The 57,671-nt window shown below is 61.9% G+C and carries 45 protein-coding genes and 9 pseudogenes (2 of these 54 cut by a window edge); 27 read left to right on the forward strand and 27 right to left on the reverse strand.

Annotated features, from left to right (window positions below; translation table 11 throughout):
- Positions 1–162, forward strand: partial view of an AraC family transcriptional regulator gene (locus tag CJU94_RS35650; protein WP_095423328.1) — the final stretch only. Its footprint begins 783 nt before the window's first position; only the last 162 of its 945 coding nucleotides appear in the window; its start codon lies off the left edge, out of view; it ends in the stop codon at positions 160–162.
- 215 nt (positions 163–377) lie between these two features.
- Here the strand turns inward: CJU94_RS35650 and CJU94_RS41100 are convergent, their stop codons facing one another.
- From CJU94_RS41100 to CJU94_RS35665, 3 genes and pseudogenes are all read right to left on the reverse strand, one after another.
- On the reverse strand, positions 378–563 hold the full coding sequence (locus CJU94_RS41100) for a hypothetical protein (RefSeq protein WP_157763856.1): 186 nt from the start codon (positions 561–563) through the stop codon (positions 378–380).
- A gap of 779 nt (positions 564–1,342) precedes the next feature.
- The gene (locus CJU94_RS35660; RefSeq protein ID WP_095423329.1) at positions 1,343–1,612 is read right to left on the reverse strand and encodes a DUF1488 family protein; all 270 of its coding nucleotides are present in this window, start codon (positions 1,610–1,612) and stop codon (positions 1,343–1,345) included.
- A 138-nt stretch (positions 1,613–1,750) separates the two neighbouring features.
- Positions 1,751–2,077, reverse strand: a pseudogene (locus tag CJU94_RS35665) (tyrosine-type recombinase/integrase); the annotation flags it as partial.
- A 69-nt stretch (positions 2,078–2,146) separates the two neighbouring features.
- Between CJU94_RS35665 and CJU94_RS35670 the strand changes: the two are divergent.
- Positions 2,147–2,554: pseudogene (locus CJU94_RS35670) on the forward strand (STAS domain-containing protein); the annotation flags it as partial.
- A 2-nt stretch (positions 2,555–2,556) separates the two neighbouring features.
- Here CJU94_RS35670 and CJU94_RS35675 read toward each other — a convergent pair.
- On the reverse strand, positions 2,557–3,561 hold the full coding sequence (locus CJU94_RS35675) for a patatin-like phospholipase family protein (RefSeq protein ID WP_095423331.1): 1,005 nt from the start codon (positions 3,559–3,561) through the stop codon (positions 2,557–2,559).
- 143 nt (positions 3,562–3,704) lie between these two features.
- Positions 3,705–4,578, reverse strand: a pseudogene (locus CJU94_RS35680) (ADP-polyphosphate phosphotransferase).
- Positions 4,579–5,516: 938 nt separating this feature from the next.
- Between CJU94_RS35680 and CJU94_RS35685 the strand changes: the two are divergent.
- The gene (locus CJU94_RS35685) at positions 5,517–6,008 is read left to right on the forward strand and encodes a hypothetical protein (protein WP_095423332.1); all 492 of its coding nucleotides are present in this window, start codon (positions 5,517–5,519) and stop codon (positions 6,006–6,008) included.
- 37 nt (positions 6,009–6,045) lie between these two features.
- On the opposite strand, the gene CJU94_RS35690 is transcribed toward CJU94_RS35685, so the two are convergent.
- Positions 6,046–6,522 (reverse strand): CreA family protein, encoded by a 477-nt coding sequence (locus CJU94_RS35690; protein WP_095423434.1) that lies wholly within the window; start codon positions 6,520–6,522, stop codon positions 6,046–6,048.
- Positions 6,523–6,788: 266 nt separating this feature from the next.
- Between CJU94_RS35690 and CJU94_RS42065 the strand changes: the two genes are divergently transcribed.
- From CJU94_RS42065 to CJU94_RS35705, 3 genes are read left to right on the forward strand one after another with little or no spacing between them, the layout of a single operon-like run.
- Positions 6,789–7,262 carry a hypothetical protein gene (locus CJU94_RS42065; RefSeq protein WP_095423333.1) on the forward strand — a complete coding sequence of 158 codons (474 nt, stop codon included), beginning with the start codon at positions 6,789–6,791 and terminating at the stop codon, positions 7,260–7,262.
- 44 nt (positions 7,263–7,306) lie between these two features.
- The gene (locus CJU94_RS35700) at positions 7,307–9,811 is read left to right on the forward strand and encodes a cation-translocating P-type ATPase (protein WP_095423334.1); all 2,505 of its coding nucleotides are present in this window, start codon (positions 7,307–7,309) and stop codon (positions 9,809–9,811) included.
- Between the two features lie 36 nt (positions 9,812–9,847).
- Complete coding sequence (locus CJU94_RS35705; protein WP_095423335.1) at positions 9,848–10,468, forward strand: hypothetical protein; 621 nt, start codon at positions 9,848–9,850, stop codon at positions 10,466–10,468.
- A gap of 79 nt (positions 10,469–10,547) precedes the next feature.
- Here the strand turns inward: CJU94_RS35705 and CJU94_RS35710 are convergent.
- The 11 genes and pseudogenes from CJU94_RS35710 to CJU94_RS35755 form a co-directional block, all read right to left on the reverse strand.
- A pseudogene (locus CJU94_RS35710) lies at positions 10,548–10,697 on the reverse strand (universal stress protein); the annotation flags it as partial.
- 61 nt (positions 10,698–10,758) lie between these two features.
- Positions 10,759–11,124 (reverse strand): annotated as a pseudogene (locus tag CJU94_RS35715) (cation:proton antiporter domain-containing protein); the annotation flags it as partial.
- Between the two features lie 101 nt (positions 11,125–11,225).
- Positions 11,226–14,211, reverse strand: a pseudogene (locus CJU94_RS35720) (Tn3 family transposase).
- Positions 14,168–14,314 (reverse strand): hypothetical protein, encoded by a 147-nt coding sequence (locus tag CJU94_RS41510; RefSeq protein ID WP_167397612.1) that lies wholly within the window; start codon positions 14,312–14,314, stop codon positions 14,168–14,170. The pseudogene CJU94_RS35720 and the gene CJU94_RS41510 overlap by 44 nt, the downstream one beginning before the upstream one ends.
- A 70-nt stretch (positions 14,315–14,384) precedes the next feature.
- Positions 14,385–15,575 carry an acetylornithine deacetylase gene (gene argE / locus CJU94_RS35725; RefSeq protein WP_095423336.1) on the reverse strand — a complete coding sequence of 397 codons (1,191 nt, stop codon included), beginning with the start codon at positions 15,573–15,575 and terminating at the stop codon, positions 14,385–14,387.
- 21 nt (positions 15,576–15,596) lie between these two features.
- A complete protein-coding gene (locus CJU94_RS35730) occupies positions 15,597–16,343 on the reverse strand; it encodes an MFS transporter (RefSeq protein WP_157763857.1) in 747 nt (248 codons plus the stop codon).
- A gap of 23 nt (positions 16,344–16,366) precedes the next feature.
- The gene (locus CJU94_RS35735) at positions 16,367–16,828 is read right to left on the reverse strand and encodes an MFS transporter (protein ID WP_157763858.1); all 462 of its coding nucleotides are present in this window, start codon (positions 16,826–16,828) and stop codon (positions 16,367–16,369) included.
- Between the two features lie 163 nt (positions 16,829–16,991).
- Positions 16,992–18,182, reverse strand: coding sequence for an aminotransferase class I/II-fold pyridoxal phosphate-dependent enzyme (locus tag CJU94_RS35740; protein ID WP_157763859.1), 1,191 nt, complete (start codon positions 18,180–18,182; stop codon positions 16,992–16,994).
- Positions 18,172–19,119 (reverse strand): aminotransferase class IV, encoded by a 948-nt coding sequence (locus CJU94_RS35745; RefSeq protein ID WP_095423340.1) that lies wholly within the window; start codon positions 19,117–19,119, stop codon positions 18,172–18,174. Before CJU94_RS35745 ends, CJU94_RS35740 begins: the two co-directional genes overlap by 11 nt.
- Entirely contained in the window at positions 19,116–19,673 is a 558-nt protein-coding gene (locus CJU94_RS35750) for a peptide deformylase (RefSeq protein WP_095423341.1), read from the reverse strand. Before CJU94_RS35750 ends, CJU94_RS35745 begins: the two co-directional genes overlap by 4 nt.
- Positions 19,670–20,881 (reverse strand): branched-chain amino acid ABC transporter substrate-binding protein, encoded by a 1,212-nt coding sequence (locus tag CJU94_RS35755; protein ID WP_244221122.1) that lies wholly within the window; start codon positions 20,879–20,881, stop codon positions 19,670–19,672. The genes CJU94_RS35750 and CJU94_RS35755 overlap by 4 nt, the downstream gene beginning before the upstream one ends.
- 42 nt (positions 20,882–20,923) lie before the next feature.
- Between CJU94_RS35755 and CJU94_RS35760 the strand changes: the two genes are divergently transcribed.
- Complete coding sequence (locus CJU94_RS35760; protein WP_095423342.1) at positions 20,924–21,400, forward strand: Lrp/AsnC family transcriptional regulator; 477 nt, start codon at positions 20,924–20,926, stop codon at positions 21,398–21,400.
- Positions 21,401–21,464: 64 nt separating this feature from the next.
- Here CJU94_RS35760 and CJU94_RS35765 read toward each other — a convergent pair whose 3' ends face one another.
- Positions 21,465–22,196, reverse strand: coding sequence for an IS6 family transposase (locus tag CJU94_RS35765; protein WP_095423436.1), 732 nt, complete (start codon positions 22,194–22,196; stop codon positions 21,465–21,467).
- A 42-nt stretch (positions 22,197–22,238) separates the two neighbouring features.
- A pseudogene (locus CJU94_RS35770) lies at positions 22,239–22,541 on the reverse strand (IS6 family transposase); the annotation flags it as partial.
- A gap of 245 nt (positions 22,542–22,786) precedes the next feature.
- Here CJU94_RS35770 and CJU94_RS35775 point away from each other — a divergent pair.
- Positions 22,787–23,548, forward strand: coding sequence for a superoxide dismutase (locus CJU94_RS35775; RefSeq protein WP_095423343.1), 762 nt, complete (start codon positions 22,787–22,789; stop codon positions 23,546–23,548).
- Between the two features lie 54 nt (positions 23,549–23,602).
- Entirely contained in the window at positions 23,603–24,148 is a 546-nt protein-coding gene (locus CJU94_RS35780) for a DUF3455 domain-containing protein (protein ID WP_095423344.1), read from the forward strand.
- A gap of 69 nt (positions 24,149–24,217) precedes the next feature.
- On the opposite strand, the gene CJU94_RS35785 is transcribed toward CJU94_RS35780, so the two are convergent.
- The 3 genes from CJU94_RS35785 to CJU94_RS35795 are packed head-to-tail and all read right to left on the reverse strand — an operon-like array spanning position 24,218 to position 27,512.
- Positions 24,218–25,642 (reverse strand): serine/threonine-protein kinase, encoded by a 1,425-nt coding sequence (locus tag CJU94_RS35785; RefSeq protein ID WP_095423345.1) that lies wholly within the window; start codon positions 25,640–25,642, stop codon positions 24,218–24,220.
- Positions 25,639–26,559 (reverse strand): c-type heme family protein, encoded by a 921-nt coding sequence (locus CJU94_RS35790; protein ID WP_095423346.1) that lies wholly within the window; start codon positions 26,557–26,559, stop codon positions 25,639–25,641. Before CJU94_RS35790 ends, CJU94_RS35785 begins: the two co-directional genes overlap by 4 nt.
- Complete coding sequence (locus CJU94_RS35795) at positions 26,556–27,512, reverse strand: hypothetical protein (protein WP_244221123.1); 957 nt, start codon at positions 27,510–27,512, stop codon at positions 26,556–26,558. The genes CJU94_RS35790 and CJU94_RS35795 overlap by 4 nt, the downstream gene beginning before the upstream one ends.
- A gap of 326 nt (positions 27,513–27,838) precedes the next feature.
- Between CJU94_RS35795 and tssB the strand changes: the two genes are divergently transcribed.
- From tssB to CJU94_RS35890, 18 genes are all read left to right on the forward strand, one after another.
- Positions 27,839–28,360: a type VI secretion system contractile sheath small subunit gene (gene tssB, locus CJU94_RS35805; protein WP_095423348.1), complete on the forward strand. Its 522-nt coding sequence runs from the start codon at positions 27,839–27,841 to the stop codon at positions 28,358–28,360.
- 38 nt (positions 28,361–28,398) lie between these two features.
- Entirely contained in the window at positions 28,399–29,871 is a 1,473-nt protein-coding gene (tssC, locus tag CJU94_RS35810; protein WP_425272248.1) for a type VI secretion system contractile sheath large subunit, read from the forward strand.
- An 82-nt stretch (positions 29,872–29,953) separates the two neighbouring features.
- The gene (locus CJU94_RS35815) at positions 29,954–30,457 is read left to right on the forward strand and encodes an Hcp family type VI secretion system effector (RefSeq protein ID WP_095423349.1); all 504 of its coding nucleotides are present in this window, start codon (positions 29,954–29,956) and stop codon (positions 30,455–30,457) included.
- 134 nt (positions 30,458–30,591) lie between these two features.
- Positions 30,592–31,104 carry a type VI secretion system baseplate subunit TssE gene (tssE, locus tag CJU94_RS35820; protein WP_095423350.1) on the forward strand — a complete coding sequence of 171 codons (513 nt, stop codon included), beginning with the start codon at positions 30,592–30,594 and terminating at the stop codon, positions 31,102–31,104.
- 5 nt (positions 31,105–31,109) lie between these two features.
- Complete coding sequence (tssF, locus tag CJU94_RS35825; protein WP_095423351.1) at positions 31,110–33,008, forward strand: type VI secretion system baseplate subunit TssF; 1,899 nt, start codon at positions 31,110–31,112, stop codon at positions 33,006–33,008.
- The gene (tssG, locus tag CJU94_RS35830; RefSeq protein ID WP_095423352.1) at positions 32,972–34,012 is read left to right on the forward strand and encodes a type VI secretion system baseplate subunit TssG; all 1,041 of its coding nucleotides are present in this window, start codon (positions 32,972–32,974) and stop codon (positions 34,010–34,012) included. Before tssF ends, tssG begins: the two co-directional genes overlap by 37 nt.
- An 87-nt stretch (positions 34,013–34,099) precedes the next feature.
- Positions 34,100–36,838, forward strand: a complete 2,739-nt coding sequence (tssH, locus tag CJU94_RS35835) for a type VI secretion system ATPase TssH (protein ID WP_095423353.1) — start codon at positions 34,100–34,102, stop codon at positions 36,836–36,838.
- Positions 36,839–36,841: 3 nt separating this feature from the next.
- Positions 36,842–37,852, forward strand: a complete 1,011-nt coding sequence (locus CJU94_RS35840) for a TcdA/TcdB catalytic glycosyltransferase domain-containing protein (RefSeq protein WP_095423354.1) — start codon at positions 36,842–36,844, stop codon at positions 37,850–37,852.
- A gap of 36 nt (positions 37,853–37,888) precedes the next feature.
- Positions 37,889–38,497, forward strand: a complete 609-nt coding sequence (locus CJU94_RS35845) for a YopT-type cysteine protease domain-containing protein (RefSeq protein ID WP_095423355.1) — start codon at positions 37,889–37,891, stop codon at positions 38,495–38,497.
- A gap of 127 nt (positions 38,498–38,624) precedes the next feature.
- Positions 38,625–40,517, forward strand: a complete 1,893-nt coding sequence (gene tssI, locus CJU94_RS35850) for a type VI secretion system tip protein TssI/VgrG (protein WP_244221124.1) — start codon at positions 38,625–38,627, stop codon at positions 40,515–40,517.
- Entirely contained in the window at positions 40,514–41,062 is a 549-nt protein-coding gene (locus CJU94_RS35855; RefSeq protein WP_095423356.1) for a DUF6931 family protein, read from the forward strand. The genes tssI and CJU94_RS35855 overlap by 4 nt, the downstream gene beginning before the upstream one ends.
- Positions 41,059–42,645 carry a type VI secretion system-associated FHA domain protein TagH gene (gene tagH / locus CJU94_RS35860; RefSeq protein WP_095423357.1) on the forward strand — a complete coding sequence of 529 codons (1,587 nt, stop codon included), beginning with the start codon at positions 41,059–41,061 and terminating at the stop codon, positions 42,643–42,645. Before CJU94_RS35855 ends, tagH begins: the two co-directional genes overlap by 4 nt.
- 95 nt (positions 42,646–42,740) lie before the next feature.
- A complete protein-coding gene (tssK, locus tag CJU94_RS35865; protein ID WP_095423358.1) occupies positions 42,741–44,078 on the forward strand; it encodes a type VI secretion system baseplate subunit TssK in 1,338 nt (445 codons plus the stop codon).
- Positions 44,075–45,451, forward strand: coding sequence for a type IVB secretion system protein IcmH/DotU (gene icmH, locus CJU94_RS35870; RefSeq protein ID WP_095423439.1), 1,377 nt, complete (start codon positions 44,075–44,077; stop codon positions 45,449–45,451). Before tssK ends, icmH begins: the two co-directional genes overlap by 4 nt.
- Positions 45,452–45,455: 4 nt before the next feature.
- Positions 45,456–49,019 carry a type VI secretion system membrane subunit TssM gene (gene tssM / locus CJU94_RS35875; RefSeq protein ID WP_095423359.1) on the forward strand — a complete coding sequence of 1,188 codons (3,564 nt, stop codon included), beginning with the start codon at positions 45,456–45,458 and terminating at the stop codon, positions 49,017–49,019.
- Entirely contained in the window at positions 49,007–50,518 is a 1,512-nt protein-coding gene (gene tagF, locus CJU94_RS35880; protein WP_244221125.1) for a type VI secretion system-associated protein TagF, read from the forward strand. The genes tssM and tagF overlap by 13 nt, the downstream gene beginning before the upstream one ends.
- On the forward strand, positions 50,515–51,234 hold the full coding sequence (locus tag CJU94_RS35885; RefSeq protein ID WP_095423360.1) for a PP2C family protein-serine/threonine phosphatase: 720 nt from the start codon (positions 50,515–50,517) through the stop codon (positions 51,232–51,234). The genes tagF and CJU94_RS35885 overlap by 4 nt, the downstream gene beginning before the upstream one ends.
- Before the next feature lie 22 nt (positions 51,235–51,256).
- Positions 51,257–51,613 (forward strand): hypothetical protein, encoded by a 357-nt coding sequence (locus tag CJU94_RS35890; protein ID WP_095423361.1) that lies wholly within the window; start codon positions 51,257–51,259, stop codon positions 51,611–51,613.
- Positions 51,614–51,640: 27 nt separating this feature from the next.
- On the opposite strand, the pseudogene CJU94_RS35895 reads toward CJU94_RS35890, so the two are convergent.
- From CJU94_RS35895 to CJU94_RS35915, 5 genes and pseudogenes are all read right to left on the reverse strand, one after another.
- Positions 51,641–51,823, reverse strand: a pseudogene (locus tag CJU94_RS35895) (type VI secretion system protein TssA); the annotation flags it as partial.
- Between the two features lie 89 nt (positions 51,824–51,912).
- Positions 51,913–53,604 carry a site-specific integrase gene (locus CJU94_RS35900; protein WP_095423363.1) on the reverse strand — a complete coding sequence of 564 codons (1,692 nt, stop codon included), beginning with the start codon at positions 53,602–53,604 and terminating at the stop codon, positions 51,913–51,915.
- A gap of 105 nt (positions 53,605–53,709) precedes the next feature.
- Positions 53,710–54,915: a hypothetical protein gene (locus CJU94_RS35905; protein WP_011875610.1), complete on the reverse strand. Its 1,206-nt coding sequence runs from the start codon at positions 54,913–54,915 to the stop codon at positions 53,710–53,712.
- Positions 54,912–55,259, reverse strand: coding sequence for a Tn3 family transposase post-transcriptional regulator TnpC (tnpC, locus tag CJU94_RS35910; RefSeq protein ID WP_011875611.1), 348 nt, complete (start codon positions 55,257–55,259; stop codon positions 54,912–54,914). The genes CJU94_RS35905 and tnpC overlap by 4 nt, the downstream gene beginning before the upstream one ends.
- A pseudogene (locus CJU94_RS35915) lies at positions 55,246–57,671 on the reverse strand (Tn3 family transposase); it runs 579 nt beyond the window's last position. The gene tnpC and the pseudogene CJU94_RS35915 overlap by 14 nt, the downstream one beginning before the upstream one ends.

Consider the following 57,671-nt stretch of genomic DNA (forward strand, 5'->3'; position numbering starts at 1 on the left):
TTATTGCTCGGACAGAACGGGGATGTCGGGTCCGTGGCAATCAGGGTTGGGTATGACAGTCCTTCGCAGTTCAGCCGCGAATATAGCCGGCTGTTCGGGGCGCCTCCACTTCGTGATGTAGTGCAGTTGCGGCGCCGGAACGGCGTGGGGTATGGAGAGTAGGACGGCGCTTTGATGAAGTTAATGACCGGGTGATGCAGCCTGGCAACCCGGCGGACGATCACGCGCTCTGAACCACCAGGAAGCGGAAATGGTGGCGTTATCAGGACGCGATGTCGCGCACGCTTTTTCCGATACGACGCCGGTCCGTGCGTCACAGACGTCCGCAACGAATTTTGCCAAGTTCGGGAACAGCTTTCTGCAAACCGGCGAATCAGTCAATGGTGAAGCCTCGAATTGAGCTCCCGTCCAGATGCCCGATACAGGTGCCGCGCAGCGTTGTGCGGCAGCCGCTCTTCGTCGTGTCCGTCATTCCCGATCTGTCGCGCATGGCCCCAGTGAATCGGGGTACCCGGGGCGGCGTCCACCTCGTACTCACGGACGTTGACGTCGAGCGTGCTCATGATGGGCAGTCCTCTGCCGCTAGGTGAGTCATGGCAAGGGCGAGGGCAACCGGCATCGCGATCAGAAGCTGCGGTCCGTCGACTTCGAACGCGCCTCGAAGGCGTGTACTGCTTTCAATCGAGCCTGCAGAGCTAACATCCGGGCCAGGAGGTTGAAGCGCGAGCAGCTTCTCACCGACGTTCCCGGCTTCTCCCTGTAATACCCAAGCAGACGACAGCAGCCCGCCAACCTGAAGAGCCTCGTGAATTACGTAGAGCGACGTACGGTCGCTTTCCTTCCTGGCACACCGACAATCATCTTGGCCGGCCGCTGTCGAGGCCACGCAGTGGAAATGGCAGTGCGGTCCGTACACGCTCAACGTGCTCGCTGACGAATGCATGGTTACGAGATGGCATCGCCAGACATTCGGATTAGCCGGTCGCGATATCGGTCATCACCCGGCTATGCCCGAAATCGCAATCGCACTTGACGCCGCTGCAATGCTCGACGAAGTCGATCTCCAGATAGCCGGGCAGAGGATCGTTCCCGTCGTGTGGACCCGCCTTAACCCTCGGTGCCCGGGCCTCATTGCACAGCACGCGATTCGCGTGCCGATGCGAAGCATATCGCCGCAAATATGAGCATTCACCAGGCCCGAGCCATGCACGCAACTAACGGCCTGCCTTGTTCGCAGCCATACCCGGCTTCGCCAGCAATCAGTCTGTAACGAAGCAGCTATCTTGTGGAGACAGGACTGTGAGCCTCTTTCCGCTTATCTCATGTTGCCGGCAGCCCGCGATCAGGGACGCGCAAAATCGTCCGGTGTGAGTTCAGGACGTGCGGCCGGATGGACGAGCAGCTTGCGCTCGGCGATTGCCCGGATGCGGCCATACCCGTCCCGGAAGGTCTTCATGATCCGGGCGTCACTGGCCCCGGGTTCAAGCCAGAAATGGATTTCCAGTGTGGCGATCGTGATCACGCATTCGACCATGCTGTTCGGGCGTTCGAGGCCAAACGCCACGCCGCGGCGGTTGGCGAGCACGTGTGGTTCAACTTCGACGGTTTCCATGGGCAGTCAGAGGGCAACGGTATTGAGCGCGTTGACAGGGTTTTTGCATACGCGATGCGGTTTGAGCATCGGGCTGGTCATATAGGCGTCAGTGCTGTGAGGCGTCGGCCGACCCCGGGGGCGTGGTTCCTGAAGGGTTTACCAGTCGATGCGGTGCTTTTCCTCGGTTTCGCGGTGACGCTGGTCATCGGGCGCATGCAGGTAGGGGTTCGTGCTCGTTAACGACGCGTGACGCAGGTTGTCGCGCACGGTACGCAGATCGGTGCCGCCGTCGGCCATGTGGGAACCTGCCGTATGGCGCAACCAGTGAGCGGAGGCGTGATCGAGCAGATCTGCCTGTGCCGTGAAGCCGTCGCCGCGCAACCGGAGCCGTTCGGCGGCGCCGGCAAAGATGCCCTTGACGATCGTATGCAGTGCGGCGCGCGTGAGCGGCTTCATCGATCTGCCCAGCGGCAGCACGAGCGGAGCGGACCGCGTTCGCGTACGGCCGGGATAGTCCGATGTCATGGCATAACCTGCAGTCAGGAGCCTTGAAAACGAGTGACACGTCTTTATCGAATGCGCCGCAGCGAGTTCGCGCTGTCCACTGTTTGCTTCGCAGGCGTTCTCATGGTTGGTGTCGTGCAGGGCATCTTCATTGCTATTGGCCTGTCGCTGCTGTCATTTGTCTGGCGCGCGTGACACCCTTACGACGCCATTCTGGGCAAGATCGAGGGGGGGCCTGGTTATCACGATGTTGTACGACACCCTGAAGCAAAACAGGTTCCCGGCCTTCTGCTGATTCGCTGGGATGCGCCACCCTTTTTCGCGAATGCGGAGACTTTTAGCCAGCACGTGCGACGGGATATCGCACAAGCGGCGCAGCCACCTGAATGGCTGGTCGTTGCCGCGGAGCCGATCACCGATATTGACGTTACCGCTGCTGACATGCTCTCCAGGCTTGATCATTCGCCGGAACTCAAGGTGCGAATTGCATCCCGGTAGCCGCGCTCGATCCGGCGTCGTGTGGACGAACGGGAAAAGTCAGTTGCCGCACCAATCGATTCCTGCCCATCGCTGGATATCAGCACGAAGCGGTCGATTTTCCGGTGCGCCATCAAGCGTCTGTACGCCGGGTGTTGACGCAACGGGCTCGCTGTCGGCAGTTCCTGATCGAGATGTTCAATCAGATCGAGATAGCCGTTGAACTGTTCGAAAAGCTTGAGATCGAGCCGCAGTTTTCCAAAGAAATAGATCTGCAACAGACGGCCCACTACGTCCGACATCGTTTGAGGTGTCGACGGCGAGATATGACTTGCATCCATCGCGATCAGTTCGCGTTTTACGTCGGGATCGTCGGCGTCGATCTGCTCCAGCGCGTTGATGGCGCACCGCAACGGAGTGTTGGAGACAAGGCCACCATCCCAATACGGCTTGTCGTCGATGAAAGTCATCGGAAATGCCGGTGGCAAACTCGCGCTCGCGATGACATGATCGACAGTTAAGCCGTCCCTGTTATCAAATTCCTCATAGGCGCCGGTCGTGGCATTCACCGCGGTGATGATTACTCGCGTCGCACTTGCGTTCAGCCTGTCGAAATCTACCGACTCCGTCAGCCATTCTCTTAGCGGTGCCATGTCCATAATACTGGTGGCGATCAACGGCGCCAGGAGAAAACTCGGGGCCATGCGGATCATTCCGTGCGCGCCGAACATCGCCAACCATGCGTCCAGTCCGGGCATCGCCGGAAGAGTGGAGACGGAAAATCTGTCCCACATTTCTTCAAGGGTTTCAAGAGGATCGCCCTTTGCTCCGGCGAGGACAGCCGCGGCCAGAGCGCCGATCGATACGCCGGTTATCACATGCGAGCGGAAGTTCTGGCGCTGGAAGATGGCTTTGATTGCGCCGAATTCATAAGCTCCCAGTGCACCGCCGCCCTGCAAGACGATTGCCGTAAGCATGCTAGACATGGCGACACCGCCAGGTCATCGAGCGTCGATTAAAGTCGCGATGGTTGAGCATGACCCACTTCCAAGTGGGTGGATGGCACTCACTTACCGCACTTCCGGAGCGGGCCCCGCTTGTAGTCCTGACTTCGCTCAATTTCCGTTCCTCATTTCTCGAGCAGCGCATGAATTGACTGCAATTCCCTTCTGCGGTCAGCGCTTGCCTTCGGATAGGTCATTTCAATTTCGTCAAGCGTCTCGATACGATCCTCGACACGATCAGCCTGGCGTTCTCCTTGTCGTCGGCCGGCACGATGTACCAGGGAGGCACGCTGGGTGCTGGTTGCATTGAAGCATTCCCCATAGGCATTCATGTACTGGTTCCAGTACTGCCGTTCCTCGACATCGGCAACACTGAATTTCCAGTTCTTTTCAGGGTCGTCTATGCGTTGCAGGAAGCGTTTGCGCTGCTCTTCCTTCCAGATCTGAAGGTAGAACTTGACGATCCGCGTGCCGTTCCCGGAAAGGTGTAACTCCGGGTCCACGATCGAACGAAAGCGGTCATACCACACGGCCTTCTCGTCGAGCAGTGCATCCGGCAGGCCCTCGTTACGAAGAATCTCGGGATGGACGCGGGCAATCAACACCTCCTCGTAGTAGGACCGGTTGAAGATGCCGATTCGCCCGCGCTCTGGCAGATCGCGCGTGGTGCGGCAGAGAAAGTAAGTCGTGCTGCAACTCAATGGGGCTGGGATGTTTGAAGCTGAAAACCTGACAACCCTGCGGGTCCACGCCGGACATGACATGCTTGATGGCGCCATCCTTGCCGGCCGCTCCCGACGCCTGGAAGATAAGCAGAACAGCATAGCGGTTGAAGGCATAGACCAACTGCTGCAGAGAGCTCAGGCGGGCGACATGCTCACCGCGCAATTGCTGGTAGTGTTCCCGAGACCTGTACACGGGCGCCACTTTCGTTGGCCACTTGTCGAGCTTGACCCTTCCGCCTTCCGGGACACGAAAATCCCCCGAACTGATCTCCATGTTGATCCTCGTAACCGCTCAAGGTCGGTAGGCTTGTCGCCAGGGGAATCCGGCAACGCAGATCTGTGCCGCAAAGCCGATCCCTTTAGCGATCGACGCGATACCCGAAACATACCGTGCCGGAGATTCACCGAATGCGAATACAGCGACACCAGGTTCTGCGACCACGAGAACGATGAAGCCCACGATCCCAATCAGAAGACGACTACGCCTATCGGCGTTGCAGATTGAACCACTGCACGCTCCGTTGAGCAACCTTCCAACTGGCCGTAAGCATGATTGGCGTGTCCAGTACCACGGAGGCAGTTACGCCGAGATGCGACACCAGCACCAGGATGCGTATTGCACCAAGAGCGACTCCGATCGCAAAGACTATACGAGGATGGGCAATCCCCGCCCTGACCTATGGGGAGTCCCCGTACGCCGAACGGAGTGGAGTTCATGGCAGTTACATCCGCGCGGCAGGAGCCAATTTAGTACCAGCATTTCGCATGTCAGGTCTGGCGGGGCGGTGGATCCGTCGACGGCGATGCAGTCCGGGCTCGCAGCAACTGATCTTTACGGTAGTCGTGATCGCGTGCCAGGGGATTGACCTATATCAACCTGTTCGGCGGCCCTTCCATTTGAAGGACCGTTTCCGGTTTTCCAGACCTGCACTCGTCGTTATCTCTCCGGTCTGAATTTGCGTGATCGGATTCATGGCGACGCGCACAGTGAAGGTTGACCTTGATCAAGGGCGCGCACGCAGGCGGGGAAGACCATGCAGGATACCAGTGAGAGCAGCGACCTTTGCGTGCGGCCCAAACCGGTCAACCACAAGCGAAGTCTCCTGCGAGCGACGGAAAACCAAAGCCGGGTTCGCTGAGCCACGCATCCTGCTTGGAGGGGTTGATCCCGGTCGGCAGCAATCAGGCGCGACAAGTTTGTGGAGGTGTGCAATGCATCGAGGCGTTACATTGATTATGGCAAGCGTGATCAGCCTGCTCGCTGCCACAGCTGCTGCGGCATATGCGGATGAGCCAACGCAAAGCATCACGGAAAACGGCTTGAGGGTCCACTACGGCGTGATGCCTGCTACGAAAGCGCAAATGGTCGAGCGAGGCGCCGATGCCTCCCAAAAAGGCGCTGAGACCACCCCAGGATCGTCGAGTTATCACCTGGTGGTCGCGCTCTTCCGTAGCAACACCGACGAACGCATCAAAGATGCGACCGTGGTTGCTACGGTCAAGGGACCCAAGGGGCCAAAAGGCAACGCCCATTCACGCCCCGTCACAAAGCGGCTCCGCCCCATGGTGATCGGTGACTCGGTCACCTACGGAAACTACTTCGACATGCGTTGGCGAGGCGTATATCACGTAAGCCTCACTGTCACGCAGAAGAATGAATCAAAGGCCGTGAAAGCCAGCTTCGACGTGGATCAGCAGTTCTGATTCCCAACGTCCCGGCGAAGTCGGCACGAGCACTTACCTATCTGGCGGGCATCCTGGGACCTGCTGGCAACCGGATCACATAGATGCGGCCCGGCAAGTCTCCTGCAGCCTCGTCTTCGTTGTACGTGAAATAGACAAGCGAGTGACGTTCAGTGTCCAGTACCCGGATTATATGGAGCGAGTCGAAAGTTGGATCTGACTCTGCCGTGAATACCTGCGCCTGCCTGGGAACAGTTCCGGCAATGCGGATGTTGCCTGTCTGATGGCAGGAAGCTGTCGAGTTCGTCCCATGGGTGATGCGTCCACTTCCCAGTGCGCCCTCGGAATGCGACTCTGAGACATAGCAGGTCACGCCTTTCACAAGGGGATCGTCGTAAGCCGAAATGGCGATGTGAGAGCCATATCGCTGGGTATGCGTTTCGATGGTCGCCAGCTCTTTGGCTATGACAATGGAAGACGAAAATATCAGCAGCGCACCCAGGATGCTCCACCGCCCTGGAAACAGCTTGATCATCATCCACCTCCGGGCATCCGACACTCAGATCTTCGGCCCGCACAACGCTGCAACAACGGATCGCTGAGTTCAGGCTATTTCACCCGGAAGTCAGCTGCTTGATGCAGGTCAACGCCGGCGTGTTCGCCTGGCGTCATTCTGAAAATGGGTCTGCGGTTTGCACAGGGCGTCTTTCGGTAGGGGATTGACCATTCCTTGTCCACGCGACGGCAAATCACAGCTTCGGTCGCCTGCGCCGCCAGAAAGTTCGCATATCGAGAATTACCATGTTCGTGAACGCCCGCGTTTCATTGCTTCTACCTCTCATGTTCTGCGCCTGGGCAAGTGGCGCTGCGCTCGCGCAATCGCTGCCGCAACCCGCTTCGCAAAACGGCGTCTCGTATATAACCGGTGGTGTGGGCCAAGATGAAGTTCAGGCATTTCGCGCCGCAGCTCCAAGGTATAACCTTCGCATGACATTCGCGTCGAAGGCAGGGAGCTATCTGTCCGACGTCGATGTAACGATAACGTCGGGAGCCGGACGGCGAGTCCTGACCGTTCGGACAGAGGGACCGTTCCTCTTTGTCCGTCTACCTGCAGGGCGCTATCAGATTGGGGCGCAAAGGCGTCACATCACGGAAACCAGAAGGGTCCAGGTGCCCGCACGTGGCGGAGCTGAATTGCGTTTCTACTGGCACGATCCGGATCGTCACGGAGTCGTGCACATCTGCAAAAGCTGTCCAGATTCGGGCCGCCCCTGAGCGGCCTGTTCCGTTTCGCAATCCGCGTACTGACCGACACCAGAATGCAGACAAATCCCGTTGAGCCTGTCCCGGACGTAGTCCCTGCCCACGGCGAATTGTCACCACCGGTCGGGCACGCCGACAGGAAGCGGGGGCTGTCGAGCGCACGGGTGGACGAGCAGCGTGCCCGCTTCGGCCGCAACGTCGTGGACTCAACGGCGCGGCGCACCTGGTGGCAGACCCTGTCGGAGGTAGTCCGTGAGCCCATGTTCCTTCTGTTGCTCGCTGCGAGCGGTATCTATTTCGTGCTCGGGGACGTTTCGGAAGCGCTGACGCTCCTCGCGTTCGTGATGGGGATTGTCTTTCTCACGGTTTTTCAAAGTCACCGCACCGCGCAGGTTCTCGACTCTCTTCGCGAACTGTCTGCGCCCCGCGCGCAGGTACTTCGAGATGGACAGCGGCAACTCGTTTCCGCTTCTGAACTAGTGCCCGGCGACGTGGTTTTCGTCGACGAAGGCGCACGCGTGCCCGCTGACGGCGCCGTGATGGAGGCTCACGAGCTGAGCGTAGACGAGTCGCTGCTGACAGGCGAGTCCGTTTCGGTGAACAAGTCGGTGGCGCGAGCCAATGCACTTCCGGAGGAGGATCCTGGCGGGCAGCTTTATTTCGGGTCAATGGTGGTGCAGGGTCAGGGGCAGATGATCGTGACTGCGACCGGGCCGAATACGACGCTCGGTCGCATTGGCAAGTCGTTGACCGGCATCACGGAAGCACGCTCGCCGTTGCAACTGGAGACGAGAACCTTCGTCAATCGCTTTGCGCTGGCTGCGATCGCACTGTGTCTGCTGCTGGTCGCGGCTTATCGCTGGCGCTCCGGGGAATGGCTCCCGGGCGTGCTCGCCGGGATCACGCTGGCCATGGGGATTCTTCCCGAAGAGATTCCGGTGATACTGACCGTGTTCATGGCACTAGGGGCTCGCCGCATCGCCAACGAAGGCGTACTAACACGCCGTATGAGCGCCATCGAAACCCTTGGCCAGACGTCGGTGCTGTGCGTCGACAAGACGGGCACACTGACGCAAAACCGCATGTCCGTGAGCGTGCTCTTCGCGCAAGGAAAGCGGCAAGTCATCGATCAGGCCACTCAGCGTATTGACGAGACATATCACGAACTCATCGAATATCTGGTGCTCGCCAGCGAAATCGAGCCGGTCGATCCCATGGAGCGGGCATTTCACGAAACAGGCCGGGTTGGACTCGCCGGCACCGGACGTCTCCACAAGGACTGGTTGCTGGTTCATGAGTACGCGCTGACACCGGAGTTGCCGGCCATGTCCCACGCATGGCACACGCCAGAACTCGACCATCACGCAGTGGCCTGCAAGGGCGCGCCGGAGGCGGTCTGTGCTTTGTGTCACCTGGAGGAGCGGGAAACGCAGACTGTCCTCGATCAGGCCGCGCAGATGGCGTCGGGCGGACTGCGGGTGCTGGGGGTGGCCAAGGCACGGCACTCACATCCCGACTGGCCGGAAAAGCAGCATGACTTCGAGTTCTCTTTCGTGGGGCTGGTCGGTCTATTAGACCCTGTCCGTCCGGAGGTCGCGGGCGCTATCGCGGAATGTCAGGCAGCCGGCATCCGCGTGGTGATGATCACCGGCGACTATCCATCGACGGCGCGGGCTATTGCGGCCGAGGTCGGCATCGACGGCACGCGAATCGTGACTGGGCAGGAAGTGTCAGCGATGGACGACGCACAACTTCGCGATGCCATAAAGAACGTTGATGCATTCGCCCGCGTCAAACCGGAGCAGAAGCTAAGGCTCGTCAACGCGCTCCGGGAGAGTGGCCAGGTGGTCGCGATGACGGGCGACGGTGTGAACGACGCGCCCGCACTTAAGGCGGCGCACATCGGCATTGCGATGGGGTTGCGCGGCGCCGAAGTTGCGCGCGAGGTCGCCTCGCTGGTCCTGCTGCGTGACGACTTCGCGCCGATCGTGTCGGCAATCCGGCTAGGAAGGCGTATCTACGCAAATCTCGTGCAGGCGATCAGCTACACGGTTGCCGTTCACATTCCGATGATAGCCGCCACCATGTTTCCGGTTCTTGTTGGCTGGCCGCCGATGTTGGCGCCGGTTCACGTCGTTTTTCTGCAACTGGTGATCGATCCCGTCTGCTCGGTCGTGTTCGAGAACGAGCCTGAACGCGAGAACCTGATGCGTTTGCCACCGCGCCGTGCCGGCGCGCGCCTGCTGTCGAACCGCGCGTTGGGACAAGGGGCGATGGCAGGCGCGCTAGCCGCCATGCTGGTGCTCGGTCTATATGCGGGCTTGCTGACTCACGGTTACGACCTTCCTTTCGCTCGCACATTGTCATTCGTGGCGCTTGTGGCGTGCAATGTGGCGTTGATCTTTGTGATCCGACTATTTCCACAGACTGGGGTCCGCGCACGTCAGCAGAATCGCTACCTCTGGGTTGTTCCAGGTGTCACCGGCGCGGCGCTTCTGCTTCTCATGACCGTTCCTGCCCTGGCGCGACTGTTTGGACTGGTTGCGTTGCTGAGCGCCTGACGGTGCAGATGGCAGGAAAACCTGGAGAATGTTCCTGTGATCTCGATGGCGGTACTCTTCGCAGCCATTTTGCTGCTCAACATCATTCCGGCCTTCGCCCCTCCCACCTGGATGGCAATGTCGTGGATAGGATTCAACCAGCCAGACCAGAACCCATTCCTGCTCGCAGTGATTGCCGCCTGTGCCGCGACAATGGGGCGCCTTATTCTCGCGCGATGCTCCGGATGGCTCGTACGCGGCCACCTGATGCGCGACGCGGACCGGCAAAACATCGATGTCGTGAAGGCGTGGCTCGAAAAGAGGAAGGCGGTGACTGCCGGTGTGCTGCTGCTGTATGCATTCAGTCCATTTCCATCGAACTATCTGTTCATCGCGTACGGGCTAACCGGGCTGAGGCTATGGCTCATCGGTGTGCCGTTCTTTTTCGGACGCCTCGCGAGCTATGCGGCCTGGACACATTTTGCGCAGGTCGCGCACTCGTACCTGGACCCGGAATTGGATCTCGAGGGAGGGTACCTGGGGGCCTACTTCGTCGTCACCCAACTGGCATTGCTGTGCCTCGTCTTCGTCCTGATGCGAATCGACTGGAGCGCTGCACTTAACGAGCACAGGCTCCACTTCAGGCGCCCCCGGCCCGGCGAGAATGCCCATACGTGACTAACGTAACCGCGCTGCCGCTTGCATCACGCAGGTGAACCCATAGAATCCATGAATAGTGGATCAGTTGCTGCATGCGTCAAGGTAAAGATGAAGAATTCAGCCGGGAACGAACCATCAACAGCGGCGTTTGAGTGATGCGAGCTGTTCGGCCTGCGACGCTTCCGAGAAACCAGCGGGAGAGGCCGCGCCGGCCGTGTGTACCGACGACTACGAGATCCGTATGCCATCCTGATCGGGATCAGGACGCTGATGCAGCGCCCGACCAATACGCACGCAATGCCTACCAGTCCGAGGACAAGATAGGTTCCAGTCTCCCTGATCGCGAGAATTTCCAGCCCGATCAGCAGGAACAGCAAACTGTTTAGAATCTCGTCGATCAGTTGCCAGAACGTCTCTAGATACGCTTGCGTCTGCTCGGACATCGCCAGGTTCCGTTCATTGTTGCCCAGGAACAGCCCGGCGACGACCGCGGCGATCGGCCCTGACATATGAACCGCGTCGGCGAGTGCGTACGAACCCATGCATAGCGCGATGGAAAGCAGAACCTCGACCTGATAGTCGTCGATCTTGCGAAGCAGGCGAAGCACAATCCAACCAAGAAGCCAGCCAAGCAAGATACCGCCAAGCGTTTCCTGGATAAAAGACCACGACACGCCGGCAACGCTCGGATCACTCCGACCGGTAGCAATATCAAGGATCGTCAGAAAGATTACGAGGGTCGGCCGGGATTCGTTAATTTTTCGCCAAAATGGCCTTAAGCTGCTGATTCGAAATAGAAATCGATGTTTGGATCAAGGGGCGGCGCCCTCCGCTGAAGATCCAGGAGATAGGACCCGAGGCGGTTGATGTGGTCCTTCCGGTACGGCGAGAGCGCCTGCAGCACCTCGACGTCGACCGGCAGCCCCTTCTCCTGCAGAACTTTGAGCCGCCGCGACATTCACTGGACGTTGTAGAGGATCACCATGTTCGCGACGAGCTGGTTGTACTTGATGACCTTGCGCTGCTCGTGCCGGACGTTCTCGGCGATGACCTCGCCCCCGAACATCAGCCACTTCGCAAAATCGTTGAACTGCTTGCTCTTGTTCGTTGCCGTGTGAATGGTCTGGCGCATTTCCGGGTCATTGATGTACCGCAGCAGGAACGTCGTGCGGATCACGCGGCCGAGCTCGCGGAACGCGAAGTACAGCTTGTTCTTCACGCTCTCGGATCCTAGGCGCCGCAGGATCGTCGACGGCGTCATCCGTCCCACCTTGTTCGAAATCGCCACACGCAGCATGTCCGGAAAGTGCCGCTCGATCAGGGCCCAGTCGATGCTCGCGCGAAACAGCGACTCGATGTTCTTGTAGCGTCGGCGCCGATCGGCCTTGAAGAACGTCAGGTCCTTGATGTCACGGATGCGCGGCATGAGCTTGATGCCGAGCAGGTGCGCGAGCGCGAACACCGGCGCGCTCTGCGCGTGCGTGTCGCCGTGCACGGTGTCGGGCTGTACGTCGGACGCGTTCTTGATCAGGCCATCGAGAATGTAGACGGCCTCGTGCACACCGCACGGGATGAAATGGCTGAACAGCGCGATGTACTTGTCCGACACGTGATAGTAGCCGATCCCACCGTAGCCGCCGTACCGGATGTGATATTCGGACAGCAGATTCTGCTCGTACAGAATCCACTTCGTGCCGTCAGCCGAGACGCGTTTGCCAAAACCCCAAAATTTCGGTAGTGCAAACTGGTTGCATGCGTTGATGACCTTCACGATCGCCTTGTCGAGGCGATCCTCGGTCACGTATTCCAGATCCAGCCACGCGACCTGCTTGCGGCTGAGATTCTTGACTGACCATGCCGTCTGCGTTGGCCCAAGATTGCAGCCGTAGCAGAATAGCGTCGTGATGAAGCGTTTGCGCGGCTCGTCGATCTTCGCCTCGAATCCGGAAAGTGGTCCGAACAGACGATGCAGGTCGAGCCACTGTTCCGTTTCAGTGAGGATATCCAGGATGCTGACGGGGTGCATCGTCGCCTCCATCGCTTGAACGATCAGGGATTTGTTTGGCGGATCGGGCTTTTTCTCCAGACGGTGCAGGATGAGGCCGTGTTCCTCGCTGATTTCGACGTGATCGTTTTCCGGGAAACCGGCGTCGACTTGGTCGGCGAGCGCGCCGAGTTCATCCTTCATCTGCTGCACAAACGTGTGCCTGTCGACCGAATAATCGACGAGTGCGCGGTAGCGCGACAGCTCCTCGCGGAATTCATCCCAGGAGACTTGGTGCACGCTTGGGTCGTCGTACTGATCGCTGCCCTCTACGTAGACATCCCCCGAATTCAGTTCCCGCATGATCTGGCTAAACACGCACAGCTCGAAATACTTGCGGTGCAGCAAGCGCTGCGGACAGACCGTCCGGAAGGACGCATCGCTTCCATTTCTCGGGAATCCAGTCGAGCGGCAACTGCGCGAGATCGGTGTCGCTGAGCAACAGGTACTCGCGCCGCGACGACCGGTACATCTTGAGTCAGTCGAGTGCCCTGAGCAGCGCATCGTCCTGCTAGCTCGCCTTCAGGGACAGATTTTCCACGCACTGGAACAGCAGTGAGCGCAGATTCCTGTACGGTATGAGCAGGAACGGAAAAATGTGATTCCCGGCCTGGGCGATATGCTCGTTGCAGCGAATCAGAACGGCATCGGGATCATCGTTCAATGCGGTACGCATCTGCGCGATGCGCACGGCCGCGGGCGTTTCGTCATCCTGCAGCACGTTCAGGACGTCACGGAACTGGCTGACGAGTGACTGTAATTGGTCGGTGTGCGCGAGTTGGTACTGCTGAAGTCGCAGCTTGCCGGCGTTCTCGAGGTTGCGCACGGTCTTGATGAAAATCTCCGCGACATCGTCGAGCGCCTTTTGCCGCTGCGCGAGAACGAACAACACAGCAAGCGCATAGCGCTTTGAAGGCTTGAGCGCCCGCATCTCGTGGACGTCGAGCGCGCGGGCCTCGACAACGAACTGCGTCCGCTTCGGCACTGTCAGCATGTCGGGTACGACCGGCATGCCGTCGGCCAACGCGTTCATCGCCTCGATATGCTCGAGAAAGCTTGCGACCTCGCGCGGCCCGGGTCGCTTCGGCTCGCGCTTGAGCTCGTCCCAGAATGTTCGGCCGCGGCGGACCTGAAACAGATCGTCGAGTCGGGCTTTCCGTGTGTCATCGAGCGATTCGACAAAGGCGCGGTAGATTTCTTCGTGCAACTGGCTGCGCGCATGGCCGGCAATCCGGGAGAGTGTCGCGAGCGGCGGCAGCTCGAAACGGCGCCGCACGAGTCCCTCGAGCATCACGTTGATGATGTCCGGCAACTCTGCCTTGGTCCGGGCCGCATAGGCTGCCACCCGCGCGAGCCAATCATTCGCCGCGCGATCGACGGGTTGGATCCGCACGTACTCGCGCAGGATTTTCTGGTGCCGGGATTTGCTGCCCGAGCGGTCGTAGTGCGAGAGGTTTGTGCGCGGTAGCGGGCGGCCGCCGAGTACCGTGCACATGTGGTCGATGATCGCTGGTGGCACGTCCGAGACCACCGGCATGTACCCGAGACGCTGCAGCAGCTTCAGTTGCACGAGAATCAGCACGCGCGTGGGTGCTTGGCGGAACTGGTCAAAGACGAACCGGATTTCGGCAACGCTCGGCGTATAAACCGTGCGCAGCTCCGTCTCACCGAGATCAGCGGGCAATGCCGGGTAAGCGGTTTCGTGAATCTGGCTCATGGATCAGCCCGCGAATGGCTTGCGGTACGTCATCTGTCGGTTCGCGCTGCGGCAGCTTGAGCGTGCTCGACAAGACCGCATCGGCAAGGTCGGTGCCATTCATTCCCATGAGCCAGTCGATTGTGCCGCGCGACAAATCGTCGAACGGCGCGAAGAGGCATAACTAGTTCGCGTTAAAGCGAGCGCACCAGTTTGTCCAAAAAATCTTCACAATGTGCAATCTGGTCGAGCGCAATGAACTCATCGGCCTGATGTGCTTGAGCAATATGTCCCGGCCCGCACACGATTGTTGGAATTCCGGCACGCTGGAAGAAACCGGCCTCCGTGCCATACGACGCCTTATTCCACGTCATGTTGGGGGCAATCGCCCGGAGGTGGCATACCAGCGCTCCGGTGTCGTCTGCTTGCATCGCCGGTGGTGCACCGATGCATGTGAAATCGATATTCGCTTCGCTATGCACCCGCCGCATCTCCGGCACCAACGTCTCGTTGGCATAGGCCTCGATGCGCGCAAATATCGCGTCGGCATCCACTCCCGGCAGGTTGCGGAACTCGAAGACGAATTCACATGCTTGGGGCACCGTGTTCAGGGCAATGCCTCCAGCAATAGTGCCCGCCTGGGCTGTGCTAAACGGCACGTCGAAGCCCTCGTCATACGGGCCATGCTGAGCGAACTCGTCCGCGATGTCGCGAATCCGGCAGATTATACGGGCCGCGTATTCGATAGCATTGACGCCACGCGGCGTGAGTGACGAATGCACCGCGTGCCCCTGCACGCAACAACGGTAGATATTTATTCCCTTGTGTGCCACGATCATCTGCATGCCGGTCGGTTCACCAACGATGCATCCCCGCGGGCGGATGCCTCGGCGGGAAATCGCAGCCAGCAGCGTTGACACTCCAAGACATCCGACCTCTTCGTCGTAGGTAAACGCCAGATGCACCGGGTGTCGCGGCGGTGTAGCGCACCACTGTGGCACCTGGCTCATTACTGTTCCGATAAAACCCTTCATGTCGCACGCGCCACGGCCATACAGATGACCATCGCGGATCGAGGGTTTGAACGGCGGGCTGCGCCAGTCCTGGCCGTCGACGGGGACCACGTCGGTATGCCCAGACAGGACCAGGCCGTCCAGCGTGTTACCGTCCTCTGCGGGCAAAGTGGCGAATAGGTTTGCCTTCGCACCGCTAGCGTCATGATCGAGCCAGGCATCTATGCCCCAATCGAGCAAAGTGTCGCGCAGCATTTCGATCAGACCGAGATTGGAATTGCGGCTTGTCGTGTCGAAGGCGATTAGCCGACCGATCCAATCGAGTGCGGCCCCGGACGGCGGCATTGATCCGGATATCGTCTGAAACGTCATATGGGTCTCCGTTCTTGTGCATTAGCGCAACGGTACATGCGCTGTCTCGCGTGAAAGGCGTACTGCGACCAGGCTCGCGAGGGCGCCGCCAGCGATATACCAAGTCGGCGAGAGCGCGTCCGCCGTCATGCCGATTAGCCAGGTCGCCACGAACGGGGCGAAGCCGCCGAAGATGGTGACGGCAAAGTTGTAGCTGAGCGATATCGACGTGGTGCGTATTACCGACGGATACAGCTCGGCCTGCCAAGCGGGTGCTGCCCCGGTCAGCGTCGCCATAAAAATGGCCAACACGCACACGGCGCCGATAATCTGACCGAGATGCGGTTGCGCCGTCATGAAAGCGAATAGCGGATAGGTGCCGAGCAACACGCATAGCGCGCCCACTGTCATCATGGGGCGACGCCCCCAGCGATCCGAGAGAAGGCCGATGACCGGCGACAAAATCATGAAGCAGGCGATCTGCAGGCTTGCGGCCACGAGTGCCTGCGACGCGGGTAGGCCGAGCGTACGTGTCAGGTAGATCGGCATGTAAAGCAGGTACAGGTAGTTGGTAACCGTCCAGCCGATCGTGAACAGGCTGCCGATGCTCAACACGCAGCCGTGCTCGCGCAGCGCGGTGCGGATCGGTGCCGCGTGGGTATCATGTGCCACGGCGCACGGGGAGTCCTCGACATTGCGCCGCAGCCAAAAGCCGAACGCACCGATCAGCACCGCCCCCGCCACGAACGGCAGGCGCCACCCCCAGTCAGCCAGCGTAGCGGGCGACATCAGCCACGTCAGCGTCCCCGCGCTCAGGGATCCGGCAGCAACGCCACGGCAAGGCTGGCCTGCTGCCAACTGCCGTAGAGACCTCGCCGGTTGGGCGGGGCATGTTCGACAATAAAGCTCGTCGCACCGCCCCATTCACCTCCCGACGCAAAGCCTTGCAGCACCCGCGCGACGACGATCAACACCGAGGCGGCTACGCCTGCCGCTTCAGTGCCTGGAGTCACGCCGATCAGAGCAGTGCCGATCGACATCATAACAATCACCCACAGCAACGCCGCCTTGCGGCCAGCCCGGTCACCGTAGGCGCCGAGCACGATCGCTCCCAGTGGCCGCGCCACAAAACCTACGCCGAACGTGGCAGTGGCGACTAAGAACGACGTCGTCTCACTGGCGGCCGGAAAGAAGTGATGCGCGATTTGGGGGGAGAAGTACGCATACAACACGAAATCGTACCACTCCAGGATATTGCCAAGCGATGCCGCCATCACGGCTCGCCGAGCGCGGGTCGGTGTAGTTGCGATAGACGCGCCGGGGCGAGCCCGAGTGTCGTGCGCTCGGGAAGCATGCGTGTTCATGGTCGGACCTACGAAAGGTAACGGGAAGAGAGACGTGCTACGCCATCAAGTCATGGCGTAGCGCAGCCGGCGCTCAGCGGCGTATCGAACGGAACGCGCTCAGCACGCTCTCGAGATCGTCGTCGGACAAGGCAAGCGAGACCTGCAAACGAAGTCGGGCCCGACCTTCGGGAACGACGGGATACGAGAAGGACTGGGCGAGCACTCCGCAATCGGCCAACGCGCACGCCGCAGCCTGCGAGCGTGCCGCGTCGCCGAACATGACCGGCACGATGGGGTGGTCGCCAGGCATGACGTCGTAGCCGGCCTGCGTCAGGCCACGCCGCAGGTACGTGCTCATCGCAGTCAGTCGTGCGAAATCGATCTCACCTTGCTCGATGAGGTCCAGTGCGCGGATCGACGCCGCCGCGATAGCCGGCATCAGCGCATTCGAGAATAAGTAGGGACGGCCGAACTGGCGGATGGTGTTCACGGCGACGGCGGGACCTGCGACAAAGCCGCCCGATGCGCCGCCCAGTGCCTTGCCCAATGTGCCGACGTAGAGATCGACCGCCGCTATCTGTTGCTGGACCTCGGCAGTGCCCCGCCCCGTCGCACCGATCACACCGATGCCATGCGAATCGTCCATCACCAGCAGCGAGCGGTGCTGCCTGCACACGGCGCCAAGCGCGGCCAGCGGCGCCTGCGTGCCGTCCATCGAGAAGACCCCGTCGGTGACCAGCAGCCGCGCGCCTCCGTCGGACGCCGCGGCAAGGGCGTGCGCGGCGGTGGCCGCGTCGCGGTTGGCGTAGCGGCTGCATTGCGCCCGGCACAAGCGAATGCCGTCGATGATGCTCGCATGATTGAGCGCGTCCGAGACCACTGTGTCGCCTTCGCTCAGCAGCGCCTCGAACAAGGCTCCGTTTGCGTCGAACGCCGACGGGAACAACGCGCAGGCCTCGGTGCCGAGGAACGCCGCCAGCCGGCGCTCAAGCGTCCAGTGCAGTTCGTGTGTGCCGCTGATGAAGCGTACCGATGCCATACCGAAGCCAACGCGAGCGATCGCGTCGATGGCGGCCTCGACGATCCTAGGATCGCTGGCAAGTCCCAGGTAATTGTTGGCGCACAGGTTGACGTAGTCGTGCGTCCTGCCGCCCGGCGACACTCGCGCCACGACAGTCCCGCCCTGCGCCGACGTGATCGCCAGTTCACGCGTGGTCGCGTGTCGTGTCGCCAGCGCTTGCTGGCGCGCGTCGAGCCGAAAGCGCAACGCCTCATCGAGCATGATGGTCCCCGTCGTAATCGACCGCGAGCGTGTACGCCGGATCATTGTGCCAGGCCCAGTAGACACGGAAGACCGCCTGGGTGATCTCGCCCGGCCGGCCGTTACCTACCGGCGTGTCGTTCAGACGTGAGACCGGCATGATGCCGCCTGCTGTCGAAGTAATGAAGATCTCGTCAGCTCCACGCAGCAATGCTTCGTTCACTGCGCCTGCGTTTACAGCAAAGCCCTCTTGCGCGGCGATGTCGAACACGGTGCGGCGCGTGATGCCATGCAGAACGCCGCGTTCGGGCGTGTATAGCGTGCCGTCCTTGACGGCAAAGATGTTGAACCCCGGGCCTTCGGCGATATTCCCGTCCATGTCCTTGATGACAACCGTTTCTGCACCGGCGTCGAAACCATGGAACTGCGCGGTCACGAGGTCGAGCCAGTGATAATTCTTGATCTGCGGATCGACCGACTCTGGCGGAATGCGCCGCACGCTGTCGATCAGGTGCAAATGGAGGCCTTCCTTGAGTTGGCGGGCGTTAGCCACCGAGCCGAACGGCACGGCGAAAGCGACGAATTGGTTGAGCGCTTCGCGCGGATCGCGACTGAATGTCGGCGAGATGCCGCGCGTGCAGAGCATCTCGACATAGGCGTTGCGATGCCCCGATCGGCGCACGCACTCGACGAGAATGTCGCGCAGCGCGTCGTCGTCGTGTGGCACGGTAAGGCGCAACTTGGCGAGCGAACGGCGAAAGCGTTCGATGTGCAGGGCCAGGCGGAAGAACTTGCCGTCCCAGACGTGCACGGTATCGTACGTCACGTCAGAATGGAGCAGGCCCCAGTCGAGCACCGAGATGCGCGCCTCGGACATGGGAAGGAAACGCCCGGCCATATAAGCGACGCCGTGCGGGTAGGTCAGGCCATCGATGCGCCCCACGTCAGGTTGGGTCATGAAGGATCTCGTGCAGGTTGGGGGTAATAGTCGACTTCGCGGGCGAAGTCGACGCGGGCAGCTTCGAAGACGCTGCGGTGCACGATCGGGTTGGCCCCTACCGCGCGGTCAAACGAGAGCTTGCCGTCCAGATGGTCGATCTCGTGTTGCATCAATTCGGCGTCCGCCTGGCACAAGCGTTCCTTAAGATGCACCGCGCCGGTGAGATCGGTGAAGCGCACCGAAATCGAAGCGAAACGCTCAACGCGTACGAGCATGTCGGGGAAGCACATGCAATCGTCCCAAAGCGTCATGCGTTCGTCGCTCTGCCAGACGATTTCGGGATTGACGATTACCTCGGGCCAGCCGGGCAGCGCGAGGCCGATCATGCGTTTGTGTATTCCGATCTGAGGCGCCGCGATGGCGCGTCCGAAGCCATGCTTGGCGCGAAAGGCGCGTATCGCGTCTCCCAGGGCAGACGCTTCGGCGACGACAGCGAGGTCGCTCAAGTCGGTTACGGGCGATGCCGTTTCGCGCAGCGATGGCGTGCCGACCGGAAGGATTTCCCGCGTCATTTCGATACCTCGGTCAAAGCCGTTTTATTGCCTGCGTGATAGGTGGATATAGTGGCGGCAGGCCTGCGTAGGTCGCCGTGGGCGTCAAAGGCGATCGACCCCGTGACGCCTTGGAACGCGACACGATGCAGGGCAGATACGATGTCCGGTGCCTTGGTTGATTGTGCAAGCACGGCGGCTTGGTAGATGGCCATCATCGCGTCATAGGCATAGGGCGCGTACAACTGCACCGGTTCGCCGTAGGTCTTCTTGAACTTAGCAGCGAAGGCTGGGCCGCCTGGCATCTTCGCAAGACTGCGGCCGCCGTCGGCACAATACAGGTTGCCGTCAAGTGCCGCGCCTGCGAGCTTGCTCATCTCGGCGGTGCACAGACCGTCTCCGCCAATGAGCGGCGCCTCAATAGCGTAATGGCGCATCTGCTTGAGCATGGGGCCACCTTGCGTGTCCATGCCGCCGAAGAAAATCACCTGCGGGTTGGCGCCTTTGACACGGGTGAGCACCGCCGCGAAATCAAAGGCCTTGTCGGTCGTATACTCCCGCGCGACGATCGTGTCACCGGATGCCTGTACTTGCTTGGCGAACACATCGGCGATGCCCTGGCCGTAGGCGGTGCGGTCGTCGACGACTGCTACACGCTTGGCATGCAGCGTGTCGGACACATAGCGCGAGAGCGCTTCACCGAGGAAATCGTCGTTGGCCAGCATGCGGAACGTGGTATCGAAACCCAGCCGGGTGAACTCGGGGTTGGTTGCTGACGGAGTCAGTTCGGCAATGTGTTGCTGCGCGTAGGTGCGTGCTACCGCGATTGACGTGCCTGAATTCTGATGACCAATGACGGCGCTTACGCGATTGTCGGCGAACCGCTGCGCGACCGTGGTTGCCAGGCGTGGATCGGCGCCGTCGTCCTGCGCGTCGAGCTCGAACTTCACAGGTTTGCCACCGATCAACGGATGCGACGCGTTGATTTCGTCCATCGCCAGCCGGATTCCGCGTTCGCTATCCTTGCCGAAATGAGCCTGAGCGCCAGTGAGCGCGCCCGCATAGCCAATTGTGACGACGGTTTGCGCATGCGCGGCGGTGCAGCAAAACGCCAGCGCGAGCGCGGGGGTGAGGAGCGGGTGTCGCATGGTTTTCTCCGTGAAATCAAGCATCAGTTGGTGATACGATTCTAGGGAGGCTTTGAGAAATCCAATATTCTCGAAGGCCATGTTTGATTAATTGGATTTCATTTTTCAACGTATGCGCGAAATATGGACAAACCGCCCGAGTCGCCGCTGGATGATTACGATCGCCGCATCCTGGCCCAGCTTCAGATCGACAACCAGATCAGCAACCAGGCACTCGCCGCGCTGGTCAATCTGAGCCCGCCCGCGTGCTTGCGGCGCGTCAAGCGCTTGCGCGAGGACGGCTATATCCTGCAGGACACTTCTGTGCTGGCGCCGAACAAGGTCGGTTTGCCGATCATGATGTGGGTACAGGTGCAGGTCGAGCGGGAACGGCTCGACCTGCTCGACGAATTCAAGCGTTTTTTGAACGAGGTGCCCGAAGTCATGCAGTGCTACGTCGTAACCGGGAGGGCCGACTTCGTGCTACTAATCTCGATGCGCGACATCGATCACTACGAGGAATTTGCCAATCGAGTGTTTCGGCAAAACCCAAACATTCGCCATTTCGAAACGATGGTGGTGATGTCGCGCGTGAAGTTTGGTTTGTCGTTGCCGATCTGACGCAACGGCTCTGTCAAGTTGACGGATGTAGGCTTCGCTTATGGCGTACGAGTAGTTATCCTTATTAGATCACTTTGGCGCCGGCGGCAGTGACAGTCCAACCATGCCATGCGACGAAACGTCTCTGGAGTGTGGCACGATGACATGCCGCGTTCATCTGATGTCTGGGCAACGCGAAGTGCTGCCGGATTGGGCCGAAACATGAGAGAAACACCTGCGTGCGTCGTGCATCGCGAAAGCCGCACATCAGGCGTTCGCGCCTGCGGGTCGGCTGGTGGCTGTTCTCAGCACGGTTGTTCACCCGCGCGGCCGCTTTGACGAAAACGTGCTTCACATGAGCGAGCTCAGGAATTTCAGCCTTCGCCGCCGGATAGCTGCGCAACTGGTCGGTAACGATCTTGCGCGGCACGGGGTTTGAACGCAACACTCTCCGGAAGAAGCGCCTTGCCGCGGCCTTGTCGCGCCGCTTCTGCACCAGCACGTCGAGTTCAGCACCATGCTCATCGACCGCTCGCCACAACAGATACGGTTCACCGCGAAGCGTCACGAACATTTCGTCCAGATGCCATGTGCTGCCCGGCTTGCGCCGCGCCGCTTTCGCGCACTGAGCGAATCTGGTGCCGAACTTGTCGCACCAGCGACGGATCGTCTCATACGTGACTATGACACCACGCTCGAGCAACAACTCCTCGACGTCGCGCAGGCTCAGGCTGAACCGAAAATACCAGCGAACCGCGCAGCTGATGACGACGGCGGGGAAGCGGTGGCCGTGATAGAGCGATTTTGTCTTCTTCATTTTTTGCATTCTACCGCCGCCTACCCATTAACCTGACAGTGCCGTTTCGTCCATCCTCCAGTTCCTGCCAACCGGACGTTTGCGTTTGCGAAAGGCCTTTTCGAACAGCGGCACGAGCTTGATCACCCTGCGATGCACGCTCGAACGATCCACCTCGATGCCGCGCTCGGCCATCATCTCTTCCAGGTTACGCAGGCTCAGCGAATACGCCACATACCAGCGCACGCACAGCAGGATCACGTCCAGCGGGAAATGCAGCCGTTTTAAAACTTTGGCGACGCCCGGCGCCAACGCCTTTCGCGAAATCCGTTCCTTATTCACCGGCGCTTCTGGCAGATTGTTCATCAGAAAATCCTAACCCATCTCGTTATCGCGACAGAACCTTTTTGAGTGCTATGCGTCAATGAGAGGGCGTCGCGGGCATTCAGTCCACCGCGCTTTTTAATCGCGCGAGCGGAAAGCCCGCCGTCGGAAAATTGCCTTCGAGTCCGATGGAATAGCCGTGCTTCATCAACTGTTATGGGTGGGTAGCCATGATCGACCGCCCCACGGACGGCGGCTGCGCTTTCTCCACAATTACGGTGCTCGTTATGCTCAATTCGCTCATTTCCCGCCGTCGTCTCATCGCAACCGGCTCGCTGGCCTCGCTCGGCGTCGGTCTTTCGCGCCTCGCTTTCGGCGACACGCGTCAGAATTCCTCCGCCGACGCCAAGCCCACACTCGGCGTCGTGCCCGCGTATCTGGGCGTCTCGCCGCAGACACTGCCGCCGCTGCCGTATGCGGAAAACGCGCTGGAGCCGACCATTTCCGCCCGCACCGTGGGCATTCACTACGGCAAGCATCACCGCGCGTATTTCGATAATCTGCACAAGCTGCTGGCCGGCACGCCGCTCGAACAGGCGTCCCTCGAACAGATCATCGTGCAGTCGCACGACCAGCCCGCGCTCGCCGATGTGTTCAACAACGCCGCGCAGGCATGGAATCACAATTTCTACTGGAATTCGCTGACGCCAGCTTCCGCAGCGATTGCGCCGAGCGCGAAACTGCAGGCTGCGATCGAACGCAAATTCGGTTCTGTCGAAGCACTTTTGAAAGCACTGGTGGCCACCTCGGCATCGCAATTCGGCAGCGGTTGGGGCTGGCTCGTGGTAGATCGCGGCGAACTCGCGGTAGTGAAAACCGGCAACGCGGAAACACCGTTCACGCGAGGACTCGCGCCGTTGCTCACGGTCGACGTTTGGGAGCACGCGTATTACCTGGACTATCAGAATCGCCGCCCCGACTATCTGGTGGCGACCGTATCGAAGCATTTGAACTGGGCGTTCGCTTCGGCGAACTTCGAGCGTGTCTGATTCTCGTATGCGCTTCCATGTGAAGCGTTTCGAGATCTATTCGAGGGGGCATTCATGTTCATCACACTTGCGCAATCGCGCGCTGTGATCGCTTGCGGCGCACTGACGTTGGCCGCCTGCACCACATCATCGGCCACCACACCGCCGGCAACCACATCGGCGGCCGCCACTTCGCCGTCCTCCATCAATCCGCCGGACGGTCAGCGCATCATGGCGCTCACGGCATCGGGCGTGCAGACTTATGTGTGCGAAGCCGACGCGCAGCAGCACCTCGCCTGGGTGTTTAAAAGCCCGCAGGCGACGCTGTTCGATGCGAGCGGCCGTACAGTACTCAGACACGCAGCAGGACCGTCGTGGCAAGCGGACGACGGCAGCCGTATCGTCGGCCGCGCCATCGCGCAGCGGCCGAGCGACACGCCGGCGAGCGTGCCGCAACTGCTGCTGGAAACGCATAGTACGGCGGGCGACGGCATGTTATCGGCGGTGCGTTACGTGCAGCGCGTGAAAACCGTTGGCGGTGTGATGCCGTCCGCGCCATGCACGGTCGCGGGACAGAGCGGCAGCTCGCCGTATCTCGCGGAATATGTGTTCTACAAGTAGCGGGTTCTGAGGACGTATGCGGTCACCGTCATTCAGGTGGCCGCATACGTCTGTTCCGTTTTGAACGCGTCAATTGTCCGGCGCGTTGGGGGTGTCGAGCGTGTCGAGAAACGCGCGTTTATCCACCGACGCGGGCAACGCATCTGCAAGGCGTGCGTGAAAGGCCGCGATATCCGCGCCCAACGCGGCGCGCTGCGCCACGATGCGCGCGATAGGCCCGATATGCGTGGCGAGCCGTCGCGCGGCCAGTTCGACACGCGCGGGATCGATCGCCGCGCCCGTCTGTCTTGCACCGCTTTCGAGGCGCGCGGCATGCGGCGTGACGATACCCGATGAGGTCGCATGCCGCGCCAGCAAGGTCGTGAATTCTTGCCGCGCGGCGTCGTCGGGAAGATGGCGCGCCAGTTGGGCCGCGAGCGTGTGCGAATCCGCGGCCTGCGCTGCGGCGCGCCGCACGAGGCGCGACGCCACCGGCCCGACGTGACTCGCGAGCCGCCGTTCGAGCTGCGCGAGCAATTCCGGCGGCCACGCGAGCGGCGCTGCGTGCGCAGCGGTTGCATTCGCAGGTGGCGCGAGTCCCTCGCGTACGAGTGGCGTGACCACCACGGTCTGGTCCGGATCGATCCGCGCCGTGAGCGTATCGAGCAACGCGAGCAGTTCGACGCGCCAGCCTTGCGCGGACTCGTAGCGCTGCGCGGGCTGCTTGGCCAGCGCCTTCAGCACCATCGCGTCGACTTCCGGCGGCAGGGCCGCCGCTCGTGAAGACGGTGCGGGCGGCATTTCGTTCATCACCTGCTGCATGACCACCGCAGACGCGCCGGAAAACGGACACATGCCCGTCAGCATTTCATACAGCACAACACCTGCAGAGAACAGATCGCTGCGTGCGTCGATCTGCGCGCCCGCATATTGCTCGGGCGACATATAACTCGGCGTGCCGATCATCATGCCGACTTGCGTCAGGCGGCCTGTGTCGAGTTGCGCGATGCCGAAGTCGGTGATCTTGCATTCACCGCGCGGCGCAATCAGCAGATTCGCCGGCTTGATGTCGCGATGAATCACGCCGACGTCATGTGCATAGGCGAGCGCATCGAGCAGTTGCGCGAACCATACGAGCACGCGAATCAGCGGCATGGCCGTGCCGCTCGCGGCATGTTGCGCGAGCCGCGCGGCGAGCGTTTCGCCGCGTACGTATTCCAGCGCGATAAACGCGACGCCGTCGGCCTCGCCGTAGTCGAACACGCTGACAATGTGCGGATGCACGAGCCGCCCAGCCGCACGCGCTTCGTTGATGAAACGCGCTGGCAGTTCGGCGTCCGCCGCTGTGCCGTGCGCGTCATTCAGCAGTTCCGCGCGGATCGTCTTCAACGCCACTTGCCGCTGAATGTGCGGATCGGTGGCGAGATAGACCGTGCTCATCGCGCCACGGCCGAGCACACGCTCGACCTGATAGCGGCCAACCTGGCGCGGCAGGACTTCCGTGCGCGCGATCATGATCGTGCGCCTGGCGGCACGGTTTCGGCCGCGCCGGCTTCGTCGAGAATCGAGAATGCGGTGACGAGACTCGTGCGCATGCGGTCGAACGACACCGCAAGCGAGGCGATTTCGTCGCTGCCGCGCGTCGGCAATTCGACTTCGCCGAGTTTGCCGAGACTCACTTCGTCAGCGGCGCGGGAGAGCGCCTGCAAACGCCGCGTGACGAGAAAATGCACCATCACGTTCAGCACGATCAGCACGACCGCGAACACCACGCTCAGCGCTTCCATGAAGCTGCGCCACAAGGCCCGGCCGCGCGCAATCGATTCCGACATCGGCACGGAGACGAACTCGGCACCGATCACATCGTGTAGTTTCCAGCCGAAACCGTTCGCTGGGCCGTATTTATCGAGCATCGTGCGCGGCGCAGCCGAAGGCGTGCTGTGACACTGCATGCAGGTCGAGTCGTTAATGCTGCTCGGTCGCGCGAGAAACAGCAGATGATCGCCACCGGGCGTTTGCCGCTGTCCGGTGATTTCCTTCAAGGCGGGCTGATCGTGCAGATGTGCGATGACTTCGGTTTCCCAATCCGTTGGCCTGTCGCGTGGATTGGTCGGATTCAGCATGGTCGAGCGATACGAGAAGTTGGGAAACACGCTTTGCAGCGTGTTGAGCATCTCGATTGCGGAAAACGCGGGCACGGATTCGGGCACGAACGAGTACTGAATCTGCGTGGAAAGGAGCGGCGTAATGTGCTTTGCCGTGTAGTTCTGCATGGCTTCTGCGGCGCTCATCAGCACGTTGGCGTCGTGGCGCGTTTCGTCAAGCGCCTGCTGCTGCAACACGCGATCCGCGACGACGCCCGCGGCAGTCAGTCCGATCGCGAAGATCGCGACGAACACGAGGTTGAACTTGATGGCGAGTGACAAATTCATGGGCGGGCCGTAGTTGATGAATAAGCCGCGAGCGGCTTGAGTGTGGGTCGGGGCGGCGGAAAAATCAGTACGTGCCAGTCGGGCAGCGCGCGAATGTGCTGCTTCACGTCGCGGCGAAACGCCGTGTCGGATAAGCGCGGGCGAAAGCGTTCGCTAAAACGCGTGGTGGGATCGGTGCGGGCGGCGAACGAACTGCCGAGCCAGTCCGCGATATCGGCGAAAGCCACCGGACGTACGCCATGCGCGGGAAGAGTATGCGCGGCATTGGGCGAAGGCGGGGTCGGCACGGGCAGCGGACGCAGCGCGTCGCGGAACGTGAGCGGCATCGCTGTAACGAAGGCAGCTTCAGGGCTCGCGGCAAATGAAACCGGCTCAACCGTTCCCGCGTGCCGCGCGAACGCGGATTGATGCGCGTCCAGATGCACATCCAGCGGTTTGCCGCGGGTTTTGCCGAGCGAATGCACCTGAGCCGAGCCGCTTTCGCAGAACACCGCGTCCGCGCTGTCATAACCCTCCGGCGTCGCGGCGATCACGAGCGCCGTGCGATCCGCCGGTGTAATGCGCGTGCGCTCCGTCTCGATCACCGGAGTCGCACACGCAGCATTCGCGCACATGTGCATGACTTTGAGCCAGCCACGCAACAGCGCGATATGCGAATCGCGTGTCAACATGGCGCGCGTATCGCGGCCCAGCGCGACGATATTGCCGCTCTCGTCCTGAATCTGTACGACGCCATTCCCCGAACTCTCGACGATGTCGTCCTGCGAAAAACGCTGACCTGTCTGCGCCGAGTACACGCTCGTCGCGTGAATCGCCGTGACGAGGGTGTCGGCACGTACTAGCGTCCAGTCCGCCTGTGCGTTCGCATACGAAGCGATGGCGAAGAGGCCTAGCGGCGCGAGCCGCAGCGGACCTCGCAAACTATTTCTGCCGAATGGTACGGAGTTCTTCATGGCATGCATTGCAGGGAATTCACTGTCTGTTAAGGCGCCGGTACTCACAGAACAGCCAGCCCTCCATCTTTATTCCATCGCATGCGACTGCCTATTTCCCGGAATATTCGCGGCGTCCCGGCTGTTCTGGTTGGCAGGCACTTATGACGCCGCGCAACACGGTCTCATCCACAACGTTTGAAAAAAGTTGGAATAGATCGCGAGGCTGGGTTGTTTTGTGAGCGTGGACGACGGTCGCGGTACGGGGCAAGTCCATCGCGAACGGGTCGTGTCCAACGGCCGCGTCGAATCCCTGAAACCCAACGCACCCCAAAAGGAACCAGCGCATGGCAACGAAGCAGAGCAGTCAGAAATTCATTGCACGCAATCGGGCGCCGCGCGTACAGATCGAGTACGACGTGGAGCTGTACGGCGCGCAGAAGAAAGTGCAAATTCCCTTCGTTATGGGCGTGATGTCGGACCTGTCCGGCGCGAATGGCGGCGATCTGCCGGCCATCGAACAGCGCAAGGCGCTGGAGATCGACGTCGACAACTTCGACAGCCGCATGCAATCCATGAAGCCGCGCGTGAATTTTCACGTACCCAATACGCTGACCGGCGACGGCAACCTCGAAGTGGATATCACCTTCGACAGCATGGACGATTTTTCGCCCGCAGCCGTGGCGCGCAAAGTGGATTCGCTCGCGACGCTGCTCAAAGCTCGCACGCAGCTCGCCAATCTCGGCACCTATCTCGACGGCAAGGGCGGCGCGGAAAAACTGATTGCGCAGGCGCTGAAGGACCCGGCGCTGCTGCAATCGCTTAGCGCCGCGCCGAAGGCCGCCGGCACCGAACCCGAACAGGAGTAATGGCGACCATGGAAAGCCAGAATCAATTCGACCCGGCCATGCTCGATGCGAACGTCGCATCGGCTGAGTCCAGCGACTTCGCGGCGCTGCTCAGCAAGGAATTCAAGCCGAAGAACGAGCGCGCGAAAGAGGAAGTGGAAGCGGCAGTGCGCACACTCGCCGAGCAGGTCTTGCAGGACTCGAACATCGTTTCCGATGACGTTACGCAAACCATCAACGCGTATGTCGCCGAAATCGACCGCAAGCTGAGCGAGCAGTTGAACCGCATCATGCATCACGCGGAATTCCAGAAGCTCGAAGGCGCGTGGCGCGGTTTGCATCACCTCGTGACAAATTCGGAAACCGATCCGATGCTCAAGATCCGGGTGCTGAACGTTTCGAAGAAAGAACTCGGCAAGAATCTCAAGCGCTTCAAAGGCGTAGCGTGGGACCAGAGCCCCGTATTCAAGCGCGTGTATGAAGAAGAATACGGCCAGTTGGGCGGTGAACCGTACGGGTGCCTGATCGGCGATTACTACTTCGATCACAGTCCGCAGGATGTCGAACTGTTGCGCGGCATTTCACAGATTGCCGCCGCCTCGCATGCGCCGTTTATTTCGGCGGCGGATTCCACGCTGCTGGGCATGGAGAACTGGAACGAGCTTGCCAATCCGCGCGATCTTTCCATGATCTTCACCACCCCCGATTACGCCGGCTGGCGCTCGCTGCGCGAAACGGACGACGCGCGCTATCTCGCGCTGACCATGCCGCGCACGCTGGCACGCTTGCCGTACGGCGCGAAGACTGATCCGGTCGAGGAATTCGACTTCGAGGAAGACACCGAAAGCGCGGATTCGTCGAAATACACGTGGCAAAACGCCGCGTATTCGATGGCGGTGAATATCAACCGTTCGTTCAAGCAGTATGGCTGGTGCACGCGCATTCGTGGCGTGGAGTCGGGCGGCGCGGTGGAAAGCCTGCCGGTGCATACGTTCCCAAGCGACGACGGCGGCGTGGACGTGAAGTGCCCGACTGAAATCGCCATTACGGATCGCCGCTCGGCGGAACTGGACAAGATGGGTCTGATGCCACTCGTGCATCGCAAGAACTCGGACGTGGCCGCGTTTATCGGCGCTCAGTCGGTGGCGAAACCCGAAGAGTACGACGATCCTTCGGCAACCGCGAACTCGAATCTCTCTGCGCGTCTACCCTACATGTTCGCGTGCTGCCGCTTTGCGCATTACCTGAAGTGCATTGTGCGGGACAAGATCGGCTCCTTCAGCACGCGCGAGCAGATGGAAAGCTGGCTGTCCAACTGGGTGATGAATTACGTGGACGGCGACCCGGTGAACTCCAGCGAAGAAACCAAGGCGCGTAAGCCGCTCGCCGCCGCGCAGGTGGTGGTCGAGGAAGTCGAAGGTAATCCCGGCTATTACACGTCGAAGCTTTTCCTCAAGCCGCACTACCAACTCGAAGGTCTAACGGTTTCGCTGCGTCTCGTTTCGCGGCTGCCGTCTGCACGCGCGGCTTAAGTATTCCGGCCGACGCACAGCGCGCCGGCCCCCTTGTTCGCCGACCCGGCGAGTACTTTGATTAGCAAAGATGGAGGTCAATATGGCATTCGACATGCACCTGAAATTCGGTTCTGGTTCAGTCACGATCCAGGGCGCGTCCAATCACTCGAAGCACAAGAACGAAGTCCCGATCATCGCGTGGTCGTGGGGCGTGAGCAATACCGGCAACCTGCACACAGGCGCTGGTTACGCGTCGGGCGGCAAGGCCAACATCCAGGACATCACCATCACCAAATACGTGGACAGCTGCTCCAACGCAATTCTCAACGCGTGCTGCACCGGCGCGCGCCTCGACACCGCGTACCTGTACGTCACGAACGCAACGGGGCAGCAGACCGACTTCGTGACGATCGAGCTAAGCGAAGGTGTGCTGATCACGTCGGTGAACACCGGCGGCAGTGGTGGCGACGAACGTCTGACTGAAAACATCACGCTCCATTTCGGCAAGTTCAAGTATTCGTTCCAGCCGCAGGACGACGAGGGTAAAGCGAGCGGCGGCACGAAGGACTTCACGTTCGATATCCAGCAGGTCGCGAAGCAGTAAGCAGTTTCGCCTGATGGCCAGCGCGCGCGACACATCGCAATGTTTTGTGCGACTGGCCGTTGCCGTGCACAGAATGCCGCGCTGCGGCGTTCCGGGTCCGGGCCCGTCACCCGGCTTCATTCAGAGAGAACTTCATGGCGGAACTCACGCCCCAGGAGCGCCTGCAGCCTTCGCTGCTAGACCGGCTGACCGACCTCGCGCCGAACGAACGCGACGAAAGCCGCGAACAGCGCGTAATTACGGCGGCACGGTTGCGCGAATGCGTAACGCGCGATATCGCTGCGTTGCTCAATTGCACGCGTCAATGGGATGGGGAGCGGCTGGACGAACTCGACGGTCTCGACCACGTTCGCAACTCCGTGCTGAATTTCGGCATTTCCGATCTTGCGGGTATGGCGCTGTCGGGCATCGACGCCGGCTTGCTCCAGGAGCGCATTCGCACCGCGTTGCTCGACTTCGAACCGCGTCTGATCGCCGACACAGTGCAAGTGAGTGTGAGTGCCGACGACTCGCGCATGGACAGCCGCTCGCTGAGTTTTCGTATCGAGGCGCAGATGTGGGCGCAGCCCATGCCGCTCGGTCTCTATCTGCGCACAGACGTGGATCTCGAAACCGGCGAGTTTCGCGTGTCGCAACATTTCGGCTGATTATCGTGGACCCACGTCTCCTGCGTTATTACAACCGCGAATTGCAGCATGTCCGCGAAATGGGCGCTGAATTTGCACGCGCGCATCCGAAGATTGCCGGCCGGCTAGGCATGGAAGGCTTCGAATGCGCCGATCCGTATGTCGAGCGCCTGCTCGAAGGCTTCGCGTTTCTCGCCGCGCGGGTGCAATTGAAGATGGATGCGCAGTACCCAGTGTTCACCCAGCATTTGCTGGAGATGATCTATCCGCACTACCTCTCGCCGATTCCGTCGATGGCCGTGGTGCACATGCATCCCGACGTCACCGAAGATTTGCCGCCCGCCGGTCACGCAGTGGCGCGGCATACGGTGATGCGCAGCCTCACCGGCTTCGGCGAGCGCACCGCATGCGAATACCGCAGCGCGCACGAAGTGACGCTGTGGCCGCTCGAACTTACCGAGGCGCGTTACTTCGACACGCCCGCAGCGCTGGCCGCAGCAGGTCTCGTGCCGCCGCCGAATCGCCAGGTGCGCGCAGGTTTGCGTCTGCGTTTGCGCACGCTGTCCGGTGTGCAGGCAAACATGCTTGCGCTCGACAATTTGACGGTTTATCTCGCGGGTGCCGACGAATTGCCCAGCCTGATCCACGAACAGTTGTTCGCCAACGGCATGGGCTACACGGTGCGCGCGGCATCGCCACGGGAAGGCGAATTCGTCAGCCAGCATTACGACGCGAATGCCTTGCGCGCGCTCGGCTTCAGCGAGCACGAAGCGATGCTGCCTTACGGCGACCGTTCGTTCAGCGGCTACCGGCTGTTGCAGGAATATTTCGCGTGCCCGGAGCGCTTTCGCTTTGTCGAATTCACGGGACTGCGTTCGCTGCTCGCTCGCGCCCAGGGAAACGAGTTCGAAATCGTGGTGTGGCTCGATCGCAGCGTGACACGTCTGCACAATTCAATCGACGCTGGCAATTTCAGGCTGTTCTGCACGCCCGCCGTGAACCTGTTCGAACGCCGCGCGGACCGCATTCATCTGCAGCAGGGCACGACTGAGTATCACGTGCTCGGCGACCGTACACGTCCGATGGATTTCGAAGTGCACAGCGTGCTCGACGTGCAGGGCTACGGCGACCGTCAAGAACCGGAGCAGGCTTTTCTGCCTTTTTACAGCGGCAACTCGCGTACATGGCATGGCGGTCAGGCCGCGTTCTACACGCTGCGACGCGAACCGCGCTTATTGTCGACTCGCCAGAAAGAGAAGGGTGCGCGTTCGAGTTATGTCGGCAGTGAAACGTTTATCGCGCTGGTGGATGCGAACGACGCGCCGTACTCCACCGCGCTGCGTCAACTCGGCTTGCGTGTGTTGTGCACCAACCGCGATCTGCCGTTGCACATGCCGGTGGGCAAGTCTTACACCGACTTCACGCTCGACACCGACGCGCCGGTCGCGTCCATTCGCTGCGTCGCGGGCCCGACCCGGCCGCGCGCACCCACCGCGAGCGGCGACACCGCGTGGCGGCTCATCAGCCATCTGCAACTGAATTATCTGTCTTTGCTCGACGAAGATGGCGAGAACAACGAAAGCGGCGCGGGCGCGTTGCGTGAAATGCTCAGCCTCTATCACGACGAGTTCGACGCGGCGGTGCGGCGGCAGATCGAAGGCATCAAGCACGTGGTTGCCAAACCGGCGACGCGTCGCCTGCCTGTGCCCGGACCAATCACGTATGGCCGCGGGCTAGAAATCACGCTGACTTGCGCGGACGCCGCATTCGAGGGAAGCAGTGCGTTTCTGCTTGGCTCGGTATTGCAGCATTTTTTTGCGCGCTACGTTTCGCTGAATTCGTTCACCGAAACCGTATTGCGGACCTACGAACGTAACGAGGTAGCGCGATGGCCCGCGACACCCGGCAAACGCCCAATCCTGTAAGGCAGGATGCGGCCGCGCTCGAAGCGGCGCTACGCGACCGGCCGTTCGATTTCGAGTTCTTCGAGGCGATGCGACGGCTTGAATGCGCGTATCCGGCGCATCCGCGCCTCGGTCATTCGACCAAGCCCGCCGAAGATCCGGTGCGGCTCGCGCATGTCGCCACGCTCGAATTTCCGCCGCGCAGCATCGAGCGCTTCGAGCCGCGCAAGGCGGGCGACTCGGCTTCGCCGGGGCGGTTGTACGGACTCTTTCTCGGGCTGTTCGGGCCGAATGGTCCGCTGCCGCTGCACCTGACCGAGCACGCGGTGGACCGGCAGCGCAACGCGAAAGACTCGACGCTCGTCGCTTTCGCCGACATGTTTCATCACCGCATGCTGAGTCTGTTCTATCGCGCGTGGGCCGACGCGCAGCCGACGGTGCAGCTCGACCGTCCGGACGAAGATCGTTTTCGCACCTATATCGGCGCGTTGATCGGCATGGCGACGCCGCGGCTCGAAGAGCGCGATGCGCTGCCCGATCAGTACAAGCGCTTTTTCGCTGGACGGCTGGTGCACCAGGCACGCAATGCTGAGGGATTGAAGGGTTTTCTCGAACACTACTTTGGCGTGCCGGTGAGCGTGATGGAGTTCGTGGTCGGCTGGATGAAGCTGCGGCATGAGGCGCATTTGCGTATGGGCGGCGCAATGGCGCAGATGGGCTGCAACGCCACGCTCGGCGCACAGGTGCGAGGCGCGCAGCATCGTTTCAGGCTTCGTATCGGACCGTTGAGTCTGAACGAATTCAACCGTTTTTTACCGGGGGGCAGCGCGCTCAAGGAACTCGTGGCTGCCGTGAAGTTATATGTCGGCGGCGAGAAAGGCTGGGACGTGCAGCTCGTATTGAAGAGAGACGACGTGCCGACGATGCATCTGGGCCAGTCGGGACGCATGGGCTTCAGCACGTGGATGGGCCGCTATCCGAGACCGGCCGACGCCGATGAGGTCGTGCTGACGCCCGTCGACTGAAGCGACGCAAACAGGCAGCGCGACAGCGTTTCCATTTTGAACCGCAGGCCGCCGGATGGCTGCCTCACTTTCTACAGGATTGACATCATGGCCGAGATCAGCCGCAGCGCCCTGTTTGGCAAGCTTAATGCAGTGGCTTACAGAGGTATTGAAAGCGCCACCGTGTTCTGCAAGCTGCGCGGCAACCCGTACGTCGAACTTGCGCACTGGGTGCATCAGATCCTTCAATTGCAGGACTCCGACCTGCATCGCATTGTCAGGCATTTCGACGTGAATCCGGCCAGTCTCGCGCGCGACGTGACAGCGGCACTTGAGCGTTTGCCGCGCGGCAGCACGACCATTTCTGACCTCTCCGCCGAAGTCGAAGAAGCAGTGGAGCGCGGCTGGGTGTTCGCCACGCTGATGTTCGGTGAGGCTCAGGTGCGCACAGGCTACTTGCTGGTCGGACTGCTGCGCACGCGCCATTTGCGTCATGCGTTGCATGCGCTCTCGGCGGAATTTGCCAAAGTAAAGCCGGAAGCGCTTGCTGATGGCTTCGTGAAAATTGTCGCGGGATCGCCGGAAGAACGTCTGCACGCAAGCGACGGGTTTCGCGTGGATACTGCGGCGCCCGGCGAAGGCAGCGGTGCGATGGCGCCCGCGCAACTAGGCAAGCAACAGGCGCTGCAGCAATTCACAATCGATCTGACCGCGCAGGCGCGCGACGGCAAGCTCGATCCCATCGTGGGGCGTGACGGCGAGATTCGCCAGGTGGTCGATATTCTGATGCGGCGGCGGCAGAACAATCCGATGCTGGTCGGCGAGGCGGGGGTGGGCAAGACGGCGGTGGTGGAGGGTTTCGCGCTGCGCATCGCGCGCGGCGACGTCCCGCCTGCGTTGAAGGACGTGCAGGTTCGCACGCTCGACATCGGCCTGCTGCAGGCGGGCGCGAGTATGAAGGGTGAATTCGAGAACCGCTTGCGTCAGGTGATCGACGAGGTGCAAGCCTCGGCGAGGCCTGTGATTCTCTTTATCGACGAAGCGCATACGCTGGTCGGCGCGGGCGGTGCGGCGGGTACTGGCGACGCGGCAAATCTGCTGAAGCCGGCGCTCGCGCGCGGCAACTTGCGCACAATCGGCGCGACGACATGGGCCGAATACCGCAAGCACATCGAGAAAGATCCGGCGTTGACGCGCCGCTTCCAGACCGTGCCGTTGGACGAACCCGGCGAAGATAAAGCCGTGCTGATGATGCGCGGTGTGGCAAGCATGATGGAACAACACCATGGAGTGCAGATTCTCGACGAAGCGCTCGAAGCCGCCGTGAAGCTTTCGCACCGCTATATTCCTGCGCGCCAGTTGCCGGACAAGTCGGTGAGCCTGCTCGACACGGCTTGCGCGCGTGTCGCGATCAGCCAGCATGCAGTGCCCGCTGAGATCGACGATACGTTGAAGCGGATCGAGGCGCTGGAGACCGAGCGGCGCATCATCGCGCGCGAGAAGAGCGTGGGTGTCGATGTGGCCGCACGCGAGGCGCAGGTGGTGGCGTCGCTTGAAACACAACGCGTGCGGCTCGCGCAACGCGAGGTTGCGTGGGCGCAAGAGAAGACGCTGGTCTCGCAAATTCTCGTGCTGCGTGCACAGCTGCGTGGCGAAGGCGCGCCAGTCGAGGGACCCGGCAGTGAGCTCGAAGTGGCGGCGCAGTCAGCTTCGGGCATGAGCGACGCGATGCGCGCCGGTGTGCTCACAGAGTTACGGAGCTTGCAGGCGCAGCTGGCCGGTTTGCAAGGCGAAACACCGCTGATTTTGCCGAACGTCGATTATCAGGCGGTGGCGTCGGTGGTGTCCGACTGGACCGGTATTCCCGTCGGCCGCATGATGCGCAGCGAACTGCGCACGGTGATGAATCTCGCGAGCCTGATCGGCGAACGCGTGATCGGTCAGGACCACGCGATGGAAGCGATCGCAAAACGCATCCAGACTTCGCGCGCCGGGCTCGACAATCCGGACCGGCCCATCGGCGTATTCATGCTCGCGGGCACCTCGGGCGTCGGCAAGACAGAGACCGCACTCGCGTTGGCCGAGGCGTTGTATGGCGGTGAGCATAACCTCATCACTATCAACATGAGCGAGTTTCAGGAGGCGCATACGGTGTCGACGTTGAAGGGCGCGCCGCCGGGCTACGTAGGTTACGGCGAAGGCGGAGTGCTGACGGAGGCAGTGCGCCGCAAGCCCTATTCGGTGGTCCTGCTCGATGAAGTCGAAAAAGCGCACCCGGATGTGCACGAAATGTTCTTCCAGGTGTTCGACAAGGGCGCCATGGAAGACGGCGAGGGCCGCTCCATCAACTTCCGCAACACGCTGATTCTGCTGACCACGAATGTCGGCACCGATCAGATTGCCGGAATGTGCAAGAACGCCGGCTCGATGCCCGATGCCGACGAACTCGCGCAGTCGCTGCGCGAACCGTTGCTCGATGTCTTTCCGCCCGCGCTGCTCGGGCGGCTGGTGACCATTCCGTATTTTCCGTTGAGCGGCGAGATGCTCGCACGAATCGTTACGTTGCAGTTGAACCGTATCAGGCGGCGCGTGGAAGAACGCTACCGCGTGCCGTTCGATTATGACGACGCGGTCGTGAAGCTGGTGGCGAGCCGCTGCACCGAAAGCGAATCGGGCGGACGCATGATCGATGCGATTCTCACCAACACCATGTTGCCGGCGATAAGCCGGGAATTTCTCGCGCGCATGATCGACGGTGTTGCACTCGAACGCGTGCGCGTGAGCGTCGAACACGGCGATTTCGCCTATCGCTTTGATGAGTGCGCGGTGCAGCCCGAGGAGTATTGAACGATGAGAGCGATTCCAAAGGTCATTCACATTATCTGGCTTGGTGGAGACATTCCACGATGCAACCGCGATTGCATCGTGACGTTCCCGAGACTGAACCCGAACTGGGAAGTGAATCTGTGGATCGACGCCAACCAGTTGCTGACCGGTGAACGTCGCCGTCAGATCGCCGCGCATTACACGAACGCGACGACTCCGAAGGTCACACCGGAACGATGGAAGGAAGTGGCCGATACGCTCGGCAAACAGGGCGGCGATGCCGCCACGATCAAGTATCTGGATCAATACCTGAATCAGCGCGGTGAAGCGCTGCAAGGCATGCGCGTGCAGCAGATCAACTCGATCATGAATTTCTGCAACGCCAACGGAATCAGGCTGCGCGAAGTGCAGCGCGATCTGAGGATGGGCAGGAACGCCGCCATCTATCGCAAGGAACTCGTGAATCGCGGCGGCAACTTCGGTTCGGCAAGCGATATTCTGCGTATCGAGATTCTGCTCCAGCACGGCGGCATTTATGCCGATACCGACGTGAGTTGCGTCAGCCCACTCGGCGACATTATTTGCCATCAGTCTTACCCGCGCTTTTCCGCCGTCAGCATTGCGTGGCACCGCGGTATCACCACGCAGAACTGGCTCAGCGACGACTGGTGGAGAAACAACATCAGGACAGACCAGCAACCGGCCATCAGCAATTCCATCATCGCGGCTCACGCGGGCAGCAGCGGGCTGAAGTCGTACAAATCGTTGATTCACCGAAACTTCAAGGCGCTCAAGAGCAAGGAAGAGTTGCGCCAGCAGTACATGCACGACGTGCGCGGCTCGACCATCAAGATGACCGGACCGAGCGCGGCCGCCGAGAGTTCGGGATTCAAGAAAGTGCGCGACACGATGGCGGAATCACAGATGGCATCTCAGGACGCGGATCAGAAACTGCGCGACTCGCTTTTCATGCGAGACAACTGGTATTTCCCGATGAATACGGTGCGCGACGCCTACTTTCACGACTGGTTATGACGGGCCGCACCGCGCCACTTAAACAACGAGGAAACAATGGAACAGCCGACATTCGTATTCAGGCAGAACGACCTTCTGCGAGGCATGACAAGCGATCTGGCCAAGGGCGCCTGCTGGGGGCTCTCGGTGAAATGGCTGCGTGACTGCTTTTCAGGCGGTCCGAGTGTGGCGGGCCTGGGCATTACGCACGGCCTGACGGCGTCCGAGGGGTTGAAGGATCATGCGCAGTACGGCAACCAGTTCCTGAGCAATAGTTCGGACGACAACAACCTGTCGAACGGTATCGTCATGCTCTCTCAAGGCAGACTGGACGGCGAACGCGATACCGACGCGGACAACCCCGTTGCGCCGGGCATGCTTTCGCTGGGCCGCGCGATGAGTATTTCCGCGACGTTGACCAAGGCTAACGGCAACTATTTCGGCATGGTCATTTTCGCGTGCTCTTTTGGCCGGCACGCGATGGCGGTCACGAAATGGCGCAATGTGTGGGCGCTTTTCGATCCCAACTTCGGCACGTGGACTTATGTCGGGGACAGCCGCGGCGGCGCGCCGGCGAAATTCGCAACGCTCCTGAAAGACAACTTCGACACCTACAAGGTCACGGATGTCAAGCTGCTCAAGATCAAACGGTTGTTCACGGACTAGTCTCGCGGGCGTTGCGCGGCCGTCCGCCCGGCCGCGTGAGCCGAATTTTCAAGATTGACGGAATAGATGAGCGTGGCTGGCTGTTATTTGTCGTTAAGCACATCGACAAACGCACGCGAATCTTTCCATGGCTCACGCAATTACACTCAGCTCCAATCTCGGCAACAGTCTGCTGTTTTCGAACATGAGCGCGACCGAAGCACTCGGGCGGCTGTTTTCGTACCGGCTCGAAGCGATCAGCAGGAACGCCGCGATCGATCTGCGCGCGCTGCTCGGCACGCCGATGACCGTGAAACTCGTCACGCCGCAGAGCTATACCCGCTATTTCAACGGCATGGTGTGCGAGTGTGAACAGGGCGGCTTCGTCACGATCGACGACGTGCGTTACGCGGTCTACACCTTCGTGCTGGTGCCGAAACCATGGCTGGCGACGCGCCGGCGCGACTGCCGAATTTACCGCAGCATGAGCGTGCCGCAGATTATTCAGTCGGTGCTCGGCGACATCGGCTATAGCGACGTGAAGCCGAGCCTCACAGCGAGCTACCCGGCGCGCGACTGCTGCGTGCAATACCGCGAGAGCGACTTCGACTTCATCAGCCGTTTGATGGAGCAGGAAGGTATCTACTATTTTTTCACACACTCCGAAGGCACGCACACCATGGTGCTTGCCGACGCGCTCGGCGCGCATACCACCGTGCCCGGTTTCGGGCAGATTCCGTATGCGCCGCCAACCGAGCGCGGCAAGCGCATGATGGCGTCGATCAGCGAATGGCAAACCGCGCGTTCGCTGAACTCGGCGCGCGTGCAGTTCGACGATTACGACTACTTGAAGCCGAAAGCGTCGCTACTTGCTACCGAAGAACTGACTGACAAGGACGAGGCCTCGAACGTGAGCGGTCTCGATGCGTACGACTATTCGTACGGCCACGTCGGTCACGACCAGCGTCTCGCGGACGGCCAGCGCTACGCGCAGGTGCGCGCGGATGCGTTGAACGTGCCGCTTTTCACGAGTTCGGGCCACACGGACGCATGCGGCCTCGCCACCGGCGCGCTGTTCCGGCTCAAGGATTTTCCGGCCGCCGAGGCAAACCAGGAATATCTTGTGATCGGGACCGAGATGCGTCTGGTCGAACCGGACTACGTGACAGGCGGCGGTGCGGACGACGCCGAAGAACCATTCCGTTGCGCTTTCGAGGTGATCCGTAGCCGTCAGCCGTTTCGCACGATGCAGGCCACGCCGCGTCCGCTGATCGCGGGCTTGCAGACTGCGGTGGTCTACGGCGATACGCCCGAGGACATCGCCGTGGATAAATACGGTCGCGTGCAGGTCACGTTTTTCTGGAGCCGGCCCGGCAAACCGCACGCGGAGAACTCATGCCCGGTGCGGGTCGCGCAGATGTGGGCCGGCAAGCGCTGGGGCGCGCAGTTCATTCCGCGCGTGGGTCAGGAAGTCGTGGTGAGTTTTCTCGACGGCAATCCGGACCGCCCGCTGATTATCGGCAGCGTCTACAACGCGGACAACATGCCGCCGTACAGCCTGCCGGACAACAGGACGCAGAGCGGCGTGAAAAGCCGCAGTCACGCTGGCGGCGGCAGCGAGGACTACAACGAAATCCGTTTCGAGGACAGGAAGGGCGGCGAGCAGGTGCTGATTCATGCGCAGAAGGATTTGCGCGAAGAGTCCGAGCACGATCACGATGTGCAGGTCGCGCACAACTACACGTTGAGCGCGGGCAACCAGATCAAACTCGTCACGGGTCTCGCGAGCATCACCATGAACAGTTCCGGCGAGATCGCGATTCAGGGCACCAATATCACGATCAATGGCGACATGAACGTGACGATGAGTTCCGGCCTCGCCATGGAAATCAACTCCAAGGCCAATCTGAACGTGAGTTCGGTTGCGGCGATGGAGGTGTTGTCCGAGGCCGATTGCCTCGTGCAGTCGACCAATCTGCAATTGATCGGCACCGCCACGGCGATTCTCGGCGGCGCCGCTCCGATGATTCTGCCGTTATGAGCGCGCTTCTCGACGCCGCCCGGCAGATGCAGTTGTCCGCGCCGGCGCAGGCCCGTCTGCAGGTCGCCATGACGCCGTTTGCGGCCGTGCGCACGCTGCTCGACGACGGATTGACGGCCGACGCCTTGAGCCTGCTCGCGCGCCTTTTGCCGCGCCGTTACGCGGTGGCGTGGGTGTGTCAGTGCGGCAGCCGTCAGACGCTGGACGATCGCGACCGTGCGGGGCTCGCGCTGGCCGAGGCATGGGTGCGCGATCCGCGCGAGACGCATCGCGCGAGCGCGGCGAAGTTCGCGAGCGAGCACCGTTACCGCAGCATCGGCGCGTGGTCGGCCGCCGCCGCAGGCTGGACCGGCGGCAACCTGAATCCGCGCTACGAGCAGCCGACTCCGCCGCCCGAACATCTCACCGCGCTCGCCGCGATGGCGGCCGTGAACTACATGGCCGCGCTGGTCCCCGTGCAACTCGACGCGCGCCGCACGGCGTTCGTGCGCGACGCGCTGGGCCTGCTCGGCGTTCCTAACGGCATCGACGGAGGTATTCAATGAGCACGATGCAAAGCCTGACTCTGTCGGTGCAGGGCGAGCGAGCCGAGCGCCTGGGCGCGCGCCGCGAACACGAGTTTGGATGCCGCGACGGCAGCATTGGCCGCTCGGACGAGTGCGACTGGGTGCTCGGGGCGGAGGGCGTGTCGCGTCTGCACGCGCTGGTGCGGTATGTGAACGGCCTCTACTTCATCGAAGACCGCAGCACCAACGGCATGTTGCTAAACGGCACATCGCTGCAACGCGGCGAGCCGGTCACGCTGAAACATGGCGACCGCTTGCAGATCGACACGTTCGTCATCGACGTACATATGAAGGGCGAGACGGCGACGCAGTGGAACGCGTTGAACGATAACGAACGCACGGCAGCGACCGCTGCGGCGGGTCGGGATTCGGTTCATTCGGCTCCATCCTTGCCCGCTGCGTCCTCGCCGAAGAACGTCAATCCGCTCGATCTGAGTCTGCTGCTCGCGTCGCGGGGCGAAGATGTTGCCGTTGCCCAGCACGGCGAGGCACATGGTGGCGGCCTGATTCCCGGCGCCGCCGATGCCGCACCCGGCGCGATTCTCGATCCGCTTGCGATGTTCGACGCACCGTCGTCGTACGGCGAGGACGCGCAGGCATCGCCGCCGCCCAACGAAGGCTGGAATCACACGCCTGCCGTATCCGACCGCTTTCATCCGCCGCAAGTTGAAGCAGTTCGCGCGAGCGCTCCGCTGTTGCCGGACGATTGGGATGTGATGAGCAGTCATGTGGCGTCGCGCGTCGAGTCGCGGTCGAATGACTCGCCGCTCGCGACCCCAGCGCAAATGCCGCGCGATGTGCCTGCTTCGCAGCCGCATGCGAGTGCGCCTGAGCGGCTGGCAGAAGGGCAGCCGGAACTGCAGTCGTTATTGCAGTCGCAAGCACAGCCGCAGTCTTCCGCTGAAGCACCGTCGGCAAAACTCCCTGTGCATCAAGAGCAGGCACTGCAAAGCCCAACGCCTGCCAAGGGGCCCACGTCTTTACCCAACGCAGCGCATCCCCACGCGACAGCGCCAGCATCAGCCGCTTCACGCGCATCAGCCGCTGCGCCTCCATCGCCCGAACTCGACGAAATGCTCCACATCGCCGTGGACACGATGATGGACGTGCTGCGCGCGCGTGCCGAACTGAAGAACAGTTTTCGCCTGCCCGCCACGCTGATCCAGCGCGCCGAGAACAACCCGCTGAAGTTCGCGCCGACCGCGCAGGAAGCGGTCAAAAAGCTGTTCGCGCCGCCGGACCAGGGCTTTCTGTGCGGCAGCGCGGCGCTCAACGACGCTGCCACCGACATCCGTAATCACCAGATGGCGATGCTGGCCGGCGTGCGCGCCGCGTTCGATTCGATGCTCGCGCAGTTTGACCCCGCGCGTATCGAAGAGACCGAAGGCGTCGCTGCGCGGCGTTTGTCGTTCGGTGGTCGGCCGAGTCATTGGGAACGCTACAAAGTGCAGTTCGACGCGCTCACACGAAATCCCGACGAGTGCTTCCAGCGCCTGTTCGGCGACGAATTCGCGCGGGCTTACGAAGCACAACTTGCGCGTCTGAAACACCGTCGTGACTAAGCAGCGCGCCTCGACCGCAGTCCATGATCACGAAGACCGAGACGAAGAAGTTACGACGCGCCAACGCATCGACACACCAGGATTGACGTATAGCCATGACCCAAAGCAACAAAGTCATATGGAGCGAAGGCCTGTTCTTGCGGCCTCAGCACATGCAGCAACAGGAGCGCTATTTCGAGCGCTACGTGGAATTGCGCACGGGCGGTTTGCGTCCTTATGCGTGGGGCTTCCAGGAACTGGAGCTCGAAACGGATCTGCTGGCAATCGGCAAGCTCGGCATCAAGCGCGCGCGCGGCGTATTCCCCGACGGCACGCCGTTCTCGATGCCCGGCGACGATCCGCTGCCGCCGCCGCTCGACATCGACTTGAACCTGCGCGACCAGACCGTGCATCTGACGATGCCGCTGCGCTCCGCGACGCAACCCGATAGCGCATGGCCCGGCGCCGCCAGCGACCAATTGCACCGTTTCCGCGTGCACGAAACCGAAGCGCGCGATGCGTCGGGCAGCATGGAAGGGCTCACGACGCTCGAAGTGGCCGGCATGAGTACACGTCTGCTGCCCGAGTCGCAGCCGAACGAAGGGCTCACGCAGATTCCGCTCGCTCGCGTGGTCGAATGCCGCGCGGACCGCCGCGTGATTCTGGACGAAGGTTTCATGCCCACGGCGTTGCACACCGAAGCCGCCGCCCGGCTCGTAACGTTTCTGTCCGAGTTGCTTGGTCTCCTGCATCAGCGCGGCGAAGCGCTGGCGAACCGGGTCGCGCAAACGGATCGCGGCGGCGCGGCGGAGATCGCGGATTTTCTGATGCTGCAGGTGATCAACCGCTATCAGCCGCTCATCGCGCATCTGGCTGCCGCGCCGCTGCTGCATCCGGAAGCGCTGTACCGTCTGCTGCTCGAACTGGCGGGTGAACTTGCCACGTTCACGGCACCGGGCAAGCGCGCGCAGACGTTCCCGCCTTACCGGCACGAGTTGTTGCGCGGGAGTTTCGAGCCGCTGATCGCCGCGCTGCGGATCGCGCTGAGCGCGGTGCTCGAACAGAGCGCCGTGCCGATTCCGCTGCAACAGCGCAAATACGGCGTGTGGGTTGGCGTGGTGCCCGATCCGACGCTGCTCGATACGGCGACCTTCGTGCTCGCCGCCAGGGCCGACATGAAGGCTGAAGATATGCGCCGCCAGTTGCCCACGCAATCGAAAATCGGTCCGGTGGAAAAGATCCGCGATCTGGTGAATCTGCAATTGCCCGGCATTGGCGTGTCGCCGATGGCGGTTGCGCCGCGTCAGTTGCCGTACACCTCCGGCTTCGTCTACTTCGAATGCGACCGCAATTCGGCGATGTGGCGCATGTTGAAAACGTCGGGCGGCATCGCCATGCATTTCGGCAGCGGCTTCGCCGGCCTCGATCTGCAATGCTGGGCGGTGCGGGCATGAGTACGAACCGTCGCAATCAGGATGAAACGCTGCCAGTGGACGCCACCGTGCTGCGCCCGCGCGATCACGCCAGCGTCAATGCAAACGCGACTGCAAACGCGGCCGCAAATGCACGTACCACCGCTGACGACGCAACCCACATCGTGCAGCCGCGCGCGTCCGTGCATGCCGCGCGCTATGCGCGGCGCGCCGAACTCGGCGATTTCATGAGCGGCGTGGCGAACGCGTTGGTGCGCGCGGCCAATCCGCTGCTGCTGTTGACCGTGCAATTGCGGCATAGCGTGACGGCACCCACCGACATCCCACGGCTGCGCGAGCAGGCCGTCGCGCAGGTGCATAGTTTCGAGCGCTACGCGCAGGACGCCGGCATCAATTCGCAAACCGTCGTGGCCGCACGCTACGTGTTGTGCACGATGCTCGACGAGGCTGTCAACAATGCGCCGTGGGGCGACCTGAACGGCTGGGCGCAAAAGACGCTGCTGGTCACGTTTCACGGAGAAACGTATGGCGGCGCCAAGTTCTTCCAGATTCTCGACCGCCTGAGCGCGGACTTCTCGCGCCATCTCGATCTGATCGAATTGATGTATATCTGCCTCGCACTCGGTTTCGGCGGACGCTATCTGGTGGAGCCGGGCGGCCTCGGCCGTCTCGCCGACATTCAGGACGATCTGTACCGCCGCATTCGCGCGCTGCGCGAAGCGCCCGCTGCCGAACTCGCGCCGCACTGGCGCGGCGTGGAAGATCGCCGCAATCCGGTCGTGCGTCACGTGCCGCTGTGGGTTGCGCTCGCAGCGTCGGCCGTAATCGTGCTCGGCGCATTCCTCTATTTCTTCACGCGTCTGAACGCCCTCGCCGAACCGGTCGGCGCGCAGCTCGCCGCTATCGGTCTCGACAGCGCGCCGCCGCCGCAGCGCGCCGTTGCGCCGGAAGTCGCCGCAAAAAGCCTGAAGGCATTGCTCGCGCCGCTCGAACAGACAGGCGGGCTGAGCGTCGACGAACAGGCGGATGGGCGCGACATCGTGCGACTCGCGGCGGGCGCGTTGTTCCCGTCGGGCGGCGCCGATCTTGCGCCGGACGAAATTCCGTTGCTGCGCAGTGTTGCCGCTGCGCTGAACCAGGTGCGCGGCCGCGTAATCGTGGTCGGCCATACCGACGATCAGCCCGTGCACTCGCTGCAATTCAAGGACAACTTCGCGCTCTCGACGGCGCGTGCGCAAAACACGCTGGCGATTCTCGCGCAAGGTCTCGATGATCCGCGCCGTCTCGAAGCGAACGGCGCGGGCTCGTCACAACCGCTCGCGACGCCGCCGAACCTGCCGGCCAACCGGGCGCGCAACCGGCGCGTGGAAATCCTGTACATCCCGGAGAACTGAACCCATGAACATGCTGAAAAACCGGGTGACGTCCCGCTGGTTTGCAATGGCCGTCGGTCTGCTGCTGATCGCCGCACTGATCTGGCTCGGCGGCCCGTATCTCGGCATCGGCGCGTATCAACCGCTCGCGAGCGCCGCCGCGCGGCTCGCGCTGATTCTCGCGATGGTGCTGGGCGTGCTGCTCGCCATGCAACTGCTGAAATGGCGCGCGCAACGCAAGACCGCGCAACTCTCGGGCGAACTCGCCGGACAGGAAGCGCGTCTTGCCGCCGAAGAGCCGGGCAACGCCGAGCGCGCGCAACTGCAACGGCGCTTTCGCGAAGCCATCGATACCTTGCGCAAGACGCGCCGCAACGGCCGCAATCTGTACGCGCTGCCGTGGTATGTCGTGATCGGCCCGCCGGGTTCGGGCAAGAGCACGCTGCTGAACAATTCCGGACTGGATTTTCCGCTGTCGGCGCGCTTCGGCAAGGAGGCGTTGCGCGGCATTGGCGGCACACGCGATTGCGACTGGTGGTTCACCGACGAAGCCGTCTTTCTCGACACGGCGGGCCGCTACACCACGCAGAACTCAGACGCGCTCGCGGATGCCTCGGTATGGCAGGCGTTCCTGACGCTGTTGCGCCGCTACCGCAGGCGCCGTCCGCTGAACGGCGTGATCGTGACGATGAGCGTGTCCGACCTGCTCGCTTTCGACGACGAAGCGCGCGCGCAGCACATTCGCGCGGTGCGGCGGCGTCTGGACGAACTCACGCAGCATCTGAAGGTAGCGGTGCCCGTGTATCTGGTGTTCACCAAGTGCGACCTGGTGGCGGGCTTCGGTGAATTTTTCGATGACCTCGGCCCGGCTTTGCGTAGCCAGGTGTGGGGCATGACCTTTCCGCTCGACGCGAGCCTCGACGGCAGCGCATGCGGCCGCTTCGCGGACGAATACGATCTGCTGCTGGAGCGGCTCGATACGCGTCTGATCGAGCGTCTGCATGCCGAGCGCGACCGCGGACGCCGTGCCGCCGTGCTCAGCTTTCCGCAGCAGCTCGGCGCGTTTCGCGAGATCGCGCGGCAGTTCCTGGAAGGTGCGTTCGGCCGTCACGAGTACGGCACGCCGCCGCTGTTGCGCGGTGCGTATCTGACGTCGGGCACGCAGGAAGGCGCGCCGATCGACCGGATGCTGGGCGCGGTGGCACGCACGTTCGGCGTCGATGCCGCGCGCGTGCAGGTCGGCAGCGGGCAGCGGCGCACCTATTTCGTCGAGCGGCTGCTGCGCGAGGTGCTGTTCCGCGAGTCGGGGCTGGCGGGCACGAACCCGCGTCTGGAGCGGCAAAAGCTGCTCGCGCAAGCGGCCGCCTATGCGGGTATGGCACTGGTGACACTGCTGCTGGTGGCCGGCTTCGCGACGAGCTATGCGCGTAATCGCGCATTGGTTACCGAGGTGCAGGGCGCGTTGAAGGATCTGCCGCCTGCCGACACCCTGGCCGGCGCGCCGGATCTCAAGACGTATTTCGCGCGCTCGCTTGCGCGGCTCGACGTGATCTCCGCTGCGCAGGACGTCGCGGGTCAGTATCGCGGGCATGTGCCGCTGCTGATGCGGTTCGGCCTGTTTCAGGGGCACGCGTTGTTCGCACAGGCGCACAGCGCGTATCTGCGTGAGAGCGATGGCACTTTGCTGCCGGGAGTCGGCGTGCGCTTTCGTGAGGGTCTTGCGGCAAGCGCGAACGAGCCGCAGGCGCTGTACGACTATCTGAAGGGCTATCTGATGCTCGGCCAGCCACAGCATCTGGATTCGGGTGAGCTCGCCGCGCTGGCGTGTCTGGAATGGCAGCGGCTGTTTCCGCAAGACCCGGCAATCGCCAGAGCGCTCGACGAGCATTTTTCCTCGCGCGTCAACGATCCGCAGAAGCCGCGCGCGCTCTCGCTCGACAACGCACTGATCGCTCAGGCGCGCGCCACCCTGAAAACCGCCGACGTCGCCACGCTGATTTACGGCAGCGTGCAACTCGAAGCCGGGCGTTCGGGGGTGACGCCGGTGCGGCTCGATCAGGCGCTGGGCCTGCTCGGCAACGTGTTCGCGCGCAAGAGTGGAACGCCGTTGTCGCAACCGCTGCCGGTGCTCTTTACGCGGCCTTATTTCGCCTCTCAGGCGAACGGTGGGATCGAGCAGTCCGTGGATAACTTCGTGAAGGATTACTGGGTATTCGATACGGGCCGTGTCGATCCGCTCGCGCGCTCTCGCTACGAGCAACAGGTGCTGGCACTGTACGAGCAGGACTACATCCGCAACTGGGATGCCCTGCTCGCCGATCTGCAATTGCGGCCGGTCGCGAGCATTCAGGACGCGAGCGCGCTGGCCGCCAAGCTGTCAGGGCCGAGTTCGCCGCTCAAGGCGCTGCTCAACCTCGTGCGCGACAACACAAGCGACATGCTGCGCGGCGCGGCAAACGCCAGTGGCGTGTCCGGTGCGGACGCGTCGCAGGCGAAGACGATTGCCGGGAAAGTGGTGGCGACGCGCGCATCGAACACGCGGCTTGCGGGAGAGTTGCGCTCGGCAGGAGTGACGGTGCCCGCCGGTTTGGCAAGCGGCGCGGAGAATGCGGGTAGTGCAAACAGTGGCCGCCAGCCAGGCGCCGTAATCGAAGAGCATTTCGCGCAACTGGACCAGTTGAGCACCGGCACGCCCGGCGCGACGCCGCTCGATCACACCATCGGCGTGCTTGATCAGCTTGGCAAGACCTTGCTCACCCTGAACGACCTGAGCGACCCTGCTGCGCAGAACAATGCGGCGGTGCTGGCCGCGCGTCAGGAAGCGGGACAGTTGCCGCCGCAAGCGGCGGGGCTGATCGCGGGCCTTACCGGCAAGAGCGCGGCGCTGGTCGCGAGCGGCAGCAGCGCCGCCCTCGCCGGGCAGTTTCGCGCGGCGGCGGGCAACGACTGCACGAGCTTTGTCGACGGACGCTATCCGTTCTCTTCAGGTGGTGCGTCGGATATTCCGCTACAAAATCTCGCCGAACTGTTCGGCAACGGCGGACGCTTCGACAGCTTCTTCAAAGCGACGCTCGCGCAACGGGTGGATACGGGCGGCCGCGCGTGGCGCTGGAAGCCGGGCGTGACGCCGGGGCCGGACAGCGTGCTGGCGCAGGCGCAGGTGGCCGACGACATCCGTCAGATTTTCTTCAGCAATGGCGCTCAGGCGCATGTCGGCTTCTCGCTGCTCGCGCCGCAATTCGATGCGCCGGTTGCGCGGGTCGTCGTCGAGATCGACGGGCAGAAGTACGACTACAGTGCGAACGGTGTGACGAGTGCGGCGATGGCATGGCCTGGTCCGCAGCCTGGGCATGTCGTAATCAGCGCGTTCGACGGCTCCAATCATTTGCTTGGCGCGCCACTGCGTTTCGACGGTGAATGGGCGTTTTTTCATGCGCTCGACGCGGGGCATCTGCAAAAGCAAAGCGATCTGCGCTTTGTCGCGAGCTTCGATTTCGGCGGACATGTCGTGCGTTTGCCGCTTCAACCGGCGAGCTTGCGTCACCCGTTCCTCAACGACGAAGTCCAGCATTTTAGATGCCCGCGATGAATGGCGTCGGCTTTTACGGCAAGTTGCCGGGCGCGGGCGATTTCGTGAAGCGGCGGCTGCCGCGGGACTTCGTCGACGCGTGGGACCTTCATTTTCAGCGCGCGGTCGAAAACGGCCGCCGCGAATTAGGTCAGCAATGGACCAACGCGTGGCGAGAAGGCGCGGCGTGGCGCTTCGCGCTGCCGCCGCAGGTGTGCGGCACCAGCGCGTGGTGTGGCGTAACCACGCCCGCTCTGGATCGGCTTGGCCGCGAGTTTCCGATGGTGTTGGCGTCGCCATGTGTGGGCGACCTCACGCGTGTTCTCGACAATGCGGCGTGGTTCGACGCGCTCGAACATACTTACCGGAGCGCGCACGACGAAGCCGTCAGCGTCGAGACATTCGACGCACACGTCGCTTCATTGCCGCATATTCAGGCCGATGCGTACGCGTTGGCCGCGCGTTGGAAAGCGCTGCCGTGGGACAGCGGACAGTGGCAACTGGATTTGCCACGCGAGCTTGCAGCGGGTGCGGCGTTGCGGGAGGCGTGGCGTGAGCTTGGCACGCGCGCGGAGCCATGGTGTTTGTGGTGGACCGAAAATGCGGCGCAATTGCTCGCGACGCGTGGCTTGCCGCGCAGCTATGCGGCCTTGCTGACCGGGCGGCGCGTGAAGGCAAGCGAAGGGGAAGAAGACGTACGGCACGCAACCACGTCACCGCAGGACGATACGATTCGACGCAGCCGGCCAGAGGTTAGCGCGACTGCGTCAGCACTCGTCGCGAGCGAGGGTGCCCCCGCTATTGACGAACCCGGCTCCGCATGGCTATGCCTCGATCAGCGCCGCACGCTCGTTTTGAGCGCCGACGATGGGCCGTATGACTCTCGTCGTGTCGCCGCGCGAAGCATCCGCGAAACTGTCTCGGCTAGCGCGCACGATATCGCCGCTGTGCGTGCCGCGCTCATGTCGCTGCATGAGCGGCTGCGCGATTCGAAGTACGGTGCGCCCGATTCCAGCGTACCCGCCGACATTGCCGCCTACGTCGCCACGGAAAAGACAGCCGATATGATTGCTGCCGAAACTGCCGCTGCGGAAGCCGTCAATGAAAACGGCGCGGCCGTTATCGTGCGACTCGACGGCTTGCATGCGCGTTTGCTGCGCATCGGCCCGGCGACACTGTGGCACTGGCGGCGCGGCAAATTGCAGGCGACGTTCGTCGAACGCGCGGCGGGCGAGGGCGGCGAATTCGACGACCTGCTGTTCGGCGACGCATGGCTCGACATGCCCGGTCTCGGCACGCTGGGCGAGCCGGCGTGCGACGAAGCCGCGCTCCTGCTCGAACCCGGTGACCGGCTGCTGCTTCTCGCCACGCGCGCGCTTACGCAACTGCCGCGCGAGTTGCTGGCGCAAGCGCTCGCGTTGCCGACCTGCGGCGACGCCCGTGCGCATCTCGCTCATCTCGCGAATTTGCACATGGCGCACGAGCCGTGGCCGCTCGCGGTCGTGGAAGTGCGCGCATGACGGCGCTCTCCCGCTCCGCCGGCCGCACCGAAACCGGCAACGTGCGACGCCGCAACGAAGACGCGATTCTCGTGCGCGACGATCTCGGGTTATGGGCCGTCGCCGACGGTCTCGGCGGCCACGCGGCGGGCGATTTCGCGAGCACGTTGATTGTCGAGCGGTTGGGCGCGTTGCAGCGTCGGGACGACGTGCACGAGTTCGTCGCCGCGATCGAGGATTGCTTGCAGCAGGTGAACGCGGAGCTGCGCGCTGCCGCTGTCGAGCGACAAGTGGATGTGATCGGCTCGACAGTCGCGCTGCTGGTGCTCGACGCGGCGTTCGTGCTGTGCGGCTGGGTGGGCGACAGCCGAATCTACGTCCACGAAAACGGCGCACTGGAGCAGCTCACGCGCGACCACGTGCAAGGCCAGCCGGCGGATATCACGCGAGTGGACGCGCGTGCGATTCACGCCGTCGATGCAGGCATGCTGACGCGCGCAGTGGGCGTGGAGGAGACGTTGTATATCGATTGGGCAGTAGCCGGCCATCGTCCTGGCATGCAGTTTCTGCTGTGCTCGGACGGCATCAACAAGGAATTGAGCGACGACGAAATGGCCAGCATTTGCAGCGGGCCGCTCGACGTGCGGCAACAGGTAGACCGGCTGTGCGCGCTCGCACTCGGGCGGCTCGCTCGCGACAATCTGTCCGCTGTGATCGTGCGGCTCGACGCCGCGTGACTATCGCCATGAAAGAGACGAAATGAGCGAACGTGAGCAGCAGATCAACGACGCATTGCGCGCGCTCGATGACATGCATCGGCAATGCCGTATCGAACGTGACGATTACCGGCAGCGCCGGCGTCACTTGCTGGACTCGCTGAGCGGCGCAGCGCGAAACAACGGGCACGATACCGTGCGACGCGCGGTGCCTGTGAACGACCTGCAACCGACCCAGGTCACGCCAGCTCGCGACGGTGCGGGACTTCGTGAAGAAACGGCTGAAACACGGCGTGTCCACCCAAGCGCCGCACGCCGCACCGCATGCGCGTTTGCGCTCGGCGCGCTTGCCTTGCTGGCCTGCGCCGCCGCGTTGCGCTGGTTCGCGATGAAAGCCTGAGCGGGCGCTATCGTGATCTGTCCAGCCTTATTCGCTGTCCGGCCCAGCCAGCACCTGAAGTTCCGACAGCCCGCCCGGCGCGATGTCGCGCAGCACGTCGGCAAAACTCTTGCCAACCAGGCGCCGCGCGCGCTTGAGCAGAACCGGCAGCGGGCTCGACGGCTCGACGCGTGCGTAGTACTCGCAGATTTCGTCGAGCCGGCGGATCACGGCCCCTGACCAAGATTCGGTCGAATTGCGATCATAAGCCTTGAGGTTATAAGGGTGACGAGGTTTCCGTTGGTTTTGGAATAACGGAATCAGTCAGTAAAGGCCTGCGCAAACTGCCTCGCCCGCTTTACATCGTCAGCATGCAAATAAATCGACGTGGTCGAGATCGATGCGTGACGAAGGTTGTCGCGGACGGCGCTGAGTTCGACGCCCTTGGCGATAGCGTGAGTGGCATGCGTGTGCCGCATCCAGTGCGGCGTAGCCTGACGGAGTTTCTCGGCGAGCGGCGGATGGTCGTTTTCAATAATCTGCGCCGCTTGCCGGAAAAACCTGCGCATGACTTCCCACAACCGCAGAGGCTTGATGCCGGCATCGCCGTCGTCCAGGCTACCGATCAGCGGCGTGACTGGGTTCCAGCGCGCCCGGCTTACCGCCAGGCCCCGCTCCTGCAGATACCGGTCCAGCGCCGCGCGAGCGAGCGGTGTCAAGGTCACCCTGGCTGGCTTGCCGCCTTTGCCGGTGACGTGAAGCCAGTGATCACCTGCGGCGTCGACCTCGACGTTTCGCAGAGTCGCATTGGCCAACTCGCTGATCCGCAGTCCCGTCGCGTAACCGAAATCCAGCATGAAACGAAGTCGCTGCGCTGCGGCTGCCTGCCAGCCGTACGACCACTCAAGCCCGTTGGCGATGGTGCGTGTGAGCAGCCATTCTCCTTCGGTGAAGGCGTGCGCGGTTTCCACGGCCATGGCGCGCTTGCTGCCGCGCACCTTGATGCCGGCAAATGGGTTGGCCACAACATAGCGCTGCTCCACCAGCCAGCGGAACATGGCGCTGAGCACGGCAAGCGCGTGCGCAATCGAACGCGCCGAGAGGTTGTCGACAAACGGTCTCCAGTCTGTTGATGTGCGCGGCCGCGGCGGTCCAACCCAGCGCTCGCGCGGGGTGGGTCTGCGCAGAAATGCCCTGTAGTCAGTTGCATCCCGCGTGGTCAGGGACGACAGGGCCTTGCCGCGGGCAACAATGGCCCAGAGGATCAGCCGTTCGGCTTCCTTACGGTAGGCGCGCTGCGTGGCCGGGGATTCGTGCAACGCAAGCCATGCCTGGACGGCGTCGTAATCGTTGTCGACGCCCAGGATACAGGTCGACAGCGGTGCGCGGAACACGCCTGCGGATCCGTCAACCTCATGCGGTAGCCGGAGTTGCTCCCATGGCGTCACGACTGACTGCCGGTCGGCGACGATCAGTGCGCGAGCCCGCTCCGTGAGTGCTGGATGCGCGACAAAGAATGCCTCGATCCGCTTTGCACTGGCCGGGCCGAGCCCCGGAACGGCACTCCACCACTGACGACGGCGGGGAATCCTTACCGTGAGATCAGCCAGGGTCCGGATGCCCGCCGCGTGCAGGACACGGACAGCGCGATCCGGCAACCAGCGCGTAATGTCATCCCCGATATGCGGCGTCGGTAAAGGCAGCGTGCGCAACGTTTCGACTGCCTGCGTGGTGGCACGGGCATGATGTCTGCGCTTGTGGGCCTGGCATTCGAACAGCGTCGCCAGATCCGCCCGCTGCCGGCTGCGGGCGTAAAGCGCAAGCTGCCGGCGGATCTGGCCGATGACGCCGCGTGCAGACTGCCCCTGACCGAGCCGGTCCCGCAGGTACCGGCTGGCCGCGTCACGCGAAGATGCGCCTTCGTACCAGGCGCGCAGCGCGGCAAGCGCGTCGGCATCGGGAAAATCGTTCGGCATGTCGGCGGCGACCGGGTTCGGGAGACGCGTTTTCATGACATGGAGTTTAGTCCAGAAATGTCAATACAGAGATAATAACTGTTATCTCTGTACCGATCACGAAAGACGTCCCGCCAGGATTTTTCACGATGATTTTCCGGCTTAGATCGCCTGCAGGGCGCGACTCAAAAAGTCCGCGTGCACAGAGGTTCCGGAGGCCAGAAAGCGAATCTGCTGCCGCACGGATTCGGGATCGACGCCAGCGTGTTCCGCTGCCTGCAGCGTGGCGCGGCTTGCATCGAGCACATCGACACCTGTGATCTCGTAGCCGTAGCCCATCGAGATCCAGTGCAACGCCGCGAGACCGGCGGCCATGGCGAATCCCGGCTGCTTCTGCGCAAAGTCCCTGGCCGCGCGCGTCAACGTCCGGGGGTCGGTCGGGCTGGCATTGGCCAGCTTGATGGCCTGGTTGAACAGGCCTGCGTCCTTGGCTGCCGCGAACCACTTCCCTGGCTCGCCCGGCGACGCAGCAACCAGGTCGCTCAGGATGGTCTCTTGCGCGATGTGCGGATACTTCTTTGCGATGGCACGGAAAGTTGCCAGGTAGGTGGTGCCCTGGTTCGCTTCGCATGCATAGCGCCGGTATGCCTCGTCGGCAAGACCCGATGACAGCAGGATCGCCTCGCAAGCTTTCGCAATCTGCCCGTCCGGGCTGTTGAGGCCGCGCGTGTTTTCCGCGTAGGCCACGGCTTCAGCCTTTCTGCCCATCGCAAGCAGTGCCTTGACGCCCCAGCGTCGGTAGTGCCACATCTTGAACGGAGCGCGGTCCACCAGTGCGATCAGCTGCGCATGTCGCCCAGCTGCATATAGCGAAGCCAGACAGATCGGTGTCCCCGCAAAATATCCCCCGGGCCCCTCGGACCAGACGTGCTCGACGAGATCAATAAACCTGTCGGCCCACTCGCTGGCGATTTCGGGCGTCACGCAGAGTGTGTCCCATTCGTCCGACAGACCTTCGATATAGGGGACGCCCTGATCCTGAATGGCTTCCCATAGCCGCTCGAGCCAGGCCTGGCGCGTGACTGTGTCGACCTGTGCGCCAGCAATGACCGGGACCAGTGTTTCGATCGCACGATTCACGGCCGTGCCGATCGCACCTGACGACCCGTCGACGTGTTCCAGCGCGGGCGAAACTTTCTCCAGAAATTTCACAGCGCCCTCTGCCGCAAGCACTGTATCGCCGCGCGCCACCTGCCGGATCTCCGCGAGCGCTTCCTTGATACGCTGGATCGGTACGTCCGAGCGCCAGCCGAAAGCGTGGCGCCGGAAACGCTGGGCGAACTGCCACTTGTACGAGGCAGGCTTCACAGTGGTTCGTCCGTTTCGGATCGCAGATCCTGCAGGGGGCGCAAGGCGAGAATCATTTTTTCGAGCACCATGATCCAGTCCTCGAGTTCCTCGATGGTGCAATCAGCCTGTTCGACCAGCGTAAGGTCATCCGTCGAGCACGACAGGCTCGCGCCATTGATAACGGTATGCGCCATGGCGTGCAGGCGCAGAAGATCGTCACGCAAACCATCGGGCTCGCAGCGGGCGCGGATGGTGTCGAAAAGATCCACGGCCTGCTGGATGACGGTCGTGTCGTATCGCTGCTGCAATGATTCCAGCGCGTCGGCATCGACGATGCCATAGGGAGTCTCAAGGTCGGGCATGGGATCGGGATCTCCGCAGGGAACGGACCGGGCCGGCGAACAGGTGATCGTGTATCCACCCCTCGACGTGTCCAAAATCCAGTTCGTACCTGCCAAAACGTTTCAGGTTGCTGGTGAGGTAGGGACTGAGGAATCCAATGTCGTCGGGATTGACCTCAATGCCCTCATTCACCATCGATCGCAACGCCTGCATCATGTCCACCGTGTTCTGCAGGATCGCGGCCGAAGCCATCAGGTCGTTGTAACGCAGGCGTTTCTGCTGCTCGTCCGGGTCATTGACTGGCAACACATCTCCGCCGAACGAAAACCACTTGGCAAAGCCATTATAGGACTCGACCTTGTTGGTTGTGGCGGTGATCTCCTGTCGCAGTTCGTTGCTGCCGAGCCACTCAAGCAGGAATACCGTGCGAACCACCTTGCCAAGCTCCTCGGCCGCCAGGGACAGGCGATTTTTCGGACTGGCCGCACCGAAACGGCGCAGTAGAAGGGGCGATGAAATCGCTCCAGACTGGATCGACAGCGCGAGCTGCATCAGGTCCTTCCAGTGGCGCCCGATGAGTTCCCAGTCAACCGTTTCCGCGAAAAGATCATCGATATGTTTGTATCGGGTCGCAGCATCCACGCGATACAGCTTGAGGTCCTGCCAGTTGCGAATCCGCGGCATCAGCTTGATGCCCAGCAGGTAGGTGAAGGCGAACACCGCAGCCGACTGCCCCTGGGTGTCGGCGTGCACCGTATCGGCCTCAACGCTCAATCCAGCCTTAAGCAGCCCTTCGATCACGTAGATGGCTTCCCATATGCCCGGCGGGATGAAATGCCGGAATACCGCGATATAGTTGTCGGCGACGTGGCGGTAGGCGACCGCGCCCATTTTCCGGTAGCGGAAGTGATAGCCTGCCAGCAGGTTGTTGTCGTAGAAGTCGTACTGGGTGCCGTCGGCTGCCACCGTCTTGCCGTCTCCCCAGTGCTTCGGCAGGTCAAGCCGGAGATAGAGTTCGATCAGCTCGCGTTGTGCACTCTCAAGGCGTTCGAGACTCAAGTGCCGGCGGTTGACGAACGACATCATGTGCGGCGTGATCCTGTCACCCATGTGGCGCGCGGCCTGGGTGGGACCAAGATTGCACCCCATTGCGAAGATGGTAAGCAGGTACCGCTGTTCGGCGTCGCGGATTTTGGGATCATTGCCGCTTAACGGACCAAAGTGTCGTGTGAAATGTGTCCAGTGCTCGATATTGGCGAGTACGTCCAGCAGATTGCGCACAGGCATGCGCTTGACGATCGCCTTTTGCAGGGCCACCGCGCTTTCCGGGATGACCGTCGCCGTGGTGCGACGGACAACAAACTCACCTGCCTTGTTGACCGTCACATGGTCGGACTTCTCGGGAAAACGCTCATCCAACTGGCGTGCGGCATCGGAGAGCCATTCGCGCAGCTGCGCCACAAAGCCGGCACTGCTGTCGGCAATGCCAAGCCTCTCGCTGTATCCCGGCAGGCGCTTCTCACATTCATGCCAGGGCAACAGGTAATCGCGATAGTCTGCAAAGGCATCCGAGCCGGCTACGCACAGGTCTCCGCTGCGCAGTTCCCTCGTCATGGCGGACAGTACGCACAGTTCCAGATAACGCCGGTTTGTCGTCGCACCCTTCTCGGGCGGGCGGAAAACCAGCTTGCGCCAGCGCTCGGAAGCAAAGCTGAGATCGACCTCGACGTTGATCCATTCGCGATGAAGCGATTCGTTCCTGAAAACGACCTCCATTGCCTGCAGCAAGGACTCGGACTGGGTGGTCGAGCTCCATGCCAGTGCATGCGCCAGACGTAGTAGTACTGATCGATGTGCCTTGAAATGCCTCCACAGCAGCGGCAGATAATTTCTGCCGCTGTAGGCCCGGACCTCGGCACAGCTTTCGCGCAATGGTTCGAGGTCGCCCGACGGCGCCAGATATTGGCGAACACGCGCACCAAGTTCGGTGTCGTCGGTATAGTCGTCGAGAATATTGACGACGCCGTCAAGCGTATCGACCAGGCTTTCCATCTGTTCGCGCTGACGTGCCTGGATCTGGTCTAGCTCTTCCCTGGCCCGCTTGTGGATTGCGCCCATACGACGGATGAACATCTCGGCCAGGTCGTCGCGGGCTCGCACGCGCATTTGATGCAGCAACGCGACAATGAGCGTATATCGCCGCTCCGGCAGGGTTTCCTTCAGATTCGCCGCGTCCAGACTCATCGCCTGCGTCGAGAGGGAGCGCAGCTTTGTCGCGGGAACACCTTCCAGCGCATGGTTGAAGTCGCCAAAACCATCGAGCCAGGCAAGATGGTCGACGAGCAGGGAGATATGCTTTCGCGATGGGCGTAAGGCGTATCGCTTGATGGTGTTGTACGCGCTCTGGCGCTGGTTGAATTCGCGCTTGATCA

The organism is Paraburkholderia aromaticivorans (genome assembly GCF_002278075.1).
Classification (GTDB): Bacteria; Pseudomonadota; Gammaproteobacteria; order Burkholderiales; family Burkholderiaceae; genus Paraburkholderia; species Paraburkholderia aromaticivorans.

Bases quoted from the DNA above. Each gene is read 5' to 3' on its own strand.
- CJU94_RS35775 (WP_095423343.1), top strand. From the start codon at position 22,787: ATGCTCAATTCGCTCATTTCCCGCCGTCGTCTCATCGCAACCGGCTCG.
- CJU94_RS35900 (WP_095423363.1), bottom strand. From the start codon at position 53,604: ATGAAAACGCGTCTCCCGAACCCGGTCGCCGCCGACATGCCGAACGAT.
- CJU94_RS35755 (WP_244221122.1), bottom strand. From the start codon at position 20,881: ATGGCCTTCGAGAATATTGGATTTCTCAAAGCCTCCCTAGAATCGTAT.
- CJU94_RS41510 (WP_167397612.1), bottom strand. From the start codon at position 14,314: ATGAATGGCACCGACCTTGCCGATGCGGTCTTGTCGAGCACGCTCAAG.
- CJU94_RS35745 (WP_095423340.1), bottom strand. From the start codon at position 19,119: ATGACCCAACCTGACGTGGGGCGCATCGATGGCCTGACCTACCCGCAC.
- tssM (WP_095423359.1), top strand. From the start codon at position 45,456: ATGAACATGCTGAAAAACCGGGTGACGTCCCGCTGGTTTGCAATGGCC.
- CJU94_RS35780 (WP_095423344.1), top strand. From the start codon at position 23,603: ATGTTCATCACACTTGCGCAATCGCGCGCTGTGATCGCTTGCGGCGCA.
- CJU94_RS35815 (WP_095423349.1), top strand. From the start codon at position 29,954: ATGGCATTCGACATGCACCTGAAATTCGGTTCTGGTTCAGTCACGATC.
- CJU94_RS35855 (WP_095423356.1), top strand. From the start codon at position 40,514: ATGAGCGCGCTTCTCGACGCCGCCCGGCAGATGCAGTTGTCCGCGCCG.
- argE (WP_095423336.1), bottom strand. From the start codon at position 15,575: ATGACGTTTCAGACGATATCCGGATCAATGCCGCCGTCCGGGGCCGCA.
- tssG (WP_095423352.1), top strand. From the start codon at position 32,972: ATGGCCCGCGACACCCGGCAAACGCCCAATCCTGTAAGGCAGGATGCG.
- tssC (WP_425272248.1), top strand. From the start codon at position 28,399: ATGCTCGATGCGAACGTCGCATCGGCTGAGTCCAGCGACTTCGCGGCG.
- CJU94_RS35845 (WP_095423355.1), top strand. From the start codon at position 37,889: ATGGAACAGCCGACATTCGTATTCAGGCAGAACGACCTTCTGCGAGGC.
- tagF (WP_244221125.1), top strand. From the start codon at position 49,007: ATGCCCGCGATGAATGGCGTCGGCTTTTACGGCAAGTTGCCGGGCGCG.
- CJU94_RS35765 (WP_095423436.1), bottom strand. From the start codon at position 22,196: ATGAAGAAGACAAAATCGCTCTATCACGGCCACCGCTTCCCCGCCGTC.
- CJU94_RS35890 (WP_095423361.1), top strand. From the start codon at position 51,257: ATGAGCGAACGTGAGCAGCAGATCAACGACGCATTGCGCGCGCTCGAT.
- tssK (WP_095423358.1), top strand. From the start codon at position 42,741: ATGACCCAAAGCAACAAAGTCATATGGAGCGAAGGCCTGTTCTTGCGG.
- CJU94_RS35785 (WP_095423345.1), bottom strand. From the start codon at position 25,642: ATGATCGCGCGCACGGAAGTCCTGCCGCGCCAGGTTGGCCGCTATCAG.
- CJU94_RS35795 (WP_244221123.1), bottom strand. From the start codon at position 27,512: ATGAAGAACTCCGTACCATTCGGCAGAAATAGTTTGCGAGGTCCGCTG.
- CJU94_RS35760 (WP_095423342.1), top strand. From the start codon at position 20,924: ATGGACAAACCGCCCGAGTCGCCGCTGGATGATTACGATCGCCGCATC.
- CJU94_RS41100 (WP_157763856.1), bottom strand. From the start codon at position 563: ATGAGCACGCTCGACGTCAACGTCCGTGAGTACGAGGTGGACGCCGCC.
- CJU94_RS35700 (WP_095423334.1), top strand. From the start codon at position 7,307: ATGCAGACAAATCCCGTTGAGCCTGTCCCGGACGTAGTCCCTGCCCAC.
- CJU94_RS35675 (WP_095423331.1), bottom strand. From the start codon at position 3,561: ATGTCTAGCATGCTTACGGCAATCGTCTTGCAGGGCGGCGGTGCACTG.
- tssB (WP_095423348.1), top strand. From the start codon at position 27,839: ATGGCAACGAAGCAGAGCAGTCAGAAATTCATTGCACGCAATCGGGCG.
- tssE (WP_095423350.1), top strand. From the start codon at position 30,592: ATGGCGGAACTCACGCCCCAGGAGCGCCTGCAGCCTTCGCTGCTAGAC.
- icmH (WP_095423439.1), top strand. From the start codon at position 44,075: ATGAGTACGAACCGTCGCAATCAGGATGAAACGCTGCCAGTGGACGCC.
- CJU94_RS35730 (WP_157763857.1), bottom strand. From the start codon at position 16,343: ATGTCGCCCGCTACGCTGGCTGACTGGGGGTGGCGCCTGCCGTTCGTG.
- CJU94_RS35790 (WP_095423346.1), bottom strand. From the start codon at position 26,559: ATGAATTTGTCACTCGCCATCAAGTTCAACCTCGTGTTCGTCGCGATC.
- CJU94_RS42065 (WP_095423333.1), top strand. From the start codon at position 6,789: ATGTTCGTGAACGCCCGCGTTTCATTGCTTCTACCTCTCATGTTCTGC.
- CJU94_RS35740 (WP_157763859.1), bottom strand. From the start codon at position 18,182: ATGCTCGATGAGGCGTTGCGCTTTCGGCTCGACGCGCGCCAGCAAGCG.
- tagH (WP_095423357.1), top strand. From the start codon at position 41,059: ATGAGCACGATGCAAAGCCTGACTCTGTCGGTGCAGGGCGAGCGAGCC.
- CJU94_RS35685 (WP_095423332.1), top strand. From the start codon at position 5,517: ATGCATCGAGGCGTTACATTGATTATGGCAAGCGTGATCAGCCTGCTC.
- tssI (WP_244221124.1), top strand. From the start codon at position 38,625: ATGGCTCACGCAATTACACTCAGCTCCAATCTCGGCAACAGTCTGCTG.
- CJU94_RS35840 (WP_095423354.1), top strand. From the start codon at position 36,842: ATGAGAGCGATTCCAAAGGTCATTCACATTATCTGGCTTGGTGGAGAC.
- tnpC (WP_011875611.1), bottom strand. From the start codon at position 55,259: ATGCCCGACCTTGAGACTCCCTATGGCATCGTCGATGCCGACGCGCTG.
- CJU94_RS35885 (WP_095423360.1), top strand. From the start codon at position 50,515: ATGACGGCGCTCTCCCGCTCCGCCGGCCGCACCGAAACCGGCAACGTG.
- CJU94_RS35735 (WP_157763858.1), bottom strand. From the start codon at position 16,828: ATGGCGGCATCGCTTGGCAATATCCTGGAGTGGTACGATTTCGTGTTG.
- tssH (WP_095423353.1), top strand. From the start codon at position 34,100: ATGGCCGAGATCAGCCGCAGCGCCCTGTTTGGCAAGCTTAATGCAGTG.
- CJU94_RS35750 (WP_095423341.1), bottom strand. From the start codon at position 19,673: ATGACGCGGGAAATCCTTCCGGTCGGCACGCCATCGCTGCGCGAAACG.
- CJU94_RS35660 (WP_095423329.1), bottom strand. From the start codon at position 1,612: ATGGAAACCGTCGAAGTTGAACCACACGTGCTCGCCAACCGCCGCGGC.
- CJU94_RS35690 (WP_095423434.1), bottom strand. From the start codon at position 6,522: ATGATCAAGCTGTTTCCAGGGCGGTGGAGCATCCTGGGTGCGCTGCTG.